At 33.2% G+C, this 57,671-nt stretch carries 50 protein-coding genes and 1 pseudogene (1 of these 51 running past the window's edge); 37 read left to right on the top strand and 14 right to left on the bottom strand.

Features of this window, described 5'->3' with window-relative positions; all coding sequences use genetic code 11:
- The 3 genes from IRZ99_RS11485 to IRZ99_RS11475 all read left to right on the top strand — a co-directional run.
- A protein-coding gene (locus IRZ99_RS11485) for a S41 family peptidase (protein ID WP_194657397.1) crosses the window boundary here: on the top strand, window positions 1-625 show its final stretch. Its footprint begins 953 nt before the window's first position; 625 of the gene's 1,578 nt are visible here — the last part of the coding sequence; its start codon lies beyond the left edge, outside the window; the stop codon is at window positions 623-625.
- Between the two features lie 18 nt (window positions 626-643).
- Window positions 644-1,009, top strand: a complete 366-nt coding sequence (locus IRZ99_RS11480; RefSeq protein ID WP_194657396.1) for a nuclear transport factor 2 family protein — start codon at window positions 644-646, stop codon at window positions 1,007-1,009.
- Between the two features lie 142 nt (window positions 1,010-1,151).
- On the top strand, window positions 1,152-1,403 hold the full coding sequence (locus IRZ99_RS11475; protein WP_228519076.1) for a hypothetical protein: 252 nt from the start codon (window positions 1,152-1,154) through the stop codon (window positions 1,401-1,403).
- A gap of 112 nt (window positions 1,404-1,515) precedes the next feature.
- Here the strand turns inward: IRZ99_RS11475 and IRZ99_RS11470 are convergent, their stop codons facing one another.
- From IRZ99_RS11470 to IRZ99_RS11460, 3 genes are all read right to left on the bottom strand, one after another.
- Window positions 1,516-2,121, bottom strand: a complete 606-nt coding sequence (locus IRZ99_RS11470) for an FAD-dependent oxidoreductase (protein ID WP_194657394.1) — start codon at window positions 2,119-2,121, stop codon at window positions 1,516-1,518.
- Window positions 2,122-2,128: 7 nt separating this feature from the next.
- Window positions 2,129-2,332 (bottom strand): hypothetical protein, encoded by a 204-nt coding sequence (locus tag IRZ99_RS11465; protein WP_056187321.1) that lies wholly within the window; start codon window positions 2,330-2,332, stop codon window positions 2,129-2,131.
- A gap of 108 nt (window positions 2,333-2,440) precedes the next feature.
- The gene (locus IRZ99_RS11460) at window positions 2,441-3,019 is read right to left on the bottom strand and encodes a MarC family protein (RefSeq protein ID WP_194657393.1); all 579 of its coding nucleotides are present in this window, start codon (window positions 3,017-3,019) and stop codon (window positions 2,441-2,443) included.
- A 397-nt stretch (window positions 3,020-3,416) separates the two neighbouring features.
- Between IRZ99_RS11460 and IRZ99_RS11455 the strand changes: the two genes are divergently transcribed.
- From IRZ99_RS11455 to IRZ99_RS11345, 22 genes and pseudogenes are all read left to right on the top strand, one after another.
- A complete protein-coding gene (locus IRZ99_RS11455) occupies window positions 3,417-3,989 on the top strand; it encodes a DUF3109 family protein (RefSeq protein ID WP_072969681.1) in 573 nt (190 codons plus the stop codon).
- Between the two features lie 333 nt (window positions 3,990-4,322).
- Entirely contained in the window at window positions 4,323-5,300 is a 978-nt protein-coding gene (locus IRZ99_RS11450; protein ID WP_072969680.1) for a ribonucleotide-diphosphate reductase subunit beta, read from the top strand.
- 253 nt (window positions 5,301-5,553) lie between these two features.
- A complete protein-coding gene (locus IRZ99_RS11445; RefSeq protein WP_194657392.1) occupies window positions 5,554-7,947 on the top strand; it encodes a ribonucleoside-diphosphate reductase subunit alpha in 2,394 nt (797 codons plus the stop codon).
- A gap of 104 nt (window positions 7,948-8,051) precedes the next feature.
- Window positions 8,052-8,975, top strand: a pseudogene (locus IRZ99_RS11435) (hypothetical protein).
- Entirely contained in the window at window positions 8,965-9,105 is a 141-nt protein-coding gene (locus IRZ99_RS11430; RefSeq protein WP_194657390.1) for a hypothetical protein, read from the top strand. The pseudogene IRZ99_RS11435 and the gene IRZ99_RS11430 overlap by 11 nt, the downstream one beginning before the upstream one ends.
- Before the next feature lie 349 nt (window positions 9,106-9,454).
- Complete coding sequence (locus tag IRZ99_RS11425; protein WP_194657389.1) at window positions 9,455-10,297, top strand: prephenate dehydratase; 843 nt, start codon at window positions 9,455-9,457, stop codon at window positions 10,295-10,297.
- A 115-nt stretch (window positions 10,298-10,412) separates the two neighbouring features.
- Complete coding sequence (locus IRZ99_RS11420; RefSeq protein WP_194657388.1) at window positions 10,413-11,558, top strand: pyridoxal phosphate-dependent aminotransferase; 1,146 nt, start codon at window positions 10,413-10,415, stop codon at window positions 11,556-11,558.
- A 179-nt stretch (window positions 11,559-11,737) separates the two neighbouring features.
- The gene (locus IRZ99_RS11415) at window positions 11,738-12,598 is read left to right on the top strand and encodes a prephenate dehydrogenase (RefSeq protein WP_194657387.1); all 861 of its coding nucleotides are present in this window, start codon (window positions 11,738-11,740) and stop codon (window positions 12,596-12,598) included.
- Between the two features lie 12 nt (window positions 12,599-12,610).
- Window positions 12,611-13,693: a bifunctional 3-deoxy-7-phosphoheptulonate synthase/chorismate mutase type II gene (locus IRZ99_RS11410; RefSeq protein WP_026983484.1), complete on the top strand. Its 1,083-nt coding sequence runs from the start codon at window positions 12,611-12,613 to the stop codon at window positions 13,691-13,693.
- A 302-nt stretch (window positions 13,694-13,995) separates the two neighbouring features.
- Window positions 13,996-14,979 (top strand): ribosome small subunit-dependent GTPase A, encoded by a 984-nt coding sequence (gene rsgA, locus IRZ99_RS11405; protein WP_194657386.1) that lies wholly within the window; start codon window positions 13,996-13,998, stop codon window positions 14,977-14,979.
- A 30-nt stretch (window positions 14,980-15,009) separates the two neighbouring features.
- Window positions 15,010-15,360, top strand: a complete 351-nt coding sequence (locus IRZ99_RS11400; protein ID WP_194657385.1) for a four helix bundle protein — start codon at window positions 15,010-15,012, stop codon at window positions 15,358-15,360.
- Window positions 15,361-15,405: 45 nt separating this feature from the next.
- Complete coding sequence (gene dtd, locus IRZ99_RS11395) at window positions 15,406-15,858, top strand: D-aminoacyl-tRNA deacylase (protein ID WP_194657384.1); 453 nt, start codon at window positions 15,406-15,408, stop codon at window positions 15,856-15,858.
- 63 nt (window positions 15,859-15,921) lie between these two features.
- Window positions 15,922-17,829, top strand: coding sequence for a DUF3857 domain-containing protein (locus tag IRZ99_RS11390; protein WP_194657383.1), 1,908 nt, complete (start codon window positions 15,922-15,924; stop codon window positions 17,827-17,829).
- Window positions 17,830-17,845: 16 nt separating this feature from the next.
- Window positions 17,846-19,870 (top strand): DUF3857 domain-containing protein, encoded by a 2,025-nt coding sequence (locus IRZ99_RS11385; protein WP_194657382.1) that lies wholly within the window; start codon window positions 17,846-17,848, stop codon window positions 19,868-19,870.
- A 2-nt stretch (window positions 19,871-19,872) separates the two neighbouring features.
- Window positions 19,873-21,885 carry a DUF3857 domain-containing protein gene (locus IRZ99_RS11380; protein ID WP_194657381.1) on the top strand — a complete coding sequence of 671 codons (2,013 nt, stop codon included), beginning with the start codon at window positions 19,873-19,875 and terminating at the stop codon, window positions 21,883-21,885.
- Between the two features lies 1 nt (window position 21,886).
- Complete coding sequence (locus IRZ99_RS11375; RefSeq protein ID WP_194657380.1) at window positions 21,887-23,857, top strand: DUF3857 domain-containing protein; 1,971 nt, start codon at window positions 21,887-21,889, stop codon at window positions 23,855-23,857.
- Between the two features lie 3 nt (window positions 23,858-23,860).
- Window positions 23,861-25,852 (top strand): DUF3857 domain-containing protein, encoded by a 1,992-nt coding sequence (locus tag IRZ99_RS11370; RefSeq protein WP_194657379.1) that lies wholly within the window; start codon window positions 23,861-23,863, stop codon window positions 25,850-25,852.
- 2 nt (window positions 25,853-25,854) lie between these two features.
- Window positions 25,855-26,181: a nucleotide pyrophosphohydrolase gene (locus IRZ99_RS11365; protein ID WP_012022600.1), complete on the top strand. Its 327-nt coding sequence runs from the start codon at window positions 25,855-25,857 to the stop codon at window positions 26,179-26,181.
- A 133-nt stretch (window positions 26,182-26,314) separates the two neighbouring features.
- Window positions 26,315-27,538: a 3-phosphoshikimate 1-carboxyvinyltransferase gene (locus tag IRZ99_RS11360; RefSeq protein WP_194657378.1), complete on the top strand. Its 1,224-nt coding sequence runs from the start codon at window positions 26,315-26,317 to the stop codon at window positions 27,536-27,538.
- Between the two features lie 433 nt (window positions 27,539-27,971).
- Window positions 27,972-29,021 carry a tRNA preQ1(34) S-adenosylmethionine ribosyltransferase-isomerase QueA gene (queA, locus tag IRZ99_RS11355; protein WP_026983475.1) on the top strand — a complete coding sequence of 350 codons (1,050 nt, stop codon included), beginning with the start codon at window positions 27,972-27,974 and terminating at the stop codon, window positions 29,019-29,021.
- 172 nt (window positions 29,022-29,193) lie between these two features.
- Window positions 29,194-30,471, top strand: a complete 1,278-nt coding sequence (gene kynU, locus IRZ99_RS11350; protein ID WP_194657377.1) for a kynureninase — start codon at window positions 29,194-29,196, stop codon at window positions 30,469-30,471.
- A gap of 236 nt (window positions 30,472-30,707) precedes the next feature.
- Window positions 30,708-31,133 (top strand): YMGG-like glycine zipper-containing protein, encoded by a 426-nt coding sequence (locus tag IRZ99_RS11345; RefSeq protein WP_194657376.1) that lies wholly within the window; start codon window positions 30,708-30,710, stop codon window positions 31,131-31,133.
- Window positions 31,134-31,187: 54 nt separating this feature from the next.
- On the opposite strand, the gene IRZ99_RS11340 is transcribed toward IRZ99_RS11345, so the two are convergent.
- Both IRZ99_RS11340 and IRZ99_RS11335 read right to left on the bottom strand, forming a co-directional pair.
- Window positions 31,188-32,999 (bottom strand): hypothetical protein, encoded by a 1,812-nt coding sequence (locus IRZ99_RS11340; RefSeq protein ID WP_194657375.1) that lies wholly within the window; start codon window positions 32,997-32,999, stop codon window positions 31,188-31,190.
- A gap of 159 nt (window positions 33,000-33,158) precedes the next feature.
- Entirely contained in the window at window positions 33,159-34,721 is a 1,563-nt protein-coding gene (locus IRZ99_RS11335) for a hypothetical protein (RefSeq protein ID WP_194657374.1), read from the bottom strand.
- A 114-nt stretch (window positions 34,722-34,835) separates the two neighbouring features.
- Here IRZ99_RS11335 and IRZ99_RS11330 point away from each other — a divergent pair, with 114 nt between their 5' ends.
- A complete protein-coding gene (locus IRZ99_RS11330) occupies window positions 34,836-37,226 on the top strand; it encodes a penicillin acylase family protein (RefSeq protein ID WP_194657373.1) in 2,391 nt (796 codons plus the stop codon).
- A 100-nt stretch (window positions 37,227-37,326) separates the two neighbouring features.
- Here IRZ99_RS11330 and IRZ99_RS11325 read toward each other — a convergent pair whose 3' ends face one another.
- The 6 genes from IRZ99_RS11325 to IRZ99_RS11300 all read right to left on the bottom strand — a co-directional run bounded on the left by IRZ99_RS11325 (window position 37,327) and on the right by IRZ99_RS11300 (window position 43,655).
- The gene (locus IRZ99_RS11325) at window positions 37,327-37,776 is read right to left on the bottom strand and encodes a hypothetical protein (protein WP_194657372.1); all 450 of its coding nucleotides are present in this window, start codon (window positions 37,774-37,776) and stop codon (window positions 37,327-37,329) included.
- Window positions 37,777-37,933: 157 nt separating this feature from the next.
- Window positions 37,934-39,382, bottom strand: coding sequence for a serine hydrolase domain-containing protein (locus tag IRZ99_RS11320; protein WP_194657371.1), 1,449 nt, complete (start codon window positions 39,380-39,382; stop codon window positions 37,934-37,936).
- Between the two features lie 232 nt (window positions 39,383-39,614).
- Window positions 39,615-40,115 carry a nuclear transport factor 2 family protein gene (locus IRZ99_RS11315; RefSeq protein WP_194657370.1) on the bottom strand — a complete coding sequence of 167 codons (501 nt, stop codon included), beginning with the start codon at window positions 40,113-40,115 and terminating at the stop codon, window positions 39,615-39,617.
- Window positions 40,115-41,647, bottom strand: a complete 1,533-nt coding sequence (locus IRZ99_RS11310) for a serine hydrolase (protein WP_194657369.1) — start codon at window positions 41,645-41,647, stop codon at window positions 40,115-40,117. Before IRZ99_RS11310 ends, IRZ99_RS11315 begins: the two co-directional genes overlap by 1 nt.
- 77 nt (window positions 41,648-41,724) lie before the next feature.
- Window positions 41,725-42,519: a helix-turn-helix domain-containing protein gene (locus IRZ99_RS11305; protein ID WP_194657368.1), complete on the bottom strand. Its 795-nt coding sequence runs from the start codon at window positions 42,517-42,519 to the stop codon at window positions 41,725-41,727.
- Between the two features lie 542 nt (window positions 42,520-43,061).
- Window positions 43,062-43,655 carry a GNAT family N-acetyltransferase gene (locus IRZ99_RS11300; RefSeq protein WP_194657367.1) on the bottom strand — a complete coding sequence of 198 codons (594 nt, stop codon included), beginning with the start codon at window positions 43,653-43,655 and terminating at the stop codon, window positions 43,062-43,064.
- A gap of 472 nt (window positions 43,656-44,127) precedes the next feature.
- On the opposite strand from IRZ99_RS11300, the gene IRZ99_RS11295 reads away from it, so the two are divergent.
- Window positions 44,128-45,468, top strand: coding sequence for an NAD(P)/FAD-dependent oxidoreductase (locus IRZ99_RS11295; protein ID WP_194657366.1), 1,341 nt, complete (start codon window positions 44,128-44,130; stop codon window positions 45,466-45,468).
- Between the two features lie 92 nt (window positions 45,469-45,560).
- On the opposite strand, the gene IRZ99_RS11290 is transcribed toward IRZ99_RS11295, so the two are convergent.
- Complete coding sequence (locus IRZ99_RS11290; protein WP_194657365.1) at window positions 45,561-47,078, bottom strand: helicase HerA-like domain-containing protein; 1,518 nt, start codon at window positions 47,076-47,078, stop codon at window positions 45,561-45,563.
- Window positions 47,079-47,457: 379 nt separating this feature from the next.
- Between IRZ99_RS11290 and IRZ99_RS11285 the strand changes: the two genes are divergently transcribed.
- The 8 genes from IRZ99_RS11285 to IRZ99_RS11255 all read left to right on the top strand — a co-directional run bounded on the left by IRZ99_RS11285 (window position 47,458) and on the right by IRZ99_RS11255 (window position 53,951).
- Window positions 47,458-48,282 (top strand): MotA/TolQ/ExbB proton channel family protein, encoded by an 825-nt coding sequence (locus tag IRZ99_RS11285; protein ID WP_194657364.1) that lies wholly within the window; start codon window positions 47,458-47,460, stop codon window positions 48,280-48,282.
- Between the two features lie 56 nt (window positions 48,283-48,338).
- Window positions 48,339-48,965: a biopolymer transporter ExbD gene (locus tag IRZ99_RS11280; RefSeq protein WP_194657363.1), complete on the top strand. Its 627-nt coding sequence runs from the start codon at window positions 48,339-48,341 to the stop codon at window positions 48,963-48,965.
- Window positions 48,966-48,984: 19 nt separating this feature from the next.
- A complete protein-coding gene (locus IRZ99_RS11275) occupies window positions 48,985-49,542 on the top strand; it encodes a biopolymer transporter ExbD (RefSeq protein WP_194657362.1) in 558 nt (185 codons plus the stop codon).
- Between the two features lie 37 nt (window positions 49,543-49,579).
- Complete coding sequence (locus tag IRZ99_RS11270) at window positions 49,580-50,377, top strand: energy transducer TonB (RefSeq protein ID WP_194657361.1); 798 nt, start codon at window positions 49,580-49,582, stop codon at window positions 50,375-50,377.
- The gene (locus tag IRZ99_RS21205) at window positions 50,377-50,607 is read left to right on the top strand and encodes a hypothetical protein (RefSeq protein ID WP_026983456.1); all 231 of its coding nucleotides are present in this window, start codon (window positions 50,377-50,379) and stop codon (window positions 50,605-50,607) included. The genes IRZ99_RS11270 and IRZ99_RS21205 overlap by 1 nt, the downstream gene beginning before the upstream one ends.
- A 2-nt stretch (window positions 50,608-50,609) precedes the next feature.
- Window positions 50,610-51,533 (top strand): PstS family phosphate ABC transporter substrate-binding protein, encoded by a 924-nt coding sequence (locus IRZ99_RS11265; protein WP_194657360.1) that lies wholly within the window; start codon window positions 50,610-50,612, stop codon window positions 51,531-51,533.
- A gap of 16 nt (window positions 51,534-51,549) precedes the next feature.
- The gene (locus IRZ99_RS11260; protein WP_194657359.1) at window positions 51,550-53,217 is read left to right on the top strand and encodes a tetratricopeptide repeat protein; all 1,668 of its coding nucleotides are present in this window, start codon (window positions 51,550-51,552) and stop codon (window positions 53,215-53,217) included.
- A 101-nt stretch (window positions 53,218-53,318) separates the two neighbouring features.
- A complete protein-coding gene (locus tag IRZ99_RS11255) occupies window positions 53,319-53,951 on the top strand; it encodes a 7-carboxy-7-deazaguanine synthase QueE (protein WP_194657358.1) in 633 nt (210 codons plus the stop codon).
- Window positions 53,952-54,031: 80 nt separating this feature from the next.
- Here IRZ99_RS11255 and IRZ99_RS11250 read toward each other — a convergent pair whose 3' ends face one another.
- Together IRZ99_RS11250 and IRZ99_RS11245 are read right to left on the bottom strand one after the other, a co-directional pair.
- Window positions 54,032-54,577 (bottom strand): YfiT family bacillithiol transferase, encoded by a 546-nt coding sequence (locus IRZ99_RS11250; protein WP_194657357.1) that lies wholly within the window; start codon window positions 54,575-54,577, stop codon window positions 54,032-54,034.
- An 18-nt stretch (window positions 54,578-54,595) separates the two neighbouring features.
- Complete coding sequence (locus IRZ99_RS11245; protein WP_194657356.1) at window positions 54,596-55,303, bottom strand: bifunctional 2-polyprenyl-6-hydroxyphenol methylase/3-demethylubiquinol 3-O-methyltransferase UbiG; 708 nt, start codon at window positions 55,301-55,303, stop codon at window positions 54,596-54,598.
- Between the two features lie 74 nt (window positions 55,304-55,377).
- On the opposite strand from IRZ99_RS11245, the gene IRZ99_RS11240 reads away from it, so the two are divergent.
- Both IRZ99_RS11240 and IRZ99_RS11235 read left to right on the top strand, forming a co-directional pair.
- A complete protein-coding gene (locus tag IRZ99_RS11240; protein WP_194657355.1) occupies window positions 55,378-55,872 on the top strand; it encodes a YkgJ family cysteine cluster protein in 495 nt (164 codons plus the stop codon).
- 118 nt (window positions 55,873-55,990) lie between these two features.
- Entirely contained in the window at window positions 55,991-57,226 is a 1,236-nt protein-coding gene (locus IRZ99_RS11235; protein ID WP_194657354.1) for an ABC transporter permease, read from the top strand.
- Window positions 57,227-57,671: the final 445 nt, after the last annotated feature.

Genomic DNA, 57,671 nt, shown 5'->3' with positions numbered 1-57,671 from the left:
CCGTTCTTTTGGAAAAGGTTTGGTACAACGTGAAATGGATTTCAATGACGGATCTGCTGTACGTTTAACAGTGGCGAGATATTATACACCAACCGGAAGATCAATTCAGAAACCGTATAAAAAAGGAAACGAAGAATATTTTAAAGAATCAGAATCTCGTATCAAATCTGGTGAACTTTATGCTAAAGACAGTATAAAAGTAGCCGATTCATTAAAGTTTAAAACACCAAAAGGCAAAATTGTATACGGCGGCGGTGGAATAGTTCCCGATGTTTTTGTTCCGATGGAAGCAGAGCACGGAAATGAAAACGTTGGTTATTTGCTTCAAACCGGAGTAGTCGGACATTTTGTTTTTGAAGAATTGGATAAAAATCGAAAAGCTTTTGCCGGACTTAAGTTTAATGAGTTTTTGGCTGAAATGAAAAGCTCGGATGTTTATTTCAAGAAATTCAAAAACTATATTTTCATGACGGGTCTGGATTTGAAATTAGACAAAACCAAACCTTTAGTGAATCGTTATATCACGGCTGAATTTGCCAGACAATTATATGGGGAAATATATTACTACGATGTGATTTTGAAAGAAGATGCCATGATTAAGGCGATTCAGAATCCGAAAAAATAACGCTGAAAACTTTTTAATATGAAAATAGAAGCCGTTGTAAATGCTGAAATAGAACTTTTGACTGCTGTTAAAAATGCTGATGTTTTGTTTTTAGAAAAAATCCTCCACGACGATTTGCTTTTCAATTTACCTGATGGAAATACGATTACAAAAGAATTTGATTTGGCTTCTTATCGTTCAGGTAAAATGAAAATTACTACTATTGAAGCTTCCGATCAAACCATAAATCTAATTGGTGATACGGCTGTAGTTGCAGTTACAGTTTCATTAAAAGGTTTTTTTGATAATAGTCCTATAGATGGTGTGCTTCGCTATATCAGAGTCTGGAAACAATTTGACGAAAACTTAAAAGTTATTGCCGGAAGCTGCATTCAATTACAATAAATAATAATAATTTATTAAAATATAATGTAACGAATCTTAGCTGATATAGTTCGAGATTTGTGGTTAAATATATAATATGAAAAATCTAAAAAAGATAAGCTTTCTATTCGTTTTAATGACTTTTGTAATTTCTTGTAAAACTATGAAAGATAGCAGTTCTAATACAGTTACCGGAAAAGTAGATTCAATAGAAGCGGGAAAAGACGGCTATACAGCTAAAATCTCTACAGCTGCCAAAGAAGTGTATTTCGCAACGATCAGCATTGTAAATGTTGGCGGGCCTCAAAACTATAAACAATTAAAAATTGGAGATAATGTTTCTGTAAAAGGAGAAATCTGGAAAACAGAAGAGGAAAAACATATTAAAGTAACTGAGATTATTTCAGTAAAATAATAATTGAGAAATAAAAAAATAAACCATTAAGAGGTTAAGGTATTAAGCGCAAAGTCTTAATTTTTCTTAATCTCTTAATGGTTTAATTATATAAAAACTTATGTTTTAAATTTTATCGAATACTATCGTGAGCATGAGTTTGCACACCATTATTCCATAAAGTCAGAATATCTGTAGCAACGGCTGCCCCGCTTCCCGCAGCAATGGCCAATTGACTTCTCCAGCCGGCTAAAGTTCCAATCACATAAATACCGTCGGCTACCTTATGATCGTCGTTTTTAAGCTGAATACGTTGTTTTTCCGGAAGTGCTTTTTTGTGTGGTTCAACATACTGGATTAAACCTTCAATATCAAAAGTATTGGCAGAACCAATTCCGATAACGATACTTTTAGTTTTGTATGTGTTTTTATTTGTAGTAACAGTAAATTCAGGATAAGAACCTTCAACTTTGATTACTTTCTCGTTTGGAATCTGAGTGATGTGAGGATAAGTCATGGCAAGATCCTGCGTGCTTTCTACAAGTAATTCAGACCCTAATTTGCCAGGAGTTATTCCGTATGCGTTATAGAAGATCGCTTCTTGCAGTGAAGAATTCTTTTGATGGGTAAAGATTCCGATTTTTTTATCGGTAACAAAGGCTTTGTTTTTTGCAGAACCTAAAACGAGAGCACAAGACATGCCTGATACACCTCCGCCAATAATTAGAACGTCAAACATATATTTATTATCTGTTGTCGTGCATTTTTTCTTCAATTCTTTTTGAAATTCTAAAAATCAAAAGAATTAATACCGCGCAAAAAGCAGCCGCGATCCCAATAAGTGCTACACCACTATCTCCCTGAAAAGGATTTTTAAAGTCTAATTGTGTAATATTAAAAACAATTAAGGCTAATGCTAAAAGCACTAAGATTGAAGTAAAGATTTTCATAATGGTTGTTTGTTTGTCTAAAAATTAAACTAAAACTCTAAGCATATTGTAAATATGTTAAAAGTTCTATTTTAGAAATTTTATGGGGTAAATTTATAAAAATATCCGTTAGACGAACAAACCTTTAACATTAGCAGCGAATAATTTAACAGCAATTGCTAAAAGTATGACTCCAAATGTCTTGCGCACTACACCAAGTCCGTTTTCTCCTAATAAATTTTCTATTTTTTTGGAAGATTTCAAAACAATATATACTAAGATAATATTCAACAAAATCGCGATGATAATATTGATGGTATGAAATTGAGATCGAAGTGAAAGTAAAGTCGTCATAGTTCCCGCTCCTGCAATTAATGGAAAAGCCAACGGAACGATAGAAGCCGATCCCGGTTCTTCGTCACGATAAATTCGGATACCCAAAATCATTTCCAAAGCTAAAAAGAATAGTACAAAGGATCCGGCCACGGCAAAGGAGTGTACATCGATTCCGATAAGATTTAGAAAACCTTCTCCAACGAAAAGAAAAACAATCATAATCAGTCCGGCTACAATCGAAGCTTTTTCAGATTCAATGTGCCCTACTTTTGCTCGTAAATTGACAATAATCGGAATAGATCCTACGATATCAATTACAGCAAAAAGGACCATGCTTACAGTGACGATTTCTTTGAAGTCGATTTCTAACATATTACTTTGATTTTAAGCGTTTAAAATTTTTGCAAAGGTAGATAATAAAGATAGGTGTTTTTTGAATACGATGTATTATTGTTATAAAAACACGTTTTGAGTGTTAAAAAAGTGATATTTGTAACAAATGCCCATTTGTACCACAGAGATTCGCAAGTTTTAATTGTTCTACCACAGAGTTTCGCAAAGAATGCACAGAGTTGCACAAAGTTTTATTTCCAAGCTTTGTGAGCTTAAAAAAGCATTCCCAATAAAATTAAACTTTGCGAAACTCTGTGGAAAATCTTTGTGTAACTCTGTGGTAAAACTTTACCAAGCACGACAGTAAAATTTGAACGTATTTTATCTGCTTTCTTTGACTATCTTTGCACTTTATAAATTACAGTACTTTATTATCATGTTTCAATTAGGGAAAACCATTATTTCAGAAGATATTCTTGAAAAAGAATTTGTGTGCAACTTATCAGCTTGTAAAGGAGCCTGCTGTGTTGACGGAGATGCGGGTGCACCATTAAGCGAAGCAGAAACTAAAATTCTGGAAGAAATTTATCCTAAAGTAAAACCTTTTTTACGAAAAGAAGGAATTGCTGCGATCGAAGCGCAGGGTACCTGGGTAAAAGGAACTGATGGTGATCTTGAAACACCATTAATTGACGAAAAAGATTGCGCTTACGTTATTTTTGACGGAAAAACGGCTCTTTGCGGAATCGAACAAGCTTACAATCAGGGAATCGTAGATTGGAAAAAACCAGTTTCTTGTCATTTATATCCAATCCGTGTGAAAGATTTTACGGAGTTCGCCGCGGTGAATTACGACAAATGGGATATTTGCGATGATGCCTGTTCTTTAGGAAAAGAATTGGAAGTTCCGGTTTATAAATTTGTCAAAGAAGCTTTGATTCGCCGCTTTGGTGAAGACTGGTATTTGGAACTTGAAAAAGTAGCGGAAGAGCTTAAAAATTCGAAATAATCAAAGGGCTATAGTTACCGCTTTAAGTGGATATATTTTAACTCAAAAAATAAAGTTTTAACTCAAAAAAAACTTTTTAAAAACAATTAAAATTTCTTGCTTATTATTCCAAAAAGTCTATATTTTACAGGGGCTTTAGGGGTAAATGACTATATTAAATGACTCATTTACAAATATTTAAATATTGTCTGAAAAGTATCTCATTTTTTAGGCGTTGTTAAAAACTACATCGAATTGTGAATAAGTTTGGCTTTCATTTTTGGCTACAAATGACAATCTTTGTAATCGTTCTGAATAAGTAAAAATTCAGCATAAAAATTAAATAAAACAGTCATGTCACAAGTCGAGCCAATATTACAAGAAAATAAAAATCGTTTCGTTATTTTTCCTATCAAACATCATGATATTTGGGAATGGTACAAAAAGATGGAAGCTAGTTTCTGGACTGCGGAAGAAATCGACTTACACCAGGATTTGACAGACTGGAATAATAAATTAAGTGACGACGAAAGATATTTTATTAAACACATTTTAGCATTTTTTGCTGCATCTGATGGAATCGTTAATGAAAACCTTGCTGAGAATTTTGTAAATGAGGTGCAATATGCTGAAGCGAAGTTTTTCTATGGTTTCCAAATCATGATGGAGAACATTCATAGTGAGACCTATTCATTATTGATTGATACTTACGTAAAAGATGAAGCTGAAAAAGCAGAGTTGTTTAATGCTTTGGAAGTATTCCCTGCAATTAAGAAAAAAGCAGACTGGGCTTTAAAATGGATCGAGTCTGATTCATTTGCTGAAAGACTAATTGCTTTTGCTGCTGTTGAAGGTATTTTCTTTTCAGGTGCTTTCTGTTCTATTTATTGGTTGAAAAAACGTGGATTAATGCCAGGTTTAACTTTCTCTAATGAGTTGATTTCCCGTGACGAAGGCGTACACTGTGATTTTGCAGTGCACTTGCATAATCATCATTTGATTAACAAAGTACCAAAGGACAGAATTAAAGAAATCATTGTAGATGCTTTAGATATCGAAAGAGAATTTGTAACAGAATCGCTGCCGGTAAGTTTAATTGGAATGAATGCGACTTTAATGACGCAATACTTAGAATTTGTTGCAGACAGATTGTTAGTAGAATTAGGTTGTGATCGTGTATATGGATCAGCGAATCCGTTTGATTTCATGGATATGATCTCTCTTCAGGGAAAAACTAATTTCTTTGAAAAACGTGTTGCTGAGTATCAAAAATCAGGTGTGATGAATACAGACAGCGACGCTCAGAAAATTTCATTTGACGCAGATTTCTAGACAACAAAATATTTTAGCGACTCCAAAAACGCTAAAAGAATAAAATCATTTTTTTAAGATTGAATCTCTTTCCCAAATCGTAGATTCAGTAACATTTTTTTTGCATTTTCGATCTATTTCATAGGTCGGGAGCAGACGACTATTGAGAATTCGATAATTCTCAAAAAATAATTTAAAAACACGCAATGTTTAAGGGCTGGAATTCGTTTTCTAGTGTCTTTCATTTTTTCAATAACTAATAAATAGTAAGCTTATGTATGTAGTAAAAAGAGATGGCCACAGAGAGCCCGTAATGTTTGATAAGATTACAGAAAGAATCAAAAAATTGTGTTACGGCTTAAATGAGCTTGTAGATCCTGTTAAGGTAGCCATGAGAGTTATCGAGGGATTGTATGATGGGGTTTCTACTTCTGAACTGGATAATCTTGCGGCAGAAACGGCGGCTTCTATGACTATTGCGCATCCAGATTATGCACAATTGGCAGCGCGTGTGGCAATTTCGAACCTACATTCAAATACTAAAAAGTCTTTCTCAGAAACGATGAAAGATATGTATCACTACGTAAATCCAAGAAATGGACAAGAAGCACCATTACTTTCGGATGAAGTATTTAATGTGATTCAGGAAAATGCTGCATTTTTAGATTCTCATATTATTTATACAAGAGATTTTAATTACGATTATTTTGGTTTCAAAACCTTAGAGCGTTCGTATTTGCTAAAAATAAACGGAAAAATCGTAGAAAGACCACAGCATATGCTGATGCGTGTTTCGGTTGGTATTCACTTAGACGATTTAAAATCGGTTATTGAAACGTACGATTTAATGTCTAAAAAGTTCTTCACGCATGCAACGCCAACGTTGTTCAATGCTGGAACTCCAAAACCTCAAATGTCTTCTTGTTTCCTTTTGGCAATGCAGGATGATAGTATTGATGGTATTTACGATACGTTAAAACAAACGGCTAAAATCTCGCAATCAGCGGGAGGAATTGGTCTTTCTATTCATAACGTTCGTGCTACTGGATCTTACATTCGTGGTACAAACGGAACTTCAAACGGAATCGTTCCGATGTTGAGAGTTTTCAACGATACGGCTCGTTACGTAGATCAGGGTGGTGGAAAACGTAAAGGAAGCTTTGCGATTTACATCGAAACATGGCATGCTGATATCTTTGAATTTTTGGATTTGAAGAAAAATACAGGAAAAGAAGAAATGCGTGCGAGAGATTTATTCTTCGCCATGTGGACTTCAGATTTATTCATGAAACGTGTACAGGAAGATGCTAGTTGGACATTAATGTGCCCTAACGAATGTCCTGGATTATACGATGTTTACGGAGAAGAATTCGAAACCATGTATTTGGATTATGAATTTAGAGGAAAAGGTAGAAAAACCATTCGTGCACGTGAATTATGGGAGAAAATCCTTGAATCGCAAATCGAAACAGGAACGCCTTATATGTTGTACAAAGATGCAGCAAACCGTAAATCGAACCACAAGAATTTAGGAACAATTCGTTCTTCTAACTTGTGTACTGAGATTATGGAGTTCACTTCTAAAGATGAAATTGCAGTTTGTAACTTAGCTTCTATTTCGTTACCAATGTTTATTGAAAACGGAAAATTTGATCACCAGGCTCTTTACAATGTTACAAAACGTGTAACTCGTAACCTGAACAAAGTAATCGACAGAAACTATTACCCGGTAAAAGAAGCTGAAAACTCTAACATGCGTCACCGTCCAGTTGGATTGGGAGTGCAAGGTTTGGCTGATGCTTTTATCATGTTGCGTTTACCGTTTACAAGCGATGAAGCAAAAACATTAAATCAGGAAATTTTCGAAACTTTATACTTCGCAGCTGTAACCGCTTCTATGGAAATGGCACAAGAAGAAGGTCCATATTCTACATTTGAAGGTTCTCCAATGTCTAAAGGGGAATTCCAATACAATATGTGGGGAATGAAAGATGAAGAATTATCAGGCCGTTGGGACTGGGCTTCATTAAGAAAAGAAGTAATGGAGCATGGAGTTCGTAACTCATTATTAGTTGCGCCAATGCCAACGGCTTCGACTTCGCAAATTCTTGGAAACAACGAAGCTTTTGAGCCTTATACATCAAACATTTACACACGTCGTGTATTGTCTGGAGAATTCATCGTGGTAAACAAACATTTACTAGAAGACTTAGTAAAACTTGGTTTATGGAACGAAGATTTGAAACAAGAAATCATGCGTCATAACGGATCTGTTCAAAATATTGACATTATCCCACAAGACTTAAAAGAATTATACAAAACGGTTTGGGAAATGTCGATGAAAGATATTATCGATATGTCTCGTCAGAGAGGTTATTTCATTGACCAATCACAATCGTTGAACTTGTTCATGCAAGATGCAAACTATTCTAAACTTACGTCAATGCACTTCTACGCTTGGCAATCAGGTTTGAAAACAGGAATGTATTACTTGAGAACGAAATCGGCTGTTGATGCGATTAAATTCACATTAAACAACGATAAAAAAGAAGAAACAGCACCAGCTTTAGTTGCAGAAACTGAAGAGATCAATATTGAGGAGTATAAAGCTATGTTGCTTAAAGCACAAGCCGCAGGTCCTGAGGATTGTGAGATGTGTGGGTCTTAATTTCTTTTAGAAGAAAGATAATAGAGTAAAGAGAAAAGATTTATTCTTTAATAATAGAAAGCAGTTATTGTAATGATAGCTGCTTTTTTATAATATAATAAGCTATGAAATTAGTTAATGATATAATAAATGAATTAATTGATACGGAGAAATCAGTAAGTTCTCCACTTTTAAAAACGAAAGTTTTAGCTAGTAGACTTCAAAATGCAACTTTGTTAAATTGGGTTACTAAGGAATTGAAAGGATATGATTGTTTAAGTGAGTTGCCAGATTATAGAAAATTTGAAGGAAATATAGTGGGGACATTTATTGCCGGGAGTCAGTAATATAATAGCCAACCAGTTCCGCTAATTGGTCTTGATGAAGAGTTTCAAGTTAGTTTAACGAATATGAATTTGTTTAATAGTGTTTCAAGTTTGGAAAGTCTAAAAAGAGAAGACGGAAGAGGGATGTTAGAATATACTTTTCCTGCAGAAATTACTGGACTTATAGAGCAAAATTGGAGAAAAATGGGTAATCCTTATTTACGATTGGTTAATTGTAAAAGGTGGATTGCTGGAAATGTTGTAGATGGTGTTATTGCATGTGTGAGGAATAGTTTATTGGATTTCATGCTCAAGATAGATTCTGAATTTGGAAATATTACAGAGATAGAAGAATTAAAAACTAAAAGAAAAGAAATTGCGACAATTATGAATCAAACAATTATAAATACTACAGGTGATGGTATCATTGTTAATACTGGAGAGAAAGCAAAAATTAATGCAAATATAAATATTACAAAAGGAAGCAAAGATGAACTTTCTAACCGTTTAAGAGAAAGTGGGGTTAAAGAGGAAGATATTGCTGAACTTGTAGAAATAATAGATGATGAAGAACCTAATTTTGTAAATAACACATTTGGGCAAAAAGTAAATACTTGGACACAAAAAATGTTAGGAAAGGCTCTTGATGGTTCTTGGAATATTGGAATTGGTGCGGCGGGAAGTTTGGTAGCGGAAGTAGTAAAAGCGTATTATGGAATGTAAAGAGATTTCTGAAGATGTTAAAAAAGAATTAGATATTAGACTTCAAAATCTGGAAGATGATATAACCAAATTATATACTTGGGATGAAGTTAAAACTTATCTAAAATCAATTAGAGAAACAAAATCTTAGCACCTTAGCACCTCAGAACCTCAGAACCTTCCTCAAAACCAATTGCCTAAATCGCATTTTAAGACTCATTTATTAAATTATCCTGCAAAACCGGTAGATTTTGTTAAGAAATCCTTTTTTGTTTCATAAAATGCATTATTTTTTTTGGTGCGCTAAAAATAATTTATACATTCGCAGAGAATTTAAATAATAACACAAACAAAATGGCATCTAACCGTTTTTATTTTAGCAACTCTTTTTATTTCTTCTTTAGTAGAAGTGAGGATTGTGCTATGGTTATTTGAGAAATATAAAGACAAATAAAACTAATATACAATCCTGATGAAAATCAGGATTTTTTTTTGAATATATGACAACGAAAATTGCAATACAAGGTATAAAAGGTTCTTTCCATCATCAGGTTGTGAAGGAGTATTTCTCTGAAAATGTGGATATTGATGAATGTTTGTCTTTTGAAGAATTGATCGACAGCCTTATTGCCGGAAAATCTGATCAGGCTGTAATGGCGATCGAAAATTCAATTGCAGGTCCAATTATTCCGAATTATGCTTTGATTGACAAGAACAATTTACACATTATTGGAGAGCATTATTTAAGCATTCACCAAAATTTAATGGCTTTAAAAGGTCAGAAAATTGAAGATATAAAAGAAGTTCATTCACACCCAATGGCAATTTTACAATGTATGGATTTCTTAAAACAATATCCAAACATTAAATTGGTTGAAGATAAAGATACAGCTGAAACGGCCAGAAGAATTCAGGAAAAACAATTAACCGGAATCGCTGCAATTGCAAGTAAAACGGCTTCTGAAATGTATGATTTAGAAATCATCGCTCCGGAAATTCAAACGATCAAAAACAACATGACTCGTTTTGTAATCATTAAAAAGCAGAATTCATTTTTACCGGAAAGCGAAATCAACAGAGCTTCTATCAAATTTGAATTAGATCATAAAAGAGGAAGTTTAGCAGCAGTTTTAAATGTAATGAGTGACTGCAAATTGAATTTAACAAAGATTCAGTCGCTTCCAAAAATTGAAACACCTTGGAAATATTCGTTTTTCGTAGATGTAACATTTGAGAAATACGAAGATTTTGCAAAAGCCAAAACATTACTAAATATTATGGCAGAATATTTAAAGGTTTTGGGAGAATATAAAAACACAAAGCCTTTGAGTAGTGAGTCATAAAGTTGGAAAGTAGAAAGTCTTAAAGTCCAAAAAGCTTAGAGCTTACTGTCTAAAGCAAAAATAAAAGTTTAAAAAGAGCCTAAAGCCTAAAGCTTACGGCCTAAAGCAAAAAATAATGATTACAACAGCAAAAAGATTAGATACAGTTGAAGAATACTACTTCTCATCAAAATTGAGAGAAGTGCGTCAACTAATGTCTGAAGGAAAATCTATCATCAATATGGGAATTGGAAGCCCTGATTTGAGTCCGTCGAAAGCAGTAATTGAAGCGGTTGCCGCAGCAATTCAGGATGAAAACGGGCATGGTTATCAGAGCTATCAGGGATTGCCGGAGTTGAGAAAAGGAATGGCAGATTTTTATCAGAATCAATTTGGTGTTGAGTTAAATCCGAATAATGAGATTTTGCCTTTGATGGGTTCAAAAGAAGGAATTATGCACATTTCGTTAGCCTTTTTAAATGAAGGCGATCACGTTTTGATTCCGAATCCAGGTTATCCAACGTATACGTCGGTAACTAATTTGGTAGGAGCAGTTCCGGTTTATTATGATCTGAAAGAAGCCAATGCATGGGAACCGGATTTTGAAGCTTTAGAAAAATTAGATCTTTCGAAAGTAAAAATTATGTGGCTGGGATATCCGCATATGCCAACAGGAGCGAGAGGAAGTTTAGCGTTATTTGAAAAATTGGTTGCTTTTGCTAAAAAACATAACATATTATTGGTCAATGATAATCCATATAGTTTTGTTTTGAATGATAATCCGATGAGTTTATTGCAGGTTGAAGGTGCAAAGGAAGTGGCTTTAGAATTAAATTCATTAAGTAAAACATTCAACATGGCGGGCTGGAGAGTTGGAATGGTTTTAGGAAATCCTGAAATTATCGATGCAGTGCTAAAAGTAAAAAGCAACATGGACAGCGGAATGTATTACGGAATTCAGAAAGGTGCAATTGCAGCATTGAATTGTGATAAATCATGGTTCGAAGAGCAAAACAAAATTTACAGACGCCGCAGAGAATTAACAGAAAAATTAGCAGAAAAATTAGGCTGCGAAGTTTATAAAGAAGGAGTTGGACTTTTTGTCTGGGCGAAATTGCCGGAAGGAATTGAATCAGCAGAAAAGTTCATTGACGAAATATTATACGAGAAACATATTTTCATCACACCGGGAACAATTTTCGGAAGCAATGGAGAAGGATATATCAGATTCTCGTTGTGTGTGAAAGAAGAAAAAGTACAGGAAGCGATTGATCGATTTTAGATTTTAGAATGTAGATTTTAGATTTCCTGCAAGGTTTTCAAAACCTTGTAGGTATTAATCTAAAGGTCTCGAAAAAACAAGGAGCCCTAGCCCTGATAGAAGTGGAAATCCTTTTGCGCCGGGGTTCGGCGGAAAAGATTGAAACGGATAGCAGGAATTAGCTTCAAATTAAAAGAATTATGAAAGTATACGTAATAGGAATAGGGTTAATAGGAGGTTCGATGGTGCTGGACATCAAAGACCAACATCCGAATGCTACTATTTTTGGGATTGACAGCAACGAAAAACACTTGCAGGAAGCAATTGATTTGGGTGTTATCGATCAGGCAGGGAACTTTGAAGATTTGGCTGAGGCCGATTTTGTAATTGTTTCGGTTCCGGTTGATGTGGCGCTGGTTGTTTTGCCAAAAGTATTGGATTTGGTTGGAGATAAAACAATAGTTTTTGAAGTAGGTTCGACTAAAAAACCAATTTGTGATGCAGTTGCCAATCATCCGAAAAGAAGAAATTTTATCGCAACGCATCCAATTGCAGGAACAGAGTTTTCCGGGCCATCAGCAGCGATAAGAGGTTTGTTTAAAGGAAAGACAAACATTATTTGTGAAGTGGAAAAAACCACTTTTAAATTGCAGGAAAAGGCGTTACAGCTTTTTAGCGAAATTGGAATGAGGATTCGATATATGGATCCGACGTCGCACGACAAACACATTGCTTACGTTTCGCATTTGTCGCACATTAGTTCGTTTATGCTCGGAAAAACGGTAATGAACAAAGAAAAAGACGAACAGGATATTTTTGATATGGCGGGAAGTGGATTTGAAAGTACGGTTCGTTTAGCAAAAAGTTCTCCCGCAATGTGGACGCCAATTTTCAAGCAAAACAAAGAACACGTTATTGAAACATTAGAAGAATATATTTCAAATCTCAGTCGGTTTAGGGATTTGTTAAAAGAAGATAATTACAATGCCATTTTTGAAGAAATGGAAAGCACAAATAAAATTAAAGAAATACTAAACGGATTAACAACAACTAAAAAGTAAATTAGAATTAAGATGGAAAATAAGAAAGAAATGAGAAAGTGGTTAGAAGATTTCAATTTAAATCACCCACTTGTGATAGCTGGACCTTGTAGTGCAGAAACGGAAGATCAAGTATTAAAGATTGCTCATGAATTGAAAGATTCAAAAGTTAGTGTATTCAGAGCTGGAATCTGGAAACCAAGAACGCGTCCGGGAGGATTTGAAGGTGTTGGAGAAATTGGTTTAAAATGGTTGCAAAAAGCTAAAAAAGAAACTGGTTTATTGATGGGAACTGAAGTTGCGACTGCAGCTCACTGTAAATTAGCTTTGGAACATGATATCGATGTTTTATGGGTTGGTGCTCGTACAACTGCAAACCCTTTCGCAGTTCAGGAAATTGCTGATACTTTGAAAGGAACTGATAAAATCGTTTTGGTTAAAAACCCAGTAAACCCGGATTTAGCTTTATGGTTAGGTGGTGTTGAGCGTTTACATATGGCTGGAATCGAGAAATTAGGAGTTATTCATAGAGGTTTTTCTACTTACGAAAAAACTAAATACAGAAATATTCCAGAATGGCAGATTGCTATCGAATTACAAAACAAATTCCCTGATTTACCATTGATCATCGATCCATCTCACATTACCGGAGATCGTAAAATGATTTTTGAAGTAACACAAGAGGCTTTAGATTTGAATTACGATGGTATGATTATCGAAACGCACTACGATCCGGACAACGCTTGGTCTGATGCTGCTCAACAAGTTACTCCTGATGCTTTGAAACAAATCATTAAAGATTTGACGATCAGAAAAACAGACGATACTACAGATGAGTACAGTTCAAAAATGACTAAATTAAGAGCTAACATTGACGTTTTGGATGCTAATTTATTAGAGTTATTAGGAAAACGTATGAAAGTTGCTGACGAAATTGGTCAGGTGAAAAAAGACGCAAACGTAGCGATTCTTCAAAACAATCGTTGGAATGAAATTTTAGGAAAAATGATTTTAGAAGGTGAGAAAAAAGGTCTTACTGAAGAGTTTGTTTTGAGAATGTTCAAAGCAATCCACCAGGAAAGTATTGGTCACCAGGAGAAAATATTCAATGCATAATTTTCTCTAAAAACATATAAGTGATATAAGTTAAATTTGGTTTTATCTGAATTTTGTTATTTGGTTTTCTTATATCATAGATTTAAAAATAGATTGTTTTTTTAATCCCCATTTCTTCGAAAGAAGAGTGGGGATTTTTGTTTTATATAGTAGCCAACGGTTTCAGCCGTGGTGACGTAATCAATAATCATAATCTTTATCCCTACGGATGAAACCGAGGACAATCTTTAAAATTATTCATTTATCTTTGCAAAGATTTAATTTCAATCTGAAATCTAAAATCAGCAATCTAAAATTAAAGAATGACAGGACTCGTATATAAATCTACAGGAAGTTGGTACACCGTAAAATCGGAACAAGGCGATTTTATAGAATGCCGTATGAAAGGGAAGTTTAGGATGAAAGGTATTAAAAGTACTAATCCTATTGCTGTAGGCGATATTGTCGATTATGAATTGGAAGAAACTTCAGATGCGGTAACCGGAACGATTTTTAATATTCACGAAAGAAAGAATTACATCGTTCGTAAATCGGTTAACCTTTCGCATCAAATGCATATTATTGCTTCGAATATTGATCGTGTGTTTTTATTGATCACGATTAATAATCCCCCAACGACATTCAATTTTATAGATCGTTTTTTGGTAACTGCCGAGGCTTACAATATTGAAACTATTTTGGTTTTTAATAAGATAGATACTTTTGACGAGCCAACTCTGGAAGATCAATTGTACATGCAATATGTATATCAGCAAATTGGTTACAAATGTCTTCGTGTTTCTTCTACTGAAATGAAAGGTGTTGAGGAGTTAAAAGAAATGATGATAGGAAAAGTAAGTATGTTTTCAGGACATTCAGGTGTTGGGAAATCGACTTTAGTAAATGCGATGGAACCTTCTTTGCATCTTAAAACCAAAACCATTTCCGAAGCCAGTAAACAAGGTCAGCACACAACGACTTTTGCGGAGATGTATGATTTGTCTTTTGATGCCAAAATTATCGATACCCCTGGAATTAAAGGTTTCGGAATTGTGGATATGGAGAAAGAAGAAATCAGCGGGTATTTTCCTGAATTTTTCAAATTGAAAGATCAGTGCAAGTTTAACAATTGTCTTCATAAAGAAGAACCGCATTGTGCTATAAAAGCCGCTTTAGAAAGAGACGAGATCGCCTGGTCCCGTTATAATAGTTATCTGAAAATCCTCGAAGGCGATGAAGAAAATTATCGTACAGACACTTATGATGAGGATCGTAAAATTAGTGATGAAACAAGAAATCAGAAATAATTGTGAATTGTAAATGGTTAATTGTTAATTATGGCAGATAACGTTATAAAGACAAAATCTTTTAATTTTGCTTTGAGGATTGTTAAATTGTTTCAGTTTCTAAATCAGGAAAAGAAAGAATTTGTTTTAAGCAAACAATTACTTCGCAGTGGAACTTCAATAGGAGCATTGGTTCGCGAATCCGAACAAGCAGAAAGCAAAAAAGACTTTATTCATAAACTTGCAATTACACAAAAAGAAGCCAACGAAACAGATTATTGGTTGGAATTGTTGTTTCAGTCAGATTATTTAAATGAAACTCAATTCAAATCAATTAAATCTGATATTGTAGAAATAAATAAAATATTAGCTTCAATCATAATTACAACGAAACAAAATTGAATACGATCTAAATTCACAATTAACCATTCATAATTCACAATTAACATGAGAGTTGTTCTTCAAAGAGTTTCCCAAGCGTCAGTAACTGTAGAAGGAAATAAAACTGCCGATATTCAAAAAGGATTATTAGTTTTAGTTGGTATTGAAGATGCCGACACTCAGGAAGACATTGATTGGCTGGTTGGAAAAATCATTAAAATGAGAATTTTTGGTGATGAAAATGATGTCATGAACTGCTCAGTTCAGGATATTGATGGCGATATTATTGTTGTAAGTCAGTTTACGCTTCATGCGTCCACAAAAAAAGGCAATCGTCCTTCATACTTAAAAGCTTCAAAACCAGAGTTTGCTATTCCGATGTATGAAAACTTCGTGAAATCTTTAGAAAAAGACTTTTCTAAAAAAGTGCAGACAGGAATTTTTGGTGCTGATATGAAAGTCAGCCTATTAAATGACGGACCTGTTACCATCATAATAGACAGCAAAAACAAGGAATAAAAAAAACTAAACAAATGTTAAGAATTTCTAAAAATAATATATATTTGAAGAAATTACTTACTAATGAAAACCCCTTTTTTTGCGTTAATTTTTTTGTTTTTTACGCTTATTTCTTCTGCTCAAAAGAGCGATTATTCTGTGTTAACCATTTCTGATAGTCTTAAGACAAATGCAGATGCGGTCGTACGTTTAGACAAAATGGATATTGTCATTACTTCACAACGTAGTATGAATATCAAACTACAAAGAGTAGTAACGGTTTTTAATGAAACAGGGTTAAGTGATATTGATGCTTATCAGGGGTATGATAAATCAACTTCAGTAAAAAGTATCGAAGCAATTGTTTATGATGCCTTTGGTAATGAAATAAAGAAAGTTAAACGAAAAGATTTTAAAGATCAGAGCGCAGTCAGCGGAAGCACTCTTTTTTCGGATAATCGTGTAATTTTTTTAGAATATACTCCAGTTTCTTATCCTTTCACTGTTGTTTACAATAGTGAGATTGAAAGTTCCAATACTGCCTTTTTACCACAATGGTATTTCTTGGGAGGCACTGCTGTAAGTATTGAGAAATGCGTCTTAAATGTTACTTATCCTAATAACCTCGGTTTTAAAAAGAAGGAATTTCAGCTCACCGGATATAATATCAAGAAAACTTTAGATACGGACACACAATTAAGTTATGTTGCGACTAATATATTAGCTCAGAGAGCTGAAAGTTTAAGTCCATCTGGCAGAGATCTTTATCCTAGAATTATGATGGGTCTAGAAAGTTTTCATTTAGAAGGTGTTGACGGGACAGCTAAAACCTGGGAGGCATTTGGTAAATGGTATGCTGAAAAAATTCTAACTGGAACTACTGATTTATCTGAAGAAACTAAGGCGAGAATAAAAGCATTAGTAGGAGATGAAAAAGACCCGATAAAAAAAGCAAAAATTATTTATGATTATGTTCAGAAAAAATCAAGATATGTAAATATTGCTGTCGGAATTGGAGGATGGAAACCAATGCTTGCAACAGATGTAGATCGTTTAGGGTATGGTGATTGTAAAGCATTGTCAAATTATACAAAAGCACTTTTACAGGCTGTGGATGTTCCTTCGTACAATACAATTTTGTACGGTGATCGTCATAAATCAAATATTCAGTCTGATTTTGTTTCGATGCAGGGAAATCATATGATATTAGCAATTCCACATGGAGAGAACTATACTTTTCTGGAGTGTACAAGTCAGGATGATCCGTTTGGATATCAGGGAACTTTTACAGACGATAGAGATGTTTTAGTTGTTAAGCCTGAAGGTGGAGTAATTGTCAGAACTAAAATCTATGAAGACAAAGGCAATACACAAACTGACAAAGGATTTTATACTATTGATGAAAATGGAAATTTTTCGGGTTCAATTTTGATAAGTTCAGAAGGGTCACAATATAGTTCTAAACAAAGATTAGAAACTTTTCAGCCTACAGAAAAAGAAGCCCATTATAAAAAATATTGGGATCATATAAATAATCTGAAATTGGGTAAAATAACATTTACTAATAATAAGGAAAATATACGCTTTACTGAAGATGTTCAAATCAGTGCTATAAACTACGCTTCAATTTCATCCAATAAAATGATTTTTGCTGTTGATGCTTTCAATCAAAACACCGAAAATATAAAACGCATCAGAAATAGAAAAAATCCTTTTGAGATTGAGCGTGGCTATTTAGATACAGATGAAATTGAGATTAATTTACCAGCTGGTTTTACTATCGAGTTTATTCCTTCAAACTATGAATTAAAGGGAAAATTTGGAGAATATAAGACAGAAATCATCAAAAAAGAAAACAACAAACTGCTCTACAAACGCTCTATGTTCGTAAATAAAGGTAAGTATTCTAATAAGGATTACGATGAGTATCGCCTTTTTATGGAGCAAGTATCCAGAAACGATAACGCCAAAATTATATTAACTAAAAACTAATTAAGAACCAAAATCAATGAAATTTATCAAACTTTTTAGTCTTTCCCTTTTCTTCTTGTTCTTTTCAAGAGTGTCTGCCCAGGAATTTAAATTAGGAAAAGTATCAATAGCTGAATTAGAACAAAAAGTGCATCCAAAAGATTCAGCGGCTGCTGCTGCTATTTTGTATAAAAAAGGAAGTGCCAGAATTGAATACAATCAGAATGATGGTTTTATTACAGTTACAGATGTTGAAACAAGAATTAAAATTTATAATAAGGAAGGGTATGAGTGGGCTACTCATGAAGTTTGGTATTATAACAACAACAACTTATCGGAGAAGGTATCTTTTAGTGATGTTGTAACTTATAATTTGGTCAATGGTAAAATTGAAAAAACCAAAATAAAGAGCGAAGGAATGTTTGATGAAGTTCTTAATAAATTCAGAGGACAGAAAAAAATAACGATGCCCAATGTTAAAGAAGGCTCCGTTATAGAATTTAAGTATACCATTAGAAGTGGTGCCAGAATGATCAGGGAATGGAATTTTCAGACCAGTATTCCTGTGAACTATTCTGAGTTTGTAACATACATTCCGGAATATTACACTTTTAACTCTCAACTGAAAGGTTATGTTTCTCCTAAAGTAACTGTGGAGAGAGGTAATAAATCAATAATATTGAATTCTAAAGAAAGGGTTTCTTCAGGAGGCTTTGGAGGAGGTGCTACAAGAACGGAATTTTCCCAGGATAAAATAGACTATATAGAAACTAAGACTATTTATGTCGGTGAAAATCTTCCGGCAATGAAAGACGAGGCTTTTGTAAATAATATTGATAATTATACCGCCAGTGTTCAATATGAACTGGCTATGGTGAAATTTCCAAATGAACCAATGAAGTCTTATTCTACAGATTGGAATTCGGTTGCAAAAACAATTTACGATTATGATTCTTTTGGGCCAGAATTAAACAAAACAGATTATTTTGAAGAAGATTTAAAAACGGTATTGGCAGGGAAAAACACGCCTGATGAAAAAATATTGGCGATATTAAATCATGTGAAATCGAATATAAAATGGAATAAATATACGGGCTATGATTGTGATTTAGGAGTTAAAAAGGCCTACAAAGAAAAAACAGGAAATATTGGTGATATTAATTTAATGTTGACTGCAATGTTGCGTTATGCTGGCTTAACGGCGAATCCTGTTTTGGTAAGTACGCGTTCTAACGGAATTGCATTGTTTCCTAATAGAACTGCTTTTAATTATGTAATTGCTCTTGTTGAAACACCAGGCGGAAATGTTTTATTAGATGCTTCTGATAAATTTTCGGTTCCAAATGTTTTGCCTTTCCGAACTTTAAATTGGTTTGGAAGACTGATTCGTAAAGATGGAAGTTCTGAAGAAGTTGATTTAATGCCAAAAAGAGCATCAAATGATATGGTTTTTATGAATTACAGCATTGATGCGGAAGGTAAAGTTACAGGTAAAACGAGAAGGCAATGTACAGACTATAATGCTTTGATTACAAGAGATAATGTTGATGGCGTTGTACAGGAAGAATATTTGGAGAAATTAGAAAATGAGAATAATAAAATTGAAGTTAGCGAATATGAAAGGAAGAATGAAAAAGAGATTTTATTGCCAATGATTGAAACTTATTCGTTTACAGGAAATAATTTATGTGAAGTGATTGGCGGTAAAATTTATGTAAATCCGATGTTATTTTTTGCGAATAAAGAAAATCCATTTAAACAGGAAATAAGAGAATATCCAGTAGATTTTGGATTCCCTTTTACCGATAAATATAATATCACAATAAAGATACCAGAAGGTTTTGCAATTGAGACATTGCCAACACCTGCAGTAATTGTGATGGAAGATAATTTAGGTACTTTTAAATTTAATATTGTTGCAAATGGAGGAACATTACAATTGGTAGTTTCGCATCAAATTAATGAACCAATTGTATCAACTGAGAAATATGAAATGCTAAAAGAATATTACAAAGGTATGGTTGCAAAAGAGACAGAGAAAATAGTTTTAAAAAGAATTTAAAGATGAAGTTACGCTTATTAGTTATTTTAGTTTTCCTGATTTTAGGATGGGCAAAAGTTAAGGCTCAAAATTATAAGCTGGGAAAAGTTACAATTGCTGAATTACAAGAGAAATCACATCCGAAAGATTCTTCAGCAGTAGCGGCAATCTTATACAAAAGAGGAGAATCGAGAATTGAATTCGATTCGATTGATAATAGTTTTTTTGTCTTTACAGATGTTGAAACCAGGATTAAGATTTATAAAAAAGAAGGTTATAATTGGGCTAATCAGGGAGTGCCATATTGGAATACTACCAACCTGAAAGAGCATGTTTTTTTTGAAGATGCTGTGACATATAATTTAGTAAATGGTAAAATCGAAAAAACAAAACTTAAAAGTGACGGCTTTTTTGATGAAGTACTGAATAAAAACATGGGGCAAAAAAAAATCACAATGCCTAATGTTAAAGAAGGATCTGTAATTGAATTTAGATATACTATCAAATCTCCAAGTGATCGACTTATACGAGAATGGAATTTTCAAACTTCAATTCCTGTAAATTATTCGGAATTTTCAACGTTTATTCCTGAATATTATGTCTTTAATTCTAGACAAAAAGGATATTTTTATCCTAAAATTACAACATTAAAAAAGCCGAGATCTATTACTTATACAGGGAAAGAAAAACGTGTTGGACTCTCTAAGCCTAATAATTCAACCCTGCATCTTGACTATATTGAAAATGAAACGAATTACATTGCAGTTGATGTTCCTTCAATGAAAGAAGAAAGTTATGTTAATAATATTGATAATTATAGATCAAGTGTTGAACACGAACTTTCATTGGTAAAGTTTCCAAATTCTCCTATGAAAGAGTTCACTACAGACTGGAATTCGGTTGTAACAACAATTTATGAATATGATGATTTTGGCCCTGAACTAAATAAAACGGGGTATTTTGAGGATGATTTAAAGACATTATTAGCAGGTAAAAATACGCTGGAAGAAAAGATTTGGATTATTTTTAATTATGTAAAGGCTAATGTAAAATGGAATGGTTACATGGGATATGGTTGCGATAATGGAGTGAAAAAAGCATATAAAGAAAAAACGGGTAATATTGCCGATATTAATTTAATGCTTATCGCTATGCTACGTTATTCTGGTTTAACGGCAACCCCAGTCTTGTTAAGTACACGTTCTAATGGAATCGCATTATTTCCTAACAGAAATGCCTTTAATTATGTAATTGCTGCTGTTGAAACTCCAAATGGAAATATTCTACTTGATGCTACTGAAAAATTTTCAACGCCAAATATTTTGCCTTTAAGAGTTCTAAACTGGTCAGGAAGATTGATTAGAAAAGATGGTACATCTCAGGAAATTGATTTAATGCCAAGTAAACCATCAAACGATAATATTTTTATGAATTATAGTATTGATGCAGATGGTAAAATTACAGGAAAAACCAGAAGACAATGTACAGATTACAATGCTATGGTTATCCGAGATAATATTGATGGTATAAAAGAAGAAGAATATCTAGAGAAGCTCGAAAACGAAAACAATAAAATTGAGATTAGCGAGTACAGCAGAACAAATGAAAAAGATGTTTTGCTGCCTACAATAGAGACGTACTCATTTACAGGAAATAATTTGTGTGAAGTAATAGGAGGTAAAATATACGTTAGCCCAATGTTGTTTTTTACGGATGAGAAAAATCCATTTAAACAGGAAGTCCGTGAATATCCAGTCGATTTTAGTTACCCATTTTTAGATAAGTACAATATTACGATTCAAATTCCTGAAGGTTTTGCTGTTGAAACATTACCTGTTTCGGCAGTTTTTAATATGGACGAAAATTTAGGAAGTTTTAAATTTAATATCGCATCTAATGGTAATTCATTACAATTAAATATTGCACATCAGATAAATGAAGCTATTGTTTCTGCTGATAAATATGAAATGTTAAAAGAATATTATAAAGCAATGGTTGCAAAAGAAACAGAAAAAATAGTTTTAAAAAGAATTTAAAATGAAGTTACGCTTACTAGCTGTTTTAGTTTTCCTGATTTTAGTGAACTCAAAAATCAATGCTCAAAAATATGAATTAGGAAAAGTAACTATTGCCGAATTACAAGAAAAATCGAATGCAAAAGATAGTGCGGCTCCGGCCGCTATTTTGTTTAAAAAAGGAAGAACTTTTTTTACTTACACTCAAGGTAAGGGTGTTGTCACGAATAACGTTTATGAATTCAGAATTAAAATTTATAAGAAAGAGGGTTTAAGCTGGGCAAACCAAAAAGTATCTTATTACATAGGATATGAAAATTTGAGTGATGATATCGTAAAGTTTTCTAATGCGGCAACTTATAATCTTGAAAATGGTGAAATTGTAAAAACAAGGTTGAATAGTGAGGGGAGTTTTAAAAATAAAATTAATAAATATTGGAACGAGGCATCAATTACTTTACCGAACGTAAAAGTTGGCTCGGTTATAGAATTTAAATATGTTTTGAAATCAGAAAATATAGTCAGACTTCCGGATTTTGATTTTCAATATGATATTCCGGTATGTTATTTTGAATATAAAACAGAGATTCCGGAATTCTTTATTTATAAATCTTTGCTCGTTGGAACCTCAAAAATAGAAACAACTGCAGATGTAGTGACGAGCAATCAGGTATTTGCAAGTGGTTACAAACAGATTAACAGTTTTTATACTTCAAAAGATATTCCATCACTTACCGAAGAGCCATTTGTTGATAATGTAAATAATTATAAAGGGTCGATTCAAAATGAACTAGAAAGAGAAAGGTATCCTGATAAACCAGTTGTTAATTATACCAACACATGGGAAGGAGTTGCAACTTCAATTTTTAAGAATAGAGATTTTGGAGAAGAACTTAAAGCGACGGATTATTTTTTTGATGATTTAAAAGTGATATTACAGAAGACAGATTCTAAGAATGAACGTGTCAGTTTGATTTTTCAGTTTGTTCAAAATAGGATGAACTGGACCGGAAAGAGAGGGTACTTCGTAGATAAAGGAGTAAAAAAAGCATTTGAAGAAAAATCTGGAAATGTAGCCGAAATAAATTTCATTCTGATTTCGATGTTAAAAAGTGCAGGAATCGAAGCGAATCCGGTTTTAGTAAGTACCGTTGAAAATGGTGTCCCTGTATTTCCCAATCGAACTGTTTTTAATTATGTCATTGCCGCTGCCGAAATTGATGGACAGAAAATTTTGCTGGATGCAACTAATAAGTTTACAGCACCTGATATTTTGCCATTAAATGTTTTAAACTGGAAAGGAAGACTTATTAAAGAAGATGGTTCTTCTGAGGAAATTGAATTGATCCCAAAAAACGTGTCGAAAGATAATTACACCATAATTGCCAGTATAAATACTAATTTAGAAGAGATTCAAGGTAAGGTTCGAATTAAAAAAACGAATTATGATGCTCTTCGATTTAGAGAAACTTATTCAAATAAAAATGAAGATTCTTATTTAGAAAAATTAGAAAATGATTTGGGTAATATTGAGATACAGGATTATATAATAGAAAATAAAAAGGAGGATTTATCCAAGCCAATTCAGGAAGAATTTAATTTTAAGGCTAAACATTCTTATGATCGTATTGGAGGAAAAATATTTTTAAAGCCGATACTTTTTTTTACGGATATTAATAATCCATTTAAGCAGGAAAAAAGACAAATGCCGGTGTATTTTGGTTACCCAGGCCAGGATATTTATAATGTATTTTTAGATATTCCTGATGGTTTTGTCGTTGAATCATTGCCCAAACCAATACGCGTTGTAACAGAAAATAGAGATGCTTCTTATACAATGAATATGATTTCTGAAGAAAACAAAGTGCATATTCAGGTTGTGAAGGAAATAAACAAATATATTTTTGCTACCGATGATTACGACATGTTGAAAGACTTTTTTCAAAATATAATTGTGAGTCAAAATGAAAAAATAGTTTTAAAAAGAATTTAAAATATGAAGCTTCAAAACTTAGCTGTAATTATCTTTTTACTTTTTGGTTTTTTTAAAATCAATGCTCAAAAATATGAATTGGGAAAAGTAACGGTTGCCCAATTACAGGAAAAGGTACATCCGACAGATACTACCGCACCCGCAGCAATTATTTTTAAGAAGGGAAGAACCTTCTTTACTTATAATAAAAGCAATGGTTTTTCAGCTAATCACGTTTATGAGTTCAAAATTAAAATTTATAAAAAAGAAGGCCTTAGCTGGGCGGATCAAAAAGTGAGGTTTTATATTGGTTATGAAAAACTACACGAAGATCGATTGGAGTTTTCACAAGCGATTACCTATAATTTGGAAAATGGTGAAATTGTTAAAACTAAATTGGATAATCAAGGCACTTTTAAGAAAAAGGTAAATAAATATTGGAATGAAAAAACTATTACATTACCAAATGTAAAAGTCGGGTCGATCATTGAGTACAAATACATTTTAAAATCAGAAAATATTGTGAAGCTTCCTGATTTTGATTTTCAATATGAGATTCCGGTAGATTATTTCGAATATAAAACAGAGATTCCGGAGTTTTATATCTATAAAACAATTTTAACTGGAAAAACACCAATAACATCAGATTCTAAACTTGTTTCAGGAAGCCAAAGTTTTGATAACGAACATAATCAGACAAATACGATTTCATACAAACAAATTAATTCTTTTTATACAGGAAAAGATATTCCTGGATTACTATTTGAACCCTACGTCAATAATATTGATAATTATAAAGGAAGTATTCAATTCGAACTAGAACGAATACGATATCCTGATGAGCCCGTAAAGGATTATTCTTTGACATGGGAAGGTGTGGCTTCAACAATTTTTAAAGACAAAGATTTTGGTAAAGAACTCAGTCAAAATGATTTTTTGCTGGAAGACGTCAAGAAACTAGTTGGTAATGTAGAATCTCTTAATGAAAGATTAAATGTTATTTTCAAATTCGTTCAGAATAAAATGAACTGGAACGAAGAAAACGGTTATTATACCGATAAAGGAATTGTAAAAGCATATGCCGATCAAACCGGGAACATAGCCGAAATCAATTTTATATTGATCAACATGTTGAAATTGGCTGGAATAGAAGTAAATCCTGTTCTGGTTAGCACTATAGAAAATGGAATTCCAATTTATCCTACAAGAACTGGTTTTAATTATGTTATTGCAGCTGCTGAAATTGATGGAAAACAAATTTTGCTGGATGCGACTCATAAATTTACATCGCCAAATATTCTGCCTTTAAATGTTTTAAACTGGAAAGGAAGACTAATTAAGAAAGACGGTACATCACAGGAAATAGATTTATACCCCGTTTTATTATCTAAGGAATTTTCAAATACAATTGCGAAATTAGATGTTTCCGGAAAAATAGAAGGAAAAGTCAGGGTGCAAAGAACAGATTATGATGCTTATAGCTTCAGAGTTCGTAATGCTACTAAAAATCAGGAGAGTTATCTTGAAAAATATGAGGCAGAATTAGGAGATTTAAAAATATCAAATTATGCAATTCAAAATAAAGAGACAAATTTGGTCGACCCTATTATAGAGAGTTTTTCTTTTATTTCAGATAATCAATCTGAAATTATTGGGGGTAAAATATTTATAAATCCGCTTCTGTTTTTTACCAGATCTAAAAATCCTTTTACACAGGAAAAAAGGCAAATGGCAATTTATTTTGGCTATCCAACGCAGGAGAAAATTAATCTAAATTTAGATATTCCTGAAGGATATATTGTAGAATCAATGCCTAAACCTGTCCGTATTTCTTCTGAAGATAAAGCGATAGTTTACACTTTTAATATTTCAGGCGTGGGGAATAAAATTCAGATTAGTTGTGTAAAAGAGATTAACAGTAGTATTTTTGCAGCTGATGAGTATACTGGATTAAAAGAGCTGTTCCAGAAAATGCTTGCCAGTCAAAATGAAAAAATTGTTCTTAAAAAAATATAACGATGGATTTGAAAAATGCCCAACTTGATGTAGATACCTGGATAAAAGAGCACGGTGTTCGCTATTTTAACGAATTGACTAATATGGCGCAACTTACCGAAGAAGTAGGTGAAGTAGCCCGAATTATCGCACGCAGATACGGTGAACAATCTGAAAAAGAAAGCGATAAAAATAAAGATCTAGGCGAAGAATTGGCTGATGTTGTTTTTGTAGTTTTATGTCTGGCGAATCAAACTGGAATTGATTTGCAAGCTGCTTTTGATAAAAAAATGGATTTAAAATCGGTTCGTGATAAGGATCGACACAAAAACAACGATAAATTAAAATAATTGTGAAATATCACTCATAAGTTTTGAATTATGAGTTTTGAATTTTGAATTATGAATGGGGAGTGGTAAATTGCGGGACTGAATTGCGTTTGTAATATTCGTAGTTCATAATTTACAACTTACAATTTAAAAAATGAATTTACTACTTCAAACAACTCAACATAATTTACAAGGACAAATTGCAGTAACAGGATCAAAAAGCGAAACAAATCGTTTATTGTTGTTAAAAGCATTGTTTCCAAATATTACACTTGCCAATACTTCAAATTCTGATGACAGTGAAGTAATGCAAAAAGCTTTGATTGGAAATGACGAAATTGTAGATATTCATCACGCAGGAACAGCAATGCGCTTTTTAACTGCTTATTTTGCTGTGAACGAAGGTAGAAATTTAGTCATGACGGGTTCAAGCAGAATGCAGGAACGTCCGATTAAAATTTTGGTAGAAGCTTTAGCACAATTAGGTGTTGAGATTTCATATGAAAAAGAAGTAGGTTATCCGCCAATAAAAATCAAAGGAAAAAAAGTTACCGCTTCAAAAGTAACTTTGGCGGCGGATGTAAGCAGCCAATATATTTCGGCACTTTTGTTAGTGGCTTCAAAATTAGAAAATGGTTTAGAGCTTACTTTAGAAGGAGAAATTACTTCGATTCCATACATCAAAATGACTTTGGCTTTGCTGAATGATTTGGATATTCAAACTAGTTTTGAAGGAAATGTAATTAAAGTTTATCCAAAAGAAAGGGTTGCTTCAAAAGAAATGGTTGTAGAATCTGACTGGAGTTCGGCATCTTACTTTTTTAGTTTAGTGGCGCTGGCTGATAAGGCTTCAATAACATTAACGAGTTATAAAGAAAATAGTTTACAAGGAGATTCTGAATTAGTTTCACTTTATGAGAAATTAGGAGTAAAAACTACTTTTCAAAATAATAAAATGACCTTGGTTAAACAAGAGAATTTTAAATATGAAACCGTAAATTTCGAATTAAATAACACACCTGATATTGCTCAAACCATTGTAGTAACTTGTCTAGGTTTAGGAATTGGTTGTCACTTAACAGGTCTTCATACTTTAAAAATAAAAGAAACAGACAGACTGGAAGCACTTAGAATCGAGCTTACAAAATTGGGAGCTAATATTTCAGTAACTAATGACTCTTTGACTTTAATAGCTTCAGAAAATATCAATCACAATGTAAAAATTGCAACTTACAACGATCACCGTATGGCAATGGCATTTGCGCCGTTAGCACTTAAAGTTCCAATTATTATAGAAGATGCAGGAGTAGTTTCAAAATCATACCCGGATTTCTGGAATGACTTAAAAGCATTAAGCTTCGAAATCTCAGAATTGTAAAATTTTCCACCATATAAGAAATATAAGTTCATTTAAAGAAATGAGCATAATTTGAATAGCCCTTGGTTAAAACTAAGGGCTATTTTGGTTTCTGCTATTTTCATAAAGTTTGTCAATTTCGACGAAGGAGAAATCCTCGCAAGTAACTCCGCAATGCATAGCTAATCTGTGTCGAGCTTCTCGCGAGGATTTCTCCTTCGTCGAAATGACAAAAAACTCAAAACAATAAAAAATCCAATTTAAATGAACTTATATTTCTTATATGGTGAAAAAAACGTTTTTTAACGAGGTCAAACCATCAGTAAATCAACGACTTTTGAAAATAAACAGCAAAACACTTGACAACGCCTATCTCACAATCGTATATTTGCACACGATTTATAATTTTAGATATAAAATCTAAGATCTACACTTTAAAATCAACAATTCAAATATGAAATTATCACATTTTCAATTTAATTTACCAAAAGAACTTTTAGCGGAATTTCCAGCAGAAAATAGAGATGAGTCTCGTTTAATGGTAATTGACCGTGCAAAACAAACTATAGAACATAAAATGTTTAAAGATGTTATCAATTATTTTGATGACGGAGACGTTTTAATTCTTAACAATACTAAAGTTTTCCCTGCTCGTTTGTACGGAAACAAAGAAAAAACAGGAGCAAGAATTGAAGTTTTCTTATTGAGAGAACTAAATTCTGAGCAACGTCTTTGGGACGTTTTAGTTGATCCGGCTAGAAAAATCCGTATCGGAAACAAACTTTATTTTGGTGATGACGATTCGTTAGTTGCTGAGGTAATTGATAATACAACTTCTCGTGGTAGAACTTTACGTTTTTTATATGACGGTTCTTACGAAGAATTCAGAAACAAATTGACAGAACTTGGAGAAACTCCAATTCCGAAATACATCAACAGAGAAGTAACTGCTGAAGATGCTGAAAGATACCAAACTATTTATGCAAAAGAAGAAGGGGCTGTAGCTGCACCAACTGCAGGTTTACACTTCTCAAAACACCTTTTGAAAAAATTAGAAATCAAAGGAGTAAACTTTGCTGAGGTTACACTTCATGTTGGTTTAGGAACTTTTAATCCGGTTGAGGTTGAAGATTTATCGAAACACAAAATGGATTCTGAGGAATTGATCATCAAACAAGAAGCTTGTGATATCGTAAACGAAGCAAAAGCAAAGAAAAAACGTATCTGTGCTGTTGGAACAACTTCAATGCGTGCTATTGAAAGTTCAGTTTCATCTCAAAATACTTTAAATCCTTACGAAGGCTGGACAAATAAATTTATTTTCCCTCCTCACGATTTTAGTATTGCTAACTGTATGATTACGAATTTCCACACACCAAAATCAACATTATTAATGATGATTTCAGCTTTTTGTGGACATGATTTAATGAAAAAAGCATACGACGAAGCTATCAAAGAAGGATACAAATTCTATTCTTACGGAGACGCGATGTTGATTATCTAATCGAGATATATTTTATATAAAGAACCCGTCAGTTAATGATGGGTTTTTTGTTTTTATAAGGGTTTAAAAGTTTCAAGTTTCAGGTTTCAAGTTCTGCACAACGTTAAACTTGAAACATGAAACTTGAAACAAAAGAAACATTTCCTATTTTTACGCCTCAAAACAAAATTCAATGACTTTTCAAAATACACGCGAATTCGCACGAGAGCTTGATTCGCAAGACACTTTAAATCACTATCAGGATGAGTTTATTTTTCCGAAAGTGAATGACAAACGCGTAATCTATTTCACAGGAAATTCTTTAGGATTACAACCAAAACGTACCAAAGCTTATGTTGACGAGGTAATGAACGATTGGGCAGAATTGGCTGTTGAAGGTCATTTTTATGCACAAAAACCTTGGTGGGATTATCAAGAAAGATTTGCAGAACCGTTGAGTAAAATTGTGGGTGCTTTGCCTTCAGAAGTTACGGTAATGAATACTTTGACTGTGAACCTTCATTTGTTAATGGTTTCTTTTTATCAGCCAAAAGGGAAACGTTATAAAATTATCTGCGAAGAAAAAGCTTTTCCGTCAGATCAATATATGTTTCAGAGTCAGGTTCATTTTCATGGATATAAACAGGAAGATGCTATTGTAGAGATTAAACGTCGTGAAGGTGAACATAATATTCGTCTGGAAGATGTTTTAGCAAAAATTGAAGAAGTTGGCGATGAGTTGGCTTTGGTTTTAATCGGAGGAGTAAACTATTATACCGGACAAGTTTTTGATATTAAAACCATCACAGCAGCCGGACAAAAAGTGGGTGCAAAAGTGGGTTGGGATTTAGCACACGCAGCTGGAAATATCAAATTGGAACTTCATGATTGGAATGTAGATTTCGCAGCCTGGTGCAGCTATAAATACATGAACTCGGGGCCAGGAAATGCTTCTGGCTGTTTTGTACATGAAAAACATCATAATGATGCTAATTTACCAAGATTTGCCGGTTGGTGGGGACACAATAAAGAACGCCGTTTTAAAATGGAACCTACTTTTGATCCGGTTCATGGAGCAGGAGGATGGCAAATTAGTAATCTTCCGGTGCTTTCTTTAGCGCCTTATTTAGCTTCGGTAGAAATGTTCGCAGAAGTTGGAATGGATGCTTTAATTGCCAAAAGAGACCATATTACCTCTTACTTAGAATTCATTTTACATGAAATTGATAAAGAAGTTAAAGGTAATTTTGAAGTTATTACACCTTCAAACCCTTTGGAAAGAGCTTCTCAATTGTCTGTTTTTTTACATGGAGAAGGAAGAAGTTTATTCGACTATTTAATGAAAAACGGAGTTATTACCGACTGGCGTGAACCAAATGTAATTCGTTTAGCTCCGGTTCCTTTATATTGCTCATATGAAGATATGTACGATTTTGGACAAATTTTAAAACAAGGAATTTTAGAAAAATAAGTTAGCTATAAAAAAGAATCTCGCAAAGTCGCGAAGTCGCAAAGTTTATTTTCTTTGTTGCTTCGCGACTTTGCTATTATAGAGAGATGAACTTTGCGAACTTTGCGTAAAAACCTTGCGCACTTTGCGGTTAAAAATATAAATCATGAAATTCTGTAAGCTTTCTTCCAAATCATATAACATCAAAAAATAACATCTCCTTTACTTTGTAGTGTATAATCATTAAAACTACAATCATGAAAGCCTTATATATAGTATTAGCCGCATTATCTATAGTTTCTTGTCAAAATCAGGGAAAAGAAGATATCAATAAAGCAAAACAAGCCAGTATTGATTCGATGAAAGTTGAAATTAATAAACAGCGTGTTATTGATTCCATGAAAACAGAAATGGCACAAATCCAGGAAGAACAGAAAGTAGAAGCACAAAAAGTGGTGGTAGTTCATCAACAAGATGGAACAGCAACAACAACCACAACAACTAAAAAGAAAGGTTGGAGTTCAACCGCTAAAGGTGCTGTAATTGGTGCCGGAGTGGGTGCTGCAACAGGAGCCATTATTAGTAAGAAAAAAGGTGAAGGTGCCATTATTGGTGGATTGGCAGGAGCCGGAGTTGGTGCCGGTACAGGTGCTATAATCGATGGAAGTAAGAAAAAAGAATAAAAAATTTAAAATAAATAAAACCCCGATTTAGATTTCTAAGTCGGGGTTTCTTTTTTATACCATTTCAGGAACAGGAATTTCTATGGAAGTTAATTCCAGTTTATAAAAATCAATTTGATATTTAATTTTTTCAGTCTCACTTTTAAAATAAAAAGTGGATTCAAACAAATTATGATAGTATTCAATTCCTTCTAAAAGATTTGCTTTAAAGCTATTCAATTTCTTAAGCTGATTGGTTGTAATTTCACCCGAAATAGTTTCAATTTCATTTCTAAAGTATTCAACATACATTTTCAATTCTTTTACAAATAGATTAGGGCGATTATTAGCCCTTAAAACAGACTTATTTCCGTAAATGTGTTCTACCATGTGTTTTAAAGAAACTTCTTGGTCAAAATAAGCCATATTGGGTCCTGGGCAAATTACAACACCTTGCGCCTGACCTTTTATTTTGATATCATTTTCTAAATAAGAGGAATTCGCCAAGCCAACACATAAACACGATTTCTCTGTGATTTTTATTTTTGACTTTTCAAAGGCATCAGGGGAAAGGGCTTCTTTTATATTTGCTAATTCTGCTAGTTTGATATCCTGATATTTTTTTGAAGCAGTGCAAATTCCTTGCGGGTCGTATTCTTTGCTTAGTGCAAGGAATTTTTTTGGACAGGAGCTTCCGGCTTTGTTTTCCTGAATTCTTTTCTGTTTCAAAATTTCATTCGTAGTGCCATGTAAAGTATTAAACGGAACTCCCAAAGGCGAAATATGACTTAAATATAAATCTCTTTCTTTGGCTTTGATCAATAAATTTCGTGTGGTCTGATCGACAGAAGTGGCTTCTGGAACCAATAAAAATGGTGTTCCCCAACCGACAGAGTCGACATTGTAAGTATCCAATAAAAATTCATGTTCTTCAGAAGTACCAACGCCGCCCTGAACTGTAATTTTTAGATTTAAAGGTTGATCGGGAAATGACGCTCCTTTTTGCTGTAAAGCTTTAACCATTAATTCGTGAGCCGATTGAACTAATTGCTCTTTTTTCTGTTTGAATTCTTCCAGAATGGTTCCTAACAAAAGTCCGTCGGTTGCAAAAGCATGTCCACCACAATTTAGCCCTGATTCGATTCGATATTCCGAAACCCAAAGTCCTTTTTTTGCTAAAAAATTGCCCTGAATCATAGCCGATCTGAAATCACTTACTTTTAAAATAATTTTCTTTTTAAGTTGATTGTTTTTATTCGGATAGAAATCTGGAAAACTTTCAAAATAGCTGTAAAGTCTCGGATTCATTCCGGCAGAAAGTACCACTGATGATTCAAGATTACTGTTTGCAAAACCTCTTAAGGCTGCATGTGCATCATTAAATTCAAGAGGTAATTGTTCATTTTTAATGAAATTATCCTTGTCTAATTTCGTCATGATATTCACATCAATTTCTCCAACAGAAAGATGTGATTCAATATAATTCTGAATATTTTCTTTGAATGAAATTCCATCTTCCAGTAAATTTTGAAAACCTTTTTTAATGTCTGAAGTATTGGGTAACATCGACATGAAATTTTCTACAGAACTTTTACTTTCAGCTAATTCAGTTTTAAAACTTTCAAATTTTTGTTTGACAATTTTATCTACTAAATTTAGGTAGGATGTAATTCTTTCCGCACGATAATCATGAAATTTCTGGCTTATTTCTTCGTAGGGAAGATTTAATTTCGTGCTATAGAAATTACGCATTTTCTCAATCAGATCATCATCAGCAATCGAAATTACCGATGAAATTCCATATTGCGCTACTCTAATTGGGCTGTCAATAGTATAAGCAAGCCCCATAACCGGAATATGGAAAGTATGTAAGGGTGTTTTTTTCATTTGTTTTCAATTAAAATAAAAACAAATGTTGCAAAAAGGATTGTTATAAAACCTGATAAATGTCAGGTTTAAAATGAACATGGATGAAAAAAAATCGCCACGAATTCACGAATTGTAAATAATAAATTCGTGAATTCGCGGTGGAAAATATGCTTAAATCTAAATCAAAATCTTCTTCAACGATTCTGCAATGCTTCTCCATAGAAAATTATAAAAGGATTTTTCCTGAATTCGTTCCAACTCAACATCAGCTGTTTTGGCTTTTTCTTTTGAATCATTTTTGACCAATAAATTAACAATTGCAGATTTTAGTTTCGCTTCTTTTTCAGGATTTTTTTTCTTGAATAACTTAACTTTTAAATCATCATAATCTAAAGAGGCATTTCCTTTTGAAATATTATCATTTCCATAAAAATTAAATCGGTATTTATTGAAAACTCCCGTAAAGGAAGCATTCATATAAGGTTTGCTGAATTGCCCCATGGCTGTAACGTCAAAATTTGAAATAACACCCTGAATATGAAAACTGTCTTTTTGATCTAAAACATTAAAACTCCAGTCAACATTAAGTGGCGAAGTTTTCATGAATTGACAATTGACTTTGATTTTCACGTCAGCTGTCTTTTTTAAACCAAAACCACTTCGTAGATTGGTGGCTTGCAAATTAAAATGATCAAAATTTAATTTCCCGGGACCTTTAGAAAAATCCATTTCTTCTTCATAAACTAACTTCGATTTAAGAACCTGTAAAGTATCAATTTGTAAAGGAAATTTAAGATTTCGCAATAAATGATTATAAAGATATTTTTTACTTAAATCATCTTTTGGCATTTTTCCACGATAAATATTCGCATCAAAATGATTCATTACAACCGAATTTGCTTTAAAGAAAAAACGATCATTTTTAAATCCCCAATCCATTTTGTTGATGTGAACTGAGTCTACTTTTAGTGTATAAATGTCTTTTTCCTTTTCTAATTTTTGAACAAAAGTTTTTCGGTTATATTCGGGTAACATCGAAAAATTCTTTACTTTCAAAAAATTATTTTCCGTGCTTATTTGACCAATATCCATTCTGTAAAATTGATTTGGTTTATAATATAAACTATCGCAAACCAAAACGTATTTTTCGAACTGCATCGGTATTTTTTGCTTTAAAGTCGCATCTGTGATTAGTATGCCTTCCAGTTTCAGCAGAATGTTTTTAACACTGAAAATCGGTTTATTGTTTTTTAAGTAAACAATATCAATGCTTCCGTCGTTCAGGTAAATATTCGAAACAGCAACGACTTTTCGGAAAGGTTCGATAATTTCAGTCCGAATGCTTTTGCTATTGTTTAAAAGCTTATCATTCTTTTTATATAAAATGACTCTGGGCTTGTTAATAATGATACTTTCAGCCTGAATAACATCGCGAAAAGCCAAATCCCAAATATTGAAATGTTTAATGGTAATCGATTGAATTTTAGAAAAAATTCCAGTTTTAATCTTGCTGTTTTCCAATTGATTTTTTGGATGAACCAATAAAGTTTCGGCATAGATATTTCTCGACCAAAGTGAAACTTCAATTTTCTCGTAATTAATATTATAAGCCGTTTTGTTCTTTTCTTCAATAATAATCGGCAGCTGTTTTTTAATCCAATAGTTCAGTCCGAAATTGATTAAAAGCACAAAAACAAAGATTGAAATTACACCGATCGCTATTTTTTTGTAGATTGACATTTATTGTATTGATTTTAAATATAAATTTAGACTTTTAAACAATGATGTTCTTATAGGATTACGTCTTTAAGTTACATCATTATCGAATCATTTGTACCTAATATTGTTTTAAATATGAAGAAAATTAAAAAAATACTGTTGGTTTTAGTAATTATAATTGTCCTTTTAGGAATAGGTTTATGTGCCTATATTTTTCATTTGAAACCTAAATATGAAGGTGAATTACAGTTGAAAAATCTGCAGAAAGAAACCACAGTTTATTTTGATGACTTTGGTGTGCCTCATATTTATGCTGGTACTGAAAAAGATGCGATGACAGCTTTGGGGTATGTACATGCGCAGGAAAGATTGTGGCAAATGGAATTGCTTCGCAGAATTGCACCAGGAAGATTATCAGAAATATTCGGATCGGTTGCGCTTAAGAATGATATGTTTTTCTCCGGAATTGGTATTGGAGAAGCTTCGGCGAAAGCCATTGCCAAATTAGATAAAAATAGTCCGAGTTATCAATTGACGTTGGCCTATCTGGATGGAATAAATGAATATTTGGAGGAAGGTATAACACCAATCGAGTTTACTTTGGTAGGTGTGAAAAAAGAAAAATTTACGATAAAAGACGTTTATAATATTTTTGGATACATGTCTTTCAGTTTTGCGATGGCTCAAAAAACAGATCCATTATTGACAGATATCCGTGCGAAATACGGCGCAGAATATTTGAAAGATTTAGGAATTGAAGGAGAATTTAATACGACCAAAATCAAAAGCTCAAAAGAGAATTTGGGAGAATATGCCGAGATTTCAAAATCAATTGCCAGTTTGTTGGATAAATCTCCAATACCGCCATTTGTTGGTAGTAATAGTTGGGTAGTAGGGCCAAATAGAACAAAGAACAAAAAAGTTATTTTTGCGAATGATCCTCATATTGGGTTTTCGCAGCCTGCTACCTGGTATGAAGCACATATTGTAACACCAGATCATGAATTGTATGGCTGTTATCTGGCTGGAACTCCATTTCCTTTATTGGCACACAATCGCGAGTATGCTTACGGATTGACGATGTTTGAAAATGATGATATCGATTTTTATCAGGAAACAAACAAAGCCAATGATGCCAATCAATATCAAACACCAACGGGTTTTGCAGCTTATGAATCGAGAAAGAAGATCATTAAAATAAAAGACACTTCAGATGTGGTTTTGACGGTTAAATCAAGCCGACACGGACCAATAATGAATGATTTGCTAGCAAACCTAAAAAGCAAAAAACCAATCGCAATGTCGTGGATTTATACCCAACAACCCATTCAGATTCTGGATGCGGTGTACGGACTTTCGCACGCGAAAAGTAAAGACGATTTTAGAAAAGCAGTACAATTGGTTGCTGCTCCGGGATTGAATGTAATGTATGGAGATGCCAAAGGAAATGTGGCTTGGTGGGCTACAGGAACGCTTTATAAACACAATAAAGGAGTAAATTCATTTTTTATCTTAGATGGTGCCAGTGGAAAAGATGATATAACGGAATATTTAGATTTCACTAAAAACCCTTCAGCTGAAAATCCGAAATGGGGTTATGTATATTCAGCCAATAATCAACCGGAAGCTGTTGATGGTTATTTGTATCCTGGTTATTATTTACCTGAAGATCGCGCCAAAAGAATTTCAAGTTTAATGGATGCGAAATCGGACTGGGACAAAGAAACTATTAGTAAAATGATTTTTGATAATACTTCTTCTGTTGCGACTGGAGTTGTTCAGAATTTAATTGAAAATCTGGATGCTAAGAAGATTTCAGCTGAAGAAAAAGAAGTGCTAAATGTTTTGAAAGCATGGAAAGGAACTACGAATCTGGAAGATGTTGCGCCAACGATTTACAACAAATGGATTTACTTGTATTTGAAAAATACTTTTGAAGACGAAATGGGCAAGGAAGATTTTACTATATTTCTTGGAACACACTTAGGGAAACAAATTATTGCGAGACAAATTGTTAATGTGAATTCACTTTGGTGGGATAATATCAAAACTAAAAATGTAAAAGAAACCAGAAATCATATTGTTTCAAAATCGTTTCATGAAGCCGTTTCACAACTTACAACGCAATTAGGCAATACAATTGCAGACTGGAATTGGGGAAAAGTTCATACTGTCGAACACGAACATCCGTTAGGAAAAGTAGCTGCACTTCGCAAATTATTTAATGTTGGACCATTCGCCGCTCCCGGATCAAATGAAGTAATTAACAACCAGTTTTTTGGTTTTAATGATGAAGGGAAATATTACGTAAAAGGCGGTCCTTCGACCAGAAGAGTAGTAGATTTCTCTGATATTGAAAACAGCTGGAGCATTATTCCAACAGGACAATCTGGCAACCCATTTAGCGAACATTATCACGATCAGGCCGAAATGTTTAACGCCGGAAAATTCAGAAAAATGAAATTAAATAAAGAAGAAATAATAAAAACATCGACGAAGTTAATTCTGAAACCGAGTAAAAAATAGTTTCAAGTTTTGATTGTTTCAAGTTTCAAGTTTCGAAAAAAGGTTCAAAGTTTTCGTTTTAAAAACCTTTGAACCTTTGCTCCTTTGCAACTTTGAACCTTTATTTAGAGATATACTTCCCCTTAACAATGTCATTTGCGAAAATATTCAGATTATTAAGCAACACTTTATTTGTTGTCATAATGTTCGTGGTCTGATAAGCAGTATTTTTTTCATAGGCTTTTAATAAAGTCTCTAATTCGACTTCGTCATAAAAAGCAAAAATATTGTAGATAGCGTCTCTGAAATTTTTGTAGTTGATACTTTCTGTAATTTCCATTGCTTTTTGCTCGTTCCAGCCTTCTTTGGCGGAAGCCTCATTTATTTTAGTGAGACAATAATCAATAACATAGGTTTTGTAATGAGCTGCTTCGATAATTTTATCAACGATAATTTTATTTTGTTGCGTCGGCATGGCCGGCGGTGGCGGGTTGGTTTGAGAAATACAAATATTAGTAACAAACAGGCATAGCACTGATGCCAAAAAGGCATGCTTTCTTAGATTTTTCATAGGTTATTTTAATGTTTTTGGGCAGTGCTAAAATAATATTTTTTAAGATAAATTATCAAACTTCATTGTTAGAAATTGTAACAAAAAAACTTCGATAATACCGTTTTAAATTGGCACTATCGAAGTTGTTTTGTAATTTTTGAGGTTTATTATTTTACTATTTTGAAATTTCTGCTAAAACCTTTTTTCCTGCTTCATTTTGTGGGTCCAGTTCAACAGATTTAGTGTAATTTTCAATAGCCAGATTTTTGTCTCCATCTGCTAAATAAGCTTCACCCAAACTATCATAAACATTGCCGGATTTTGGGAAGTTTTCGACATTGATTTTAAAAACTTCTATAGCTTCTTTCTTTTTTCCATTTTGTAATAATACATACCCAACTCTATTTATATCGGTTTCTTTAATAGCAAAGGTAGGATCTTTTTTCAATTTTTTATAAAGCTCTGTACCCGCGATTGCTCCGTTTTCTGAATAAACATCTAAAAGGTCAAGTGCTAGTGATTTTTTAGGTTCATTAAAAGGCTGATTGTATAAAATAGCTCTGATACTCTCGTTCATTTCACCTAAAATTGTTCCGCCAGTATTATTTAATAAAACGACTAAGTTCTTATCTACAGGAACTCTGGAAATAATGGTATTAAATCCGTTAATGCCTCCTCCATGTTCAATAATTTTCAATTTAGCTTTGTCTCCGTTTGGAGCTTCTTCTAAAAACCATCCGTACCCGTAAGAACCACCTCCGGCTTTTATATAAGGTTTGAACAAGGATTCCGTAGATTTTTCCGAAAGTAATTTAGTCGTGTAAAGCGCCTGGTCCCAAAGGTACAAATCTTCAACAGTTGAGTATAAAGATCCTGCCGCATACGGAATGCTCATGTCTAAATAAGCAGAATTAACGATTTTCTTACCTTGTTTTTCATAACCAGCAGCTCTGTTTTTTAGAATAATTTCGCTGTGATCGTATCCTGTATTAACCATTTTTAATGGCGTTAGAATGGTTTCTTGTAAATATTGCTCATAGGTTTTCCCTGAAACCTTCTCAATAATATAGCCTAATAAAAAATACCCGGAATTACTGTAATTAAATTTTTCGCCTGGTGTAAATTCAAGTGGTAAACTCGAAAATGTCTTTACTAATTCTTCAGGAGTATAGGGGTTCCTACTTTTTTCTTTGAAGAAATTAGGAGCCGAAGTATAATTTGGAATTCCGGAAGTATGCGTTAATAAATGATGAATCGTTATTTTATCACCGTTTGCTTTTGGGTAAGCGGGTAGATAAGTGGTAATTGGAACATCAAGTTTTAGTTTTCCTTCTTCGGCCAGTTTAACAAGTAAGAAAGCTGTAAATTGTTTACTGATAGAGCCTAATCTGAATTTAGTGTCGGGTTGGTTTGGAATATTCCATTCCATATTGGCAGAACCATATCCCTTTTTGAAAATGACTTTTCCGTTTTCAGATACTAGAGCAGTTCCATTAAATTGCCCGTATTCGTTGTATTTACTTAAAAGCTGATCGATTTTTTTTGCTTTGTCTTGCGCTACAACGCTAAAAGTATACAGTGTGGCTATAAAACACACCGCAATAAGTTTGATTGATTTGTTCATGGTCATTGATGATTATTGATTAAGATTAATGATTCGTTGTTTGATTTTTTGATTGATGATTGAAACTGTTTAATTATCTGAATTTTAATTTGTTATACGAATGTACAAATTAAAAATGATGATGATATTCGCGTTCGATTCTTGTTAGACGATTCAAAAGCGATTTGGTTTCATAGCAATCTACTTTTTTTTGTATTTCTTTAAAAAATAATAAATGGGACAAAAAAAAGAGCTATTTTTTAATAGCTCTATGTTCATAACTAACAATTCTTTTCAAAACCCAATCTTTGTCTTTTCTCTCCCAAATATGAACAAATTTGCCAGTTCCGCTAGGCTTTCCATCAACATAGAAAGTGTGTTCGCCAATTTGTACGGCTCCAAAATCACCTAATTTATCTATGGTACAGGAGTTTAATTTTCTGGTCAGTGTCTCAGATCTTCCACATTTATCCAGTAATGATTTTATTTCATTTCCTTTGGAGGTGTTTAATCCGGAACGATCGTCGTAAAATTCTATATCATCAGCTATTATTTTTTTGAAAAGTGCAGCATCACATTGATTGAACGAAACATCAAATAATAAACTGTCCATCTTCATGATTTCTGTTTTTAAAACATCCATTTTTAAAACTTCACTATTGGTCTGCGCTTTTGCTTCTCTGCTTAAAAAAAGCATGAAAAGAATCAATACATTCATCATGGTTTCCATAGTTTTGATTTTCTTGTTATTCATTATTTCGTTTCAATATCAATTAGTTTTTGCCCATTTTCTCCCAGATAATTTAAAAGAAGCTTTTCGTAAACCTTATAGCCGTCATCGACATTGGTAAAAATTATCAAGCCTTGTTTTGTTTTTGGAAGAAGAAAAAAGAGTGTCTGAACACCTTGATCTGCGCCACCGTGCGACAACGCATAATTATCATTCCCTAAATCATAGATTTCAAAACCCAAACCAAAGTATTTGTCTTTTTTCTTTTGAGCGACCTGATGCGAATTCATTTCTTCAAAAATCTTTTTGCTCAAACCTTCGCCATTCATTACACTGCATAAAAAGGTACCATAATCCTGAATGGTGGTTAATAGATCATCAGCGGCATTTGCAGTCTTGTTTTTAACGGGCTCGTAAGCGTTTCCTTTATTGTTATAATTAATGGCGTATCTGGAAACATCAGTTATGTCATTCCAAATGAATTTAGTGTCATTCATTTTTAGCGGTTTAAAAATCAATTCATCCGCTAATTGATCTAATGTTTTATGGAATTTCTTTTCTAAAGCTTTTCTTAAATATTCCATTCCTTCGCCTGAGTATGAGTATTGAGTTCCAGGTTTAAATTTGAAATCAAGTTTTTTAGACTCATTCATAAATCTCCAATTCGGAAAACCCGTTTGGTGGCTTAAAATGATTCTTGTAGTTAACAATTTATGATTCGGATCGTTGCTAATATCCGGATCGATCCAATACTTGTCTAAAGTTTCGTCTAAATTCCATTTTCCCTGACTTACTAATTTCAAAGCCACGATCGAAGTAATGGGTTTGGTTAATGATGCTACATTCCAAATGGTGCTATAAGGTGCAGCAACTCCTTTTTTAAGTTCGCCAAATACTTTTATTTCCTGAAGTTTTCCGTTATTGATAATCCCAATTCCTAAAGTTGGAACGTTATTTTGTTGCAGCCATTTTTCAATTTCCTCATCATTGTCAAAAATATTTGATTTGGTTCCGGCAGTGCTAGTATTTTGATGGTCATAACTAAAAGATCTTCTTAGTTTCCAAACACCATTTTGTAAAAGCCAAACATGAGTAAATTTTGCTGTACTGCCAAAATGTTCTTTTGCATCCGTTAATGATTCATTTTTACCAACTGATTTTTCATAAAATTGATGAATTCCCATTTGCATAGCGCCGTATAAAACACCTTTTTTGTATAAAGGATAAACCTCTGTGCTATTTGGAACTAAATATCTTCTGGCTTTATATGTCGTTGGTGAGCCGCACAAACCTTTTTTAAAATTACGAAGAAATTCAGCTTTATCAGAAATGCTGTCTTTGTCATGGTAAAATTCAAAATCGGCTGTAAATAGATTTTCGAACTGAGAACTATCGCAAGTATTGAAGCCAACATTAAAAAGTAGACTGTCTTTGGACATAATAGTTTTGTACAATTCCGAGTTTTTTTCTTCCTGGGAGAATCCAGGTTGGATTTGGAAGAACAGGATTCCAATTAAAATGGTTTTTAAATGGAAAATTGATTTGTTGATTTTCATTTTGTGAGTGATTGTTGATTGATGATATTGCAAAATTAAATCAATCGTTCATCACAAAATTGTACAAATGCGAAATGTTATCTTTTTTTGGAAAGAAAATACGAGTCCGAATTGAACATTTTTGGAGTTGTTTTCGTCACATCTTTAAATTGCTTTATAAAATGTGACTGATCAAAATATTGATTGTAAAGCGCAACATCGGTTAGTTTTAATTTCTCTAAACCAGAATGCACCATTTGATCAACCGATTTTCTGAATTTTAGAATCTGGATGTATTTTTTAATGGTCAGTCCGGTTGACGATTTGAATTTGATTTGAAGCATTCGCTGCGAAGCATTTAAACTTTTCCCAATTTCTGAAACCGTAATTTCTTCATGATGAATTTTGATGATTTCGCAGATTTTTTCAATTGTATTTTTTGAAGAAGTAATTGAATTTAATTCCTCGAAGTAGATATTAATTCTATTTAATAAAACAGAAATATCACTGTTTAAATTAGTTTTAAAAGGCAATTCAGATGGGTCAATTTTGATTATAGAATCGGTAAAATTATTTAAATTATATTTTGGAAAAAACGAAAGTGTCCAGGCGTGCAGTTGTATAATCGTAACTTTAGTTTTCGGTTGAATATTAACCAAAACCTTATTGGTCATTTGCGAACAAAAGTAAAAACCTTCGCTCATTAGATATTTATTTTTGCTCGTATGAACTTCTATAGAATTCCCGGTTACAATGGCAAGATTAAAACATCCATTTGGTAAAACGAGTTTGTTTTCAATTAGGCTTTCGCCGATGCTGTTGTCGAGACACCAAATTTTATTCACGAACCTTTCGCAAGTTTTGCTGACATAATGTTCTGAATATAGGTTCATTTTATAAATGTTTAATGTTTTTAGTTTTGAAGATAAAGTCTGATACTGCTTTATAAGAACTATTATTTTAATATAACATCAAGAATTATATACTTTAGTAGGTAACAGAAAATGAATGGTAAAATAGCTAAACCATATTGAAACCATTCGTCAATAGATTCAGCCTCGTCAGATTCAATATCATTCCAAACAGTATTATATCTTCTTTTGAAATACAGATTACGGTTATATTTTTTTAAAATATAGTCATCGCAACATTTATACATTAATAAAAAGAACAATAAAGATAGAGATAAAAATAACGTCTCTTTTCGATTTTGTAACATTTGAGAATTAAAGATAATAATAGAAATTATTGGAGATAAAATTGAAAAGTATAGAAACAAGTTATATGTTTTTTTCGCTCGTAAAATTCTATGACTAGGAGGATGAACAAATGTTACAAACCAAATAAACCCAAATCCTAAAGAGATAGTAATTAAACTTATTGTTTCCATATTAACTTTTCTTAGATATTGATTAAAAAGCTAAAATATATAAATCTATTTGAACTCTGCAAAATATCCTCGTTTAGTAATCTCCCATTCCTCCAAAATAACACTATAATAAACATCATCCTTACTCTTTCCTTCAGAATCAACATAATTATTTCTAAAAATCCCTTCTTTAACCGCCCCTAATTTTTCAATTGCTCTTTGTGATTTTTTGTTCTCTAAATCAGCGCTAAATTGTATCCTTTTGAATTGAATATTTTCGAAACCAAAATTCAGTAACTCATATTTGCAGGCTTTATTTAAACCAGTTCTCTGAAATGCTTTTCCATACCAGGTCCAGCCAATTTCGCATTTTTGGCTCGCATGGTTTAAGTAGCCATATCGAGTGCTTCCGGCAACTTTATTGGTGGCTTTGTCAATGATTAAAAAAGGATAACAAATGCCTTCTGCTTTATGTTTTAGGGTGTTTTGAATGTAGTTTTCGAAGTCAGTTTCAGTTCGTACATACATTCCCATGTATTTCCAGATTTCATCGTCGAAAATGATTTCTTTGAGTTCGACGTTTCTTTCGTTTTCAAATGGAAGTAATAAAACGCGTTCGTTTTCTAAAATGATGTTTGATTGTAATAGTTCGCTATTCATTGGTTTTAAGTTTTTGCCACAAAGTCACAAAGACGCAAAGTTTTTTTAAGTAATCTTGTCATCCTGACGGAAGGATCACACGCGTAACTCGACAAAGATTGGAGAATTTCTGTACGGAGTTTCTAGTGTGATCTTTCCTCCGTCAGGATGACAAAAAACAAAACTTCGCGCTTTTGCGTCTCTGCGAGATTATTTCTTTAGCGAAAGTAGCGCTTTTCATATTTCTAATAAATCTATAAAAAAGGGATTTTGTTATGAAAACGAGTCTTGCATGAGGGATAGAAGCGGCATCTCCCGATTTAGAAAAACAAGGCTTTTTAGCCGTAGTTTTTGTTAATCGGGAATATAGCGGATAGCCCGACCCGCTTTTTTCGGCGGGTCATGCCCATATAAATCATAAATATTTCCTTTATTTTTAAGCTCTTGTAGAATTATTACTTATTTTTACGATCTTATATTTAGATTTTTCTTGATGCAAACTTCACTAAAAATTGCCGTTGTAGGTTCTGGATTGGTAGGATCGCTGTTGGCAATTTATCTTAAAAAAGCAGGTCACACCGTTCATGTTTATGATCGCAGTCCTGATATTCGCAAAATTAATTTTTCGGGTCGTTCTATTAATCTGGCTATGTCTAATCGTGGTTGGAGGGCGCTTGATGGCGTTGGTGTTGGCGATGCGGTTCGTGAAATTGCGATTCCGATGGACAAACGTGCGATACATTTAGTCGATAAACTCAATTTTCAGAATTACGGACAGGAAGGCGAATCGATTTATTCGATTTCAAGGGGAACTTTGAACAGAAAAATGATTGATCTTGCAGAACAAGCCGGAGCTGAATTTTTGTTTGACCAAAAAATCTGGGATGTGACACTGAGCGATGCAACTTTGCATATTGGCGAAACCGAAAGGGGCGAGTGGGAGGAGAAAAAATACGATATGGTTTTTGGTGCCGATGGTGCTTTTTCGAGAATTCGTCACAGAATGCAACGCCAGAGCATGTTTAATTATTCGCAGGAATTTTTGAATATGGGCTACAAAGAATTAAATATTCCGGCCAATGCCGATGCTACTCATAAATTAGATAAAAACTCATTCCACATTTGGCCTCGTGGTAAGTACATGTTGATTGCGCTTCCTAATTTGGATGGAAGTTTTACCTGTACTTTATTTATGCCTTTTGAAGGAGAAAATTCGTTTGAATCACTGACAGACCGAAAAATGGTAGAAGATTTCTTTGAGAAAAACTTTCCGGATTCGATTGAAGTGATTCCGAAGCTGGCTGAAGATTTTTTTAAGAATCCAACCAGTACTTTGGTTACCATGAAATGTTTTCCGTGGACATATGAAGATAAAATTGCTTTAATTGGTGATGCCTGTCACGCCATTGTTCCGTTTTACGGGCAAGGAATGAACGCGGGTTTTGAAGATATCACGGTTTTAAACGAAATGATCGAAAAGTACGGAAACGACTGGAAGAAGATTTTTTCTGAATATCAGATTTCCCGTAAACCAAATGCTGATGCTATTGCAGAACTTTCCTATCGCAATTTCATGGAAATGAGTACCAAAACAGCTGATGAGAAATTCTTGTTGCAAAAGAAAATCGAAAAAGCATTTTCAGATAAACATCCTGATAAATGGATTCCGCTTTACAGTCGTGTAACTTTTAGTGATCGACCATACGCCGAAGCTTTGGCAATTGGAGATTTTCAAAATGGAATTATGGAAGAAGTGCTAAAACTAGAGAACATTGAAAATATTTGGAACACGCCAGAAGTCGAAAATAAGATTCTGGAGTTGCTGAATAAATAATTTTCAATGTCAATAGCAATTACAATATCAAAAATCAATTAAGAATTTGGATTGATATTGTAATTGATTTTTGATATTGTAATTGATTCTTTTTACTTCTTGAAGATTTTTGAGAGTACGCCAAAAACACCTCTTATAAAGGTAGCACTCGTTACCACCTTCAAAACCGATTTCCCAACAACACTTGCAGTGCTAGGTTCAGATTTTGATGATTTTGTTGGTGCTTGTTCTTCTTGTTCGGCTGCAGCTTGTGTTGCTTCTTCGATTTTTTTGTTTAGCAATTCGTAAGCGCTTTCACGATCAATTTCCTCGTTATATTTTTTAACCAGTTTCGATTTACTGTTTATTTCCTCAATTTCGTCTGATGTTAAAATATCCATTCTGCTTTCTGGTGCACGCATCATCGTAGCCACAAGTGGTGTTGGAACTCCTTTTTCATTCAAAGCCGTAACCAAAGCTTCTCCAATACCTAAACTGGTAAGTAATTCTTCTGTTTTGTAATAGGCAGAAGTTGGGTAATTATCAGCTGTTTTCTTAATGGCCTGACGATCATTTGCGGTGAAAGCTCTAAGTGCGTGTTGAATTTTTAATCCTAATTGTGCCAATACACCGCTAGGGACATCCATTGGGTTTTGGGTTACAAAATAGACACCAATACCTTTAGAGCGAATTAGTTTTACGATAGTTTCAATTTGCTCTAATAATACTTTACTGGCTTCGTTGAAGATTAAGTGTGCTTCATCTATAAAGATCACTAATTCAGGTTGTTCAGAATCTCCTTTTTCGGGCATTTTCTGATAGATTTCCGCCAATAAACTCAACATAAAAGTCGAGAACAATTTAGGTTTATCCTGAATATCTGTCAGGCGGATGATGTTTACGTAACCTTTTCCGTTTTCGTCAATTCGCATTAGATCATCAATTTCAAAAGACAATTCGCCAAAAAACAAATCGGCACCTTGTTGTTCCAGTTCAATTATTTTTCTTAAAATCGTTCCGGTTGTGGCAGTTGAGATTTTGCCATAACTAGCCGCAATTTCGTCTTTACCTTCTTCGGTAATATAATTGATGACTTTTTTAATGTCTTTTAAATCCAATAAAGGCATTTGGTTGTCATCACAATATTTAAATATTACGGCTACAACTCCGGCCTGAGTATCGTTAAGATCCAAAATTCTTGAAAATAATACCGGACCAAATTCAGAAATCGTCGCACGAAGGCGAACTCCATCTTGTTTTGATAATGACATTAATTCGACAGGAAATGAAGCTACATTATAAGGTATGTTTATTTTTGTATGTCGCTCAGTAATAAAACCTTCCTCTTTTCCTTCTTTGGCGATGCCGCTAAAATCACCTTTTATATCCATCATCAAAACAGGAATTCCCGCATTGGATAATTGTTCGGAAAAAACCTGAATAGTTTTTGTTTTTCCAGTTCCGGTTGCACCAGCAATTAGTCCGTGACGATTTAGGGTTTTAAGAGGGATTTTTACATGAGCCTCTGCAATTGCTTCTCCATCCAGCATAGCGCCTCCCAAAATGATACTGTCACCTTTAGAAAGATAGCCTGTATTGATATCTTGAATGAAATTATCTTTTTTATTCATGTTTTTATTTGTAATTTAGATGATTATAAGACTATTGCTTGTTTTTTAAGAAATTGTATAATTATTTTTTAGTAGGAAAAAGCTTTTTTCGATTGAAAATACAATAAAAAAAAATTTCGCAACTTTTTAAGAAGATATCAATGGAATCTTTGAATATTTACTAAAACGTTGTAATTTTCCCATAAATCGCTCTTTTTTTTGTTTTATCAAAAAAAGAGGCAGGGCAATTTAATGAGATATTTTTTAAATTGACGTTAAATTTCCTTCAATAAAATTAAAAAAAGTTTTTTTATTTAAACTAAACGTATAAATTTGCTCCTCTACAAGTTAAATATAACTAAAAAATAAAAATTATTTAAAACTATTAAAATTAAAAAAAATGGCAAACGTTAAAGTTAAAAAAGAAAGCACTTCAAATGGAGGAGGAATGGTTACTGGAATCATTATTGCAGCGTGTATCTTAGTAGGGGTGTTTATTTGGAAATTCGTTATGGGATCACCTGCTAACTTTGAAGGAGGAAATCCTGAAACAGGTCACCCAATCAATACATTAGGTATGGTATATAAAGGAGGATTTATTGTACCAGTATTATTAGGTATGTTTTTAATGGTTGTTGTTTTTTCTATCGAAAGATTTATTGTTATTGGTAAAGCTGCAGGTAAAGCTAACTTAGATAAATTCATGCAAGGTGTTCAAGCAAGTATCAAAGAAGGAAACATCGAGGCTGCTATCGCTTCATGTGACAAACAACAAGGTTCAGTTGCAAACGCAATTAAATCTGCTTTGATTAAATATCAAGATGTTAAAAAAGAAGGTTTCAACAGTGAAGAGGCTTCAGAAGTAATCCACAAAGAAATCGAAGAGGCTACTTCATTAGAAATGCCAATGTTAGAAAAAAATATGACTATCATCTCTACTTTAGTATCATTAGGAACTTTAGGAGGATTATTAGGAACTGTATCAGGTATGATTAAAGCGTTTGGTGCGTTAGCTTCTGCTGGAACTCCAGACCAGGCTGCTCTTGCAACAGGTATCTCTGAAGCACTTATCAACACTGCAACAGGTATCTCTACTTCAGTATTAGCTATTATTTCTTATAACTTCTTTACTGCTAAAATTGATGATTTAACTTACTCTATCGATGAGGCTGGTACTACAATTGTAAATACTTACAGAAGATTCAGAGGAAGTTTGAAACAATAATTAATTTTTGATATTAATAATAAGTATTACTTATATCAAAATAAAAATAAAAGAGAATGGCTAAAATAAAAATGAAAAAAAAGTCAACATCGACAGATATGACTGCCATGTGTGATGTTGCGTTCCTTTTGCTTACGTTCTTTATTTTGACCGCTACTGCTAAGGTGCCTGAAGCACTTCCTGTAGATATGCCTGCTTCTGTTGCTGAATTTAAATTGCCTGACACTGATTTGGCAATTATTTCAATAGGAAAAGGAAAAGATGGGAAAAGCAAAGTGTTTTTTGACCTAAAAGGTAGAGAGATTCGTAAAAGAACTCTTGAAGGAATGGGTGCAAAATTCGGTGTGCAATTTTCAGAAGATGACAAAACCAAATTTGCTTTAATGGATGACTTCGGTGTTCCTGTTGCAAATTTGAAAGAGATCATCGGTATGAAAGCGTCTGATAGAGTGAAAGCAAATCAACCTGGAATTCCAATCGATTCTTTGGACAATCAATTAAAAGAGTGGCTTTTGGTTTCAAGAAGAGCTGCAATTGATATTGATGACAAAGAATTGCAAATTGCAATTAAAGGAGATGCTAAAGAACAGTATCCACAAATCAAAAAGATTATGGATATTTTACAAGATCAAAAAATCAATTCCTTTAACTTAGTTACGGGTATGAGAGGAAAAGACTTTTAATTAAAAAAGATACACTAAAATGGCTGAATTAAATACCGGCGACGGTGGTGGCGGAAAAGGTGGTAAAGTAAGAAGTAAAAAGCAAAATTCAAAAGTCGATTTAACGGCTATGGTGGATTTGGCATTCTTATTGATCACATTCTTTATGTTAACCACATCGTTGTCAAAACCTCAATCGATGGATTTGTCTCTGCCAGATAAAGATCCGGATTCGACTAAGACAAAAGATACTAAAGTAGATGAAAATCGTACAATGACTGTAATCTTAGGGGAAAATAATAAATTGACTTATTATATGGGATTATTAGAGAAGCCAATTGCTGGACCTAAAGATATTGCATATGGTAAAGATGGTATTCGTAGAGAACTGCTTACAAGAAAAAGAACAGTTTTAGAATATTCTGCTGCGAAAGGGAAACCTAAAAATGGAATCATAGTTATCATTAAGCCAACTAAAAAATCGAATTATCGTAATTTAGTTGATATTTTGGATGAAATGGCTATTACTGGAGTAGAAACTTATGCGATTGTTCCTGAGTTTACACCAGAGGAAAATAAATTGATAGATAAAAAATAAGATTTATCTTGTTTTAACATCCTAATAATCAAGAAAAATGAAATTAGATATTATAAAAAATCAGTGGCTTGATATCGTGTTCGAAGGACGTAATAAGATATATGGTGCATATGAGTTAAGAAAATCGAATAGCAAAACTACGGTTAAGGCACTTATCATAGGTTCGATTATTTTTAGCTTCGCTGTAGCAGCTCCTCTTATTGCTAGTTTTTTACCAGATTCTAGTGAAGATGACGTAGATCACAATGTTAAGATTGCTACAATAAAATTACCTCCTAAAAAAGAGGAAGTAAAACCTAACCAACCACCACCACCGCCACCACCACCAAAAGTGGATCAGGTGAAATTTACAAAACCAGTGGTTGCTAAGGCTGAAGAGGTTACTGAAGATCCTCCAAAAATTGAGGAACTTAAAGATAAAAAGGTAGGTTCTGAAACTATTAAAGGAGATCCGGATGCAGTTTTAACTGTTGATGAGCCAGTAGGTACTGGAACTGCTGCAGTAGTAGAAGAAGATAACCAAGTATACAACACAGCTGGTATCGAAGTAAAACCAGATTTCCCTGGAGGAATTGAGAAGTTCTACAAATTCGTAGGAAATAATTACAAGACTCCCGAAGAAGAAGGTTTAAAAGGTAAAGTTTATGTTACTTTTGTAGTTGAAAAAGACGGTTCATTAACCGACATTAAAGTTTTAAGGGATATCGGTTACGGTACAGGAGCAGAAGCAATTCGTGTTCTTAAAAAATGTCCAAAATGGACTCCTGGCGAGCAAAATGGTAAAAAAGTTAGAGTACTTTATTCTCTTCCTATTACTATTCAATCTGCAGAATAATGTTAAAAGATATGCTTAATAATATTCAGAAGAAATCGCTCAAAGAGCGATTTCTTCTTGTTTTAGGAATACTGTTTTTTTTAATATATCTTGTGCTGGGTTTAATGATTATGTTCTGGAAGAAATTGCCATTAGACATGGAACCTAAATACAGATATGCTTTTGGTGGCTTGCTGATTGTTTATTCAGCAATCCGTTTTCTGAGATTAATTAATTCAAACGCAGAGTAAATATGTTAAAATATAGTAGAGTTTTCGTTTTGGTAGTTTTTGTTTTTTTGTTTACCATGTGTAACCAAAAAAGCAAGAATGAATCAGAGAAAGAAACGATTCTAAAGGGTTCTATTGACATTACAGTTGATGAAACTGTAAAGCCTATTGTGGATGATCAGGTTGCTGTTTTTGAAGGTACTTACTATGATGCGAAAATTGCAGTTACCCCAAAATCGGAGTCAGAGGTTATTAATGATTTATTAAATCAGAAAGCCAAAGTCGTTATTACGACGAGAGATTTGACTAAAGAAGAATTGCAGGGATTTGAAAAAAGCAAAATTAAACCAAGAGTAACACCATTTGCTATAGATGCAATTGCTTTAATTTCAAACAAGAGCAATAATGACACATTAATTGCGTTGAAATCTGTAATTGATTTTATGCAGGGTAAAGCTGATCCAAGAATTAAAGGACTTGTTTTTGATAATCCGAATTCTAGTACAGTACGTTATATGAAAGAATTAGCTAAGGTAAAAGAGATTCCTGCTACTGGCGTTTTTTCCTTCAAAACAAATGATGAAGTTATTAAATTTGTTTCCGAAAATGATGGAATGATTGGTGTAGTTGGAGTGAATTGGTTGTCACAACCTTCTGCTGCTATGGCAGAAACAATTAAAAAAATTAATATTTTAAGCGTAAAAGGCTTAAATGATAGCAAATACTACAGTCCAAGTCAAAATGACCTGGCTGAAGTAAAATATCCTTTGGCACGTGATTTGTATATTATAAATTGTCAGGGTTATTCTGGATTAGGAATGGGATTTGCTTCATTCATTGCAGGAGAGATAGGACAGAGAATTGTATTGAAATCTGGATTACTGCCAGTCAGAACTCCGGGAAGAAAGCTAAAAATTAGAAGTCAGATTATAAACGATAAAGAATAAATTAATTACAATAAAGATGAATAAATTTAAAATTTTTAGTCTTGCCTTAGTTGCTTCAGCTTCTGTTGCAAAAGCGCAAGATATAAACCAGGCCAAAAAGGCAATTGATGCTGAACAATTTGAGAAAGCTAAATCTTTGCTGAAATCAATCATCAAAGCAAAACCTTCTGATGGAGAAGCTAATTTTGTTTTAGGTAATGTATACTTAAACCAAGCTATTGTTGATTCTGCTAAAATTTATTACTTAAATGGATTAGAAGCAGCAGATAAGAAAAACTTAAATTATATCGGTTTAGGTCAATTGGATCTTGATGCAAAAAATGCGGCTTCGGCTCAGGCAAATTTCGGTTTAGCTACAAAAGATATGAAGCGTAAAGATGTAAATGAGTTTATTTACATCGGTAGAGCTTATATGAATTCTACAAATCCTGATTATACAAATGCTGTTGCTAGTTTAAAGAAGGCTTTATTATTAGAGCCTCAAAACGCAACTGCACTTTTGGCAATTGGTGATGCTTATTATGGAGCAAACAATCAAAATGATGCATACAAAGCTTACCGTGACGCATTTACTGCTGACCCAACGCTTTTAAGAGCAAAAATGCAATTAGGTGTTTTATTAAAAGGTGCTAAATCTTACGATGAAGCAATTAAATCTTTCAATGAAGTTATTGCTGTAGATGCTAATTACGGACCAGTTTACAGAGAGCTTGCTGAAACCTATTACAAATGGGCTAGAAACAAGCCTTCTACAAGACAGGTTAATTATCAAAAAGCAATTCAGAACTACGAGAAGTACTTGAGTTTAACAGATTATTCTATGAACTCTAGGATGCGTCATGCAGATTTCTTGATCTTAGTTGAAGATTATAAAGCTCTTGAAAAAGAAGCTAACAAAATGATTGAGTTGGATAAAGTTAATCCTAGAATTTACAGATATTTAGGATATTCTGCTTATGAAAATGGTAACTATGATGTTGCAATTAAATCATTAGAAGATTACATGAAAGTGCCATCAAACAAAGTTATCGCAAAAGATAATTTATATTTAGGATTTGCTAAAATTAAAAAAGGAACTGATGCTGCTGGTGTAGTAGATCCTGCTGCTTTTGAAGCTGGTTTGGCTGAAATCAAAAAAGCGGTTGCAGTAGAGCCATTAGCTGTAGAAGATCTTGGAGATTTTGGAAAAGAATTGTTTGGTAAAAAACAATACAACCAAGCTGCTTCGATTTATGAATTGAGTACTAGCAATACTGAGCAAAAAAATTATCTAAATGATAATGTATACTATGGTATTTCTCTTTACTATGCAAATGCAAATAAAGAAAAAACTGCGATGGATGCTGCTGCTTTAGCTAAGGCTGATGCAGCTTTTGACAGAGTGTTGGTTGCTTCTCCTACTTATGATGAGGCTTACTTATACAAAGGTAGAATCAATAACTTATTGGAGAAAGATGATTTAATTATCAAAAACTACCAAGAGTATATCAATAAAACAACTGCAAAAGGTGCTGAAGAATTAGCAAAACCTGCTACAGTTAAAAAAATTGTAGAATCGTACAATTCGATTGGTGCTGCTTATGCTAACACTGACAAAGCAAAAGCTATTGAGAATTTCAATAAAAGTTTAGTTTTAGATCCAACTAACGCTTATGCTACTCAATCTGTGAAAGCTTTAAAATAAGAAAGGTTATTCAAATAAATATAAAACCGATAGTTCCTTTGAACTGTCGGTTTTTTTTGTTCCGTATTTAATTGACTATCTTTGCACTTTAAAATAAAATAATGTTATCAAAAGAAATACAATTAGAAGTTAATAAAGGAGCGATGTTGCCTTTAATGGAAGAGTTTTATACCATTCAGGGAGAAGGTTTCCATACTGGTACCGCTGCGTATTTTATTAGAATTGGAGGTTGCGATGTGGGTTGCCACTGGTGCGATGTGAAGGAAAGTTGGAATGCAGAATTGCATCCGCCAACAAGTGTTGATTTAATTGTAAAGAATGCTTCAAGTTATGCAGATACCGTTGTAATTACTGGAGGAGAGCCTTTAACCTGGGACATGAGTTTGTTGACACAGCAGTTAAAAGATAAAAATTTAAAAGTTCATATTGAAACATCAGGTGCTTATCCGCTTTCAGGAACCTGGGATTGGATTTGTCTTTCTCCGAAAAAAAATAAATTACCTACTCAAACCGTTTATGATAATGCACATGAGTTAAAAGTGATTATTTATAATAAACATGATTTTATCTTTGCAGAAGAGCAAGCAGATTTGGTAAACGATAATGCAATTTTATTCCTTCAGCCAGAATGGAGTAAGAAAGAGGAAATGACTCCGCTAATTGTTGATTATGTAATGAATAATCCAAAATGGAGGGTTTCACTTCAGACTCATAAATATTTGAATATCCCTTAAGTAATATAAACAAAAATCTCTTCAACTGAAGAGATTTTTGTTTATATACATATGTGTAAAAAAAAATAAACAAATTTTGTTTAGTCCCAGTTTTTATATTTTTTTAAAGTGGTAATGTGTGCCAAATGATGATTTCCATGCCAGGCATAAGTTCCGATAATTTGTTTAATTTGATATTCAGAATTGTTTTCTGGATGGATAAATGATTTTTTTAAATCAGTTTCTGATAAATTTTTCAAGATAAAGCCTATTCTGTAATGTAATCCTTCCAATAAACTTAATGTTGGTTGAATCGACATTCTTAAATTATCGGGTAATTCAGACCATAAAGTCTCGTCATACGCTTTTATGACAGGATTATTTTCCGTCAAAGCCCATTTAATTCGAATGAAACAATTCATATGACTTTCGGCGCAGTGATGTATTACTTGACGAACCGTCCATCCGCCAGGACGATAAGGTGTGTCTAATTGTTCATCACTCAAATGAAGCGATTCTTTTCTTAGTCTTTCAGGAAAGGACTCGATTTCCGCTATTTTTTCTGAAATATATTCAGAGGTAAACGCTTTCGGCGCTTCAAATTTTCCAATGGGAAATTTTAATTTCTCTAAATTTAGTTCTTCCATAATACTGTAATGATGTTTTTATATTGAAAGTTTAGCTAAATAATCATAGTGATCACCTTCTAAAATTAGTTCGCATTTTAGTCCATTTGCAATAGCAGCGTTTTGCAATGTGTTATAATCAAGATACAACCAATCAAAAGGGTCTTCTTTTTCTCCTTTGTACGAAATATTAAATACTAATTCACCGTAATAATCATTATTTGAGGGAATCCATTTCCCACCGTCTTCATCTTCATCAAACATATAAATAATATCTGAGCTGTCTAATAAAATTTGGCCATCTGGATTTAATAGTGATTTTAGCTTAGATAAATATTTATTGCAATTATCTAATTTTCCAAAAATTCCAACTCCATTCATTAATAAAATAATAGTGTCAAATTTTTCTCCTTCATAATCTAATATATTCTGAACTTTTGCATTTTTAACACCACGAAGTTTACAGGTTGCTATTGCTTTTTCAGAAATATCAATTGAAGTTACATCTAAATTGCGATCATTTTGTAATGATAAACTGTGACTTCCGGCTCCACAACCTACATCAAGTGTTTTTCCTGTAGTCAATTGAAGTGCTTTTTGTTCCAGTTTAGGCATTTCATTATAAGAACGAAATAAGTAATCGACACTCATTTCATCTTCTTCAGAAATAGAAGTTTCTGTTATTATATCTTCAGGCGAATTATTGGTCTGAAAATCGTACATCGCTTTTCCAAAAAGATCTTTCATGGTAATTTAGTTCAAAGTTTAAGGTTTCAAGTTTAAAGTTGTTTAATTTTGCACATCAACTTTAAATTTTAAACTTGAAACAAATTTTAAATAACTTAAATAAGTTAGCCAAAGATAAGCATATCGAAAACAAAAAGTATTTTGATAAGCTGAAAAAGAAGCAGCCGAAGAATTTAGATTACATCATGCAGGATTTACATGATGCCGAATTTAAAAAAACGGATTGCCTGCAATGTGCCAATTGTTGTAAAACAACCGGGCCGTTGTTTACTTTGGCTGATATCGAAAGAATTTCAAAATCTTTCAGACAAAAACCGCAGCAATTTATCGATCAGTATCTTCGTATTGACGAGGACAAAGATTATGTTTTAAAAAGTGTCCCTTGTACTTTTCTGGATAGTGAAAACTATTGTATGATTTACGATGTACGTCCAAAAGCCTGCAGGGAATTTCCTCATACAGATCGAAAAAAGTTTCATCAGATTGCAGATCTTACTTTAAAAAATGTCGCCATTTGCCCGGCAGCATATAATATAGTAGAAGAAATGAAAAAGAAATTACCACTTTAGAACTTAAATGTTTTGTAATTGTTTTTCGGAACAATTCTTTTTTACTTTTTAAAATGTATTTTTGAAGACAGTTGAATGTCAAATAAAGGACTAAACCACTAATCAGATAATATAAAAATTGAATCTAGAATATTTTATAGCCAAAAGACTAATCACTGCCAAAGATTATAAAAGCAGTATTTCAGCACCAATTATAAAAATTGCCATTTCGGCTATTGCCATCGGTATTATTATGATGTTGGTTTCAGTTGCAACCGGAATAGGTTTACAGCAAAAAATACGCGACAAAGTTTCAGCTTTCAATGGTCAGGTTATCATTTCGAATTACGACAATAACAATTCCGAGGTAACTTTGGTTCCTATTTCTAAAAAACAAGATTTTTATCCCAATTTCAAATCTGTTCCTGAAGTAAAGCACATTCAGGCAATCGCAAGTAAGGCCGGAATCATTCGAACCGAAAATGCTTTTGAAGGAATTATTTTCAAAGGAGTTGGTGCCGATTATGATTGGAATAATATAAAAGAATATTTAGTAGAAGGAAGATTGCCTGATTTCACGAAAGAACTAAATGAAGAAGTTATAATTTCAAGATTTCTTGCTGATCGTCTCAATTTAAAAGTAGGCGATAAATTCAATACTTTCTTTATAAAAGAAGAACAAGGCAAAATGCCAAATAGCCGCCGATTTAAAATTACAGGGATTTTTAATTCAGGTTTTCAAAATTTCGATGCGACATATATTATAGGAGATATTCGTCATATCCAAAAAATAAATAAATGGGCTCCAGATCAGGTCGGTGCTTTTGAGGTTTTTGTCAAAGACTTTACCAAAATTAAAGAAACAGGAGATGAAGTTTACGAGCAAACTTCATCGACGCTGGATACTGAGACAATAATAGAAAAATACAGTTACATTTTTGACTGGCTGCAGCTTTTCGATTTCAATATAATAGTCATTCTTGCTGTTATGATATTAGTAGCGACTATTAATATGGTTGTGGCATTATTGGTTCTTATTCTAGAGCGTACTCAAATGATTGGAATTCTAAAAGCACTTGGGGCAAATAACTGGACAGTTCGTAAAATATTTTTGTACAATGCATTTTATCTTATTATAAGAGGGCTCTTCTGGGGTAACTTAATCGGTATTTCATTATTGTTAATTCAGCAGCAGTTTGGTGTAATCCATTTAAACCCCGAAAACTATTATGTCAACGTAGCACCAGTATGTATAAACTGGGGTTATATTATACTTCTGAATATACTAACCGTTACGATTTGTTTCCTGGTATTGTTAATTCCATCCTATATCATAACGAGAATCTCGCCGGTAAAAGCCATTCGGTTCGATTAATATTTAAAACATAACGGATTCCAAGCCCGACAAGTTCTTAGAACATGTCGGGTTTGTTTTTTTTTGTACATATATAAAGGTGGAATTTCTACTATATTATATAAGAAGGATTCTTTAGAGAAGAATTAGTATTTTAATAAGGAGCTATTTCCCGCTATCCGCTACAATCTTTTGTGGTGAACCCCACCACAAAAGGATTTCCACTACTATCGGGGCTAGGAGAGTTGTTTTCAAGAGAGGGCTTATATATAAGTATAGAAAGATACGTGCCGGAAAAGCAGTGAAAAGAGACTTTTTGCCTTGGTGTCTTCGTGGCAAAGGCGGAAAAAGGCTAAAAAGAAGCTTAATTCGATATGTTGTAAAGTTCTCAGAAAAGAATGTGTTGTGATGTGAAGTCCATAAAAACGGCGTATTCGGAAATAAAAGAATTGAGACAAACACAAGT

The sequence above is a fragment of the Flavobacterium sp. LC2016-12 genome (assembly GCF_015351595.1).
In the GTDB taxonomy this organism is placed as follows: Bacteria; Bacteroidota; Bacteroidia; order Flavobacteriales; family Flavobacteriaceae; genus Flavobacterium.
The sequence above is the reverse complement of the archived record's forward strand: the minus strand, read 5'-3'. Positions and strand labels throughout refer to the sequence as shown.

Bases quoted from the DNA above. Each gene is read 5' to 3' on its own strand.
- IRZ99_RS11480 (WP_194657396.1), top strand. From the start codon at position 644: ATGAAAATAGAAGCCGTTGTAAATGCTGAAATAGAACTTTTGACTGCT.
- IRZ99_RS11475 (WP_228519076.1), top strand. From the start codon at position 1,152: ATGAAAGATAGCAGTTCTAATACAGTTACCGGAAAAGTAGATTCAATA.
- IRZ99_RS11470 (WP_194657394.1), bottom strand. From the start codon at position 2,121: ATGTTTGACGTTCTAATTATTGGCGGAGGTGTATCAGGCATGTCTTGT.
- IRZ99_RS11465 (WP_056187321.1), bottom strand. From the start codon at position 2,332: ATGAAAATCTTTACTTCAATCTTAGTGCTTTTAGCATTAGCCTTAATT.
- IRZ99_RS11460 (WP_194657393.1), bottom strand. From the start codon at position 3,019: ATGTTAGAAATCGACTTCAAAGAAATCGTCACTGTAAGCATGGTCCTT.
- IRZ99_RS11455 (WP_072969681.1), top strand. From the start codon at position 3,417: ATGTTTCAATTAGGGAAAACCATTATTTCAGAAGATATTCTTGAAAAA.
- IRZ99_RS11450 (WP_072969680.1), top strand. From the start codon at position 4,323: ATGTCACAAGTCGAGCCAATATTACAAGAAAATAAAAATCGTTTCGTT.
- IRZ99_RS11445 (WP_194657392.1), top strand. From the start codon at position 5,554: ATGTATGTAGTAAAAAGAGATGGCCACAGAGAGCCCGTAATGTTTGAT.
- IRZ99_RS11430 (WP_194657390.1), top strand. From the start codon at position 8,965: ATGGAATGTAAAGAGATTTCTGAAGATGTTAAAAAAGAATTAGATATT.
- IRZ99_RS11425 (WP_194657389.1), top strand. From the start codon at position 9,455: ATGACAACGAAAATTGCAATACAAGGTATAAAAGGTTCTTTCCATCAT.
- IRZ99_RS11420 (WP_194657388.1), top strand. From the start codon at position 10,413: ATGATTACAACAGCAAAAAGATTAGATACAGTTGAAGAATACTACTTC.
- IRZ99_RS11415 (WP_194657387.1), top strand. From the start codon at position 11,738: ATGAAAGTATACGTAATAGGAATAGGGTTAATAGGAGGTTCGATGGTG.
- IRZ99_RS11410 (WP_026983484.1), top strand. From the start codon at position 12,611: ATGGAAAATAAGAAAGAAATGAGAAAGTGGTTAGAAGATTTCAATTTA.
- rsgA (WP_194657386.1), top strand. From the start codon at position 13,996: ATGACAGGACTCGTATATAAATCTACAGGAAGTTGGTACACCGTAAAA.
- IRZ99_RS11400 (WP_194657385.1), top strand. From the start codon at position 15,010: ATGGCAGATAACGTTATAAAGACAAAATCTTTTAATTTTGCTTTGAGG.
- dtd (WP_194657384.1), top strand. From the start codon at position 15,406: ATGAGAGTTGTTCTTCAAAGAGTTTCCCAAGCGTCAGTAACTGTAGAA.
- IRZ99_RS11390 (WP_194657383.1), top strand. From the start codon at position 15,922: ATGAAAACCCCTTTTTTTGCGTTAATTTTTTTGTTTTTTACGCTTATT.
- IRZ99_RS11385 (WP_194657382.1), top strand. From the start codon at position 17,846: ATGAAATTTATCAAACTTTTTAGTCTTTCCCTTTTCTTCTTGTTCTTT.
- IRZ99_RS11380 (WP_194657381.1), top strand. From the start codon at position 19,873: ATGAAGTTACGCTTATTAGTTATTTTAGTTTTCCTGATTTTAGGATGG.
- IRZ99_RS11375 (WP_194657380.1), top strand. From the start codon at position 21,887: ATGAAGTTACGCTTACTAGCTGTTTTAGTTTTCCTGATTTTAGTGAAC.
- IRZ99_RS11370 (WP_194657379.1), top strand. From the start codon at position 23,861: ATGAAGCTTCAAAACTTAGCTGTAATTATCTTTTTACTTTTTGGTTTT.
- IRZ99_RS11365 (WP_012022600.1), top strand. From the start codon at position 25,855: ATGGATTTGAAAAATGCCCAACTTGATGTAGATACCTGGATAAAAGAG.
- IRZ99_RS11360 (WP_194657378.1), top strand. From the start codon at position 26,315: ATGAATTTACTACTTCAAACAACTCAACATAATTTACAAGGACAAATT.
- queA (WP_026983475.1), top strand. From the start codon at position 27,972: ATGAAATTATCACATTTTCAATTTAATTTACCAAAAGAACTTTTAGCG.
- kynU (WP_194657377.1), top strand. From the start codon at position 29,194: ATGACTTTTCAAAATACACGCGAATTCGCACGAGAGCTTGATTCGCAA.
- IRZ99_RS11345 (WP_194657376.1), top strand. From the start codon at position 30,708: ATGAAAGCCTTATATATAGTATTAGCCGCATTATCTATAGTTTCTTGT.
- IRZ99_RS11340 (WP_194657375.1), bottom strand. From the start codon at position 32,999: ATGAAAAAAACACCCTTACATACTTTCCATATTCCGGTTATGGGGCTT.
- IRZ99_RS11335 (WP_194657374.1), bottom strand. From the start codon at position 34,721: ATGTCAATCTACAAAAAAATAGCGATCGGTGTAATTTCAATCTTTGTT.
- IRZ99_RS11330 (WP_194657373.1), top strand. From the start codon at position 34,836: ATGAAGAAAATTAAAAAAATACTGTTGGTTTTAGTAATTATAATTGTC.
- IRZ99_RS11325 (WP_194657372.1), bottom strand. From the start codon at position 37,776: ATGAAAAATCTAAGAAAGCATGCCTTTTTGGCATCAGTGCTATGCCTG.
- IRZ99_RS11320 (WP_194657371.1), bottom strand. From the start codon at position 39,382: ATGAACAAATCAATCAAACTTATTGCGGTGTGTTTTATAGCCACACTG.
- IRZ99_RS11315 (WP_194657370.1), bottom strand. From the start codon at position 40,115: ATGAATAACAAGAAAATCAAAACTATGGAAACCATGATGAATGTATTG.
- IRZ99_RS11310 (WP_194657369.1), bottom strand. From the start codon at position 41,647: ATGAAAATCAACAAATCAATTTTCCATTTAAAAACCATTTTAATTGGA.
- IRZ99_RS11305 (WP_194657368.1), bottom strand. From the start codon at position 42,519: ATGAACCTATATTCAGAACATTATGTCAGCAAAACTTGCGAAAGGTTC.
- IRZ99_RS11300 (WP_194657367.1), bottom strand. From the start codon at position 43,655: ATGAATAGCGAACTATTACAATCAAACATCATTTTAGAAAACGAACGC.
- IRZ99_RS11295 (WP_194657366.1), top strand. From the start codon at position 44,128: ATGCAAACTTCACTAAAAATTGCCGTTGTAGGTTCTGGATTGGTAGGA.
- IRZ99_RS11290 (WP_194657365.1), bottom strand. From the start codon at position 47,078: ATGAATAAAAAAGATAATTTCATTCAAGATATCAATACAGGCTATCTT.
- IRZ99_RS11285 (WP_194657364.1), top strand. From the start codon at position 47,458: ATGGCAAACGTTAAAGTTAAAAAAGAAAGCACTTCAAATGGAGGAGGA.
- IRZ99_RS11280 (WP_194657363.1), top strand. From the start codon at position 48,339: ATGGCTAAAATAAAAATGAAAAAAAAGTCAACATCGACAGATATGACT.
- IRZ99_RS11275 (WP_194657362.1), top strand. From the start codon at position 48,985: ATGGCTGAATTAAATACCGGCGACGGTGGTGGCGGAAAAGGTGGTAAA.
- IRZ99_RS11270 (WP_194657361.1), top strand. From the start codon at position 49,580: ATGAAATTAGATATTATAAAAAATCAGTGGCTTGATATCGTGTTCGAA.
- IRZ99_RS21205 (WP_026983456.1), top strand. From the start codon at position 50,377: ATGTTAAAAGATATGCTTAATAATATTCAGAAGAAATCGCTCAAAGAG.
- IRZ99_RS11265 (WP_194657360.1), top strand. From the start codon at position 50,610: ATGTTAAAATATAGTAGAGTTTTCGTTTTGGTAGTTTTTGTTTTTTTG.
- IRZ99_RS11260 (WP_194657359.1), top strand. From the start codon at position 51,550: ATGAATAAATTTAAAATTTTTAGTCTTGCCTTAGTTGCTTCAGCTTCT.
- IRZ99_RS11255 (WP_194657358.1), top strand. From the start codon at position 53,319: ATGTTATCAAAAGAAATACAATTAGAAGTTAATAAAGGAGCGATGTTG.
- IRZ99_RS11250 (WP_194657357.1), bottom strand. From the start codon at position 54,577: ATGGAAGAACTAAATTTAGAGAAATTAAAATTTCCCATTGGAAAATTT.
- IRZ99_RS11245 (WP_194657356.1), bottom strand. From the start codon at position 55,303: ATGAAAGATCTTTTTGGAAAAGCGATGTACGATTTTCAGACCAATAAT.